At 48.4% G+C, this 56,829-nt stretch carries 54 protein-coding genes, 5 tRNA genes, 3 rRNA genes and 2 pseudogenes (2 of these 64 only partly in view); 41 read left to right on the top strand and 23 right to left on the bottom strand.

What is annotated here, in order from left to right; all coding sequences use genetic code 11:
* Positions 1–606, bottom strand: partial view of a TIGR00282 family metallophosphoesterase gene (locus tag THERU_RS03300; protein ID WP_025305855.1) — the 5' portion only. Its footprint begins 192 nt before the window's first position; the window shows 606 of its 798 coding nt (coding positions 1–606); it begins with the start codon at positions 604–606; its stop codon lies beyond the left edge, outside the window.
* A 14-nt stretch (positions 607–620) separates the two neighbouring features.
* A tRNA-Leu gene (locus tag THERU_RS03295) sits at positions 621–704 on the bottom strand.
* A 38-nt stretch (positions 705–742) separates the two neighbouring features.
* Here THERU_RS03295 and hfq point away from each other — a divergent pair.
* Genes hfq through THERU_RS03275 form a run of 5 tightly spaced genes read left to right on the top strand, consistent with a single transcriptional unit; the run spans position 743 to position 4,461 of the window.
* On the top strand, positions 743–955 hold the full coding sequence (hfq, locus tag THERU_RS03290; protein ID WP_038532390.1) for an RNA chaperone Hfq: 213 nt from the start codon (positions 743–745) through the stop codon (positions 953–955).
* Positions 956–2,068, top strand: coding sequence for a GTPase HflX (gene hflX / locus THERU_RS03285; RefSeq protein ID WP_025305853.1), 1,113 nt, complete (start codon positions 956–958; stop codon positions 2,066–2,068).
* Positions 2,065–3,360 (top strand): adenylosuccinate synthase, encoded by a 1,296-nt coding sequence (locus THERU_RS03280; protein WP_025305852.1) that lies wholly within the window; start codon positions 2,065–2,067, stop codon positions 3,358–3,360. The genes hflX and THERU_RS03280 overlap by 4 nt, the downstream gene beginning before the upstream one ends.
* Entirely contained in the window at positions 3,338–3,499 is a 162-nt protein-coding gene (locus THERU_RS08590; RefSeq protein ID WP_169727085.1) for a hypothetical protein, read from the top strand. Before THERU_RS03280 ends, THERU_RS08590 begins: the two co-directional genes overlap by 23 nt.
* A gap of 11 nt (positions 3,500–3,510) precedes the next feature.
* Positions 3,511–4,461, top strand: a complete 951-nt coding sequence (locus THERU_RS03275) for an RluA family pseudouridine synthase (RefSeq protein ID WP_342666008.1) — start codon at positions 3,511–3,513, stop codon at positions 4,459–4,461.
* Here the strand turns inward: THERU_RS03275 and lpxB are convergent.
* From lpxB to THERU_RS03250, 5 genes are read right to left on the bottom strand one after another with little or no spacing between them, the layout of a single operon-like run.
* Complete coding sequence (gene lpxB / locus THERU_RS03270; RefSeq protein ID WP_025305850.1) at positions 4,439–5,524, bottom strand: lipid-A-disaccharide synthase; 1,086 nt, start codon at positions 5,522–5,524, stop codon at positions 4,439–4,441. The two genes, THERU_RS03275 and lpxB, sit on opposite strands and share 23 nt — an antisense overlap.
* Positions 5,521–5,937, bottom strand: coding sequence for a hypothetical protein (locus tag THERU_RS03265; RefSeq protein WP_025305849.1), 417 nt, complete (start codon positions 5,935–5,937; stop codon positions 5,521–5,523). The genes lpxB and THERU_RS03265 overlap by 4 nt, the downstream gene beginning before the upstream one ends.
* A gap of 7 nt (positions 5,938–5,944) precedes the next feature.
* Positions 5,945–6,658 carry a 2-oxoacid:ferredoxin oxidoreductase subunit gamma family protein gene (locus tag THERU_RS03260; protein ID WP_025305848.1) on the bottom strand — a complete coding sequence of 238 codons (714 nt, stop codon included), beginning with the start codon at positions 6,656–6,658 and terminating at the stop codon, positions 5,945–5,947.
* The gene (locus THERU_RS03255) at positions 6,655–7,515 is read right to left on the bottom strand and encodes a thiamine pyrophosphate-dependent enzyme (protein ID WP_025305847.1); all 861 of its coding nucleotides are present in this window, start codon (positions 7,513–7,515) and stop codon (positions 6,655–6,657) included. The genes THERU_RS03260 and THERU_RS03255 overlap by 4 nt, the downstream gene beginning before the upstream one ends.
* Positions 7,505–8,713, bottom strand: coding sequence for a transketolase C-terminal domain-containing protein (locus THERU_RS03250; protein ID WP_025305846.1), 1,209 nt, complete (start codon positions 8,711–8,713; stop codon positions 7,505–7,507). Before THERU_RS03250 ends, THERU_RS03255 begins: the two co-directional genes overlap by 11 nt.
* A gap of 100 nt (positions 8,714–8,813) precedes the next feature.
* Here THERU_RS03250 and THERU_RS03245 point away from each other — a divergent pair, with 100 nt between their 5' ends.
* The 8 genes from THERU_RS03245 to THERU_RS03210 are packed head-to-tail and all read left to right on the top strand — an operon-like array spanning position 8,814 to position 15,215.
* On the top strand, positions 8,814–9,161 hold the full coding sequence (locus THERU_RS03245; protein ID WP_025305845.1) for a 6-pyruvoyl trahydropterin synthase family protein: 348 nt from the start codon (positions 8,814–8,816) through the stop codon (positions 9,159–9,161).
* 10 nt (positions 9,162–9,171) lie between these two features.
* Complete coding sequence (locus THERU_RS03240; protein WP_025305844.1) at positions 9,172–10,026, top strand: COX15/CtaA family protein; 855 nt, start codon at positions 9,172–9,174, stop codon at positions 10,024–10,026.
* 17 nt (positions 10,027–10,043) lie between these two features.
* Entirely contained in the window at positions 10,044–10,898 is an 855-nt protein-coding gene (gene cyoE / locus THERU_RS03235) for a heme o synthase (RefSeq protein ID WP_245565849.1), read from the top strand.
* Between the two features lie 2 nt (positions 10,899–10,900).
* The gene (locus THERU_RS03230) at positions 10,901–12,178 is read left to right on the top strand and encodes a cbb3-type cytochrome c oxidase subunit I (protein WP_025305842.1); all 1,278 of its coding nucleotides are present in this window, start codon (positions 10,901–10,903) and stop codon (positions 12,176–12,178) included.
* Positions 12,156–12,926 carry a 5'/3'-nucleotidase SurE gene (surE, locus tag THERU_RS03225; RefSeq protein WP_025305841.1) on the top strand — a complete coding sequence of 257 codons (771 nt, stop codon included), beginning with the start codon at positions 12,156–12,158 and terminating at the stop codon, positions 12,924–12,926. The genes THERU_RS03230 and surE overlap by 23 nt, the downstream gene beginning before the upstream one ends.
* On the top strand, positions 12,923–13,486 hold the full coding sequence (ilvN, locus tag THERU_RS03220) for an acetolactate synthase small subunit (protein ID WP_051402150.1): 564 nt from the start codon (positions 12,923–12,925) through the stop codon (positions 13,484–13,486). Before surE ends, ilvN begins: the two co-directional genes overlap by 4 nt.
* A complete protein-coding gene (lpxE, locus tag THERU_RS03215; protein WP_025305839.1) occupies positions 13,479–13,985 on the top strand; it encodes a lipid A 1-phosphatase LpxE in 507 nt (168 codons plus the stop codon). The genes ilvN and lpxE overlap by 8 nt, the downstream gene beginning before the upstream one ends.
* Positions 13,986–13,991: 6 nt before the next feature.
* Positions 13,992–15,215 carry an ArnT family glycosyltransferase gene (locus THERU_RS03210; RefSeq protein ID WP_025305838.1) on the top strand — a complete coding sequence of 408 codons (1,224 nt, stop codon included), beginning with the start codon at positions 13,992–13,994 and terminating at the stop codon, positions 15,213–15,215.
* Here the strand turns inward: THERU_RS03210 and frr are convergent.
* A complete protein-coding gene (gene frr, locus THERU_RS03205) occupies positions 15,212–15,754 on the bottom strand; it encodes a ribosome recycling factor (protein WP_025305837.1) in 543 nt (180 codons plus the stop codon). The two genes, THERU_RS03210 and frr, sit on opposite strands and share 4 nt — an antisense overlap.
* 71 nt (positions 15,755–15,825) lie before the next feature.
* Here frr and THERU_RS03200 point away from each other — a divergent pair, with 71 nt between their 5' ends.
* Positions 15,826–16,113: a 2Fe-2S iron-sulfur cluster-binding protein gene (locus THERU_RS03200; RefSeq protein WP_025305836.1), complete on the top strand. Its 288-nt coding sequence runs from the start codon at positions 15,826–15,828 to the stop codon at positions 16,111–16,113.
* 1 nt (position 16,114) lies between these two features.
* Here THERU_RS03200 and THERU_RS03195 read toward each other — a convergent pair.
* Positions 16,115–16,204: transfer RNA gene (locus THERU_RS03195), tRNA-Ser, on the bottom strand.
* 45 nt (positions 16,205–16,249) lie between these two features.
* On the opposite strand from THERU_RS03195, the gene THERU_RS03190 reads away from it, so the two are divergent.
* Positions 16,250–17,488: an aspartate kinase gene (locus THERU_RS03190; RefSeq protein WP_025305835.1), complete on the top strand. Its 1,239-nt coding sequence runs from the start codon at positions 16,250–16,252 to the stop codon at positions 17,486–17,488.
* Positions 17,485–18,237 carry an SAM hydrolase/SAM-dependent halogenase family protein gene (locus tag THERU_RS03185; RefSeq protein WP_025305834.1) on the top strand — a complete coding sequence of 251 codons (753 nt, stop codon included), beginning with the start codon at positions 17,485–17,487 and terminating at the stop codon, positions 18,235–18,237. The genes THERU_RS03190 and THERU_RS03185 overlap by 4 nt, the downstream gene beginning before the upstream one ends.
* Here the strand turns inward: THERU_RS03185 and mog are convergent.
* A complete protein-coding gene (gene mog / locus THERU_RS03180) occupies positions 18,228–18,758 on the bottom strand; it encodes a molybdopterin adenylyltransferase (protein ID WP_025305833.1) in 531 nt (176 codons plus the stop codon). The genes THERU_RS03185 and mog overlap by 10 nt on opposite strands.
* A gap of 50 nt (positions 18,759–18,808) precedes the next feature.
* Between mog and gltB the strand changes: the two genes are divergently transcribed.
* From gltB to pstB, 16 genes are all read left to right on the top strand, one after another.
* The gene (gltB, locus tag THERU_RS03175) at positions 18,809–23,299 is read left to right on the top strand and encodes a glutamate synthase large subunit (protein ID WP_025305832.1); all 4,491 of its coding nucleotides are present in this window, start codon (positions 18,809–18,811) and stop codon (positions 23,297–23,299) included.
* Positions 23,296–24,513 carry an argininosuccinate synthase gene (locus THERU_RS03170; RefSeq protein ID WP_025305831.1) on the top strand — a complete coding sequence of 406 codons (1,218 nt, stop codon included), beginning with the start codon at positions 23,296–23,298 and terminating at the stop codon, positions 24,511–24,513. The genes gltB and THERU_RS03170 overlap by 4 nt, the downstream gene beginning before the upstream one ends.
* On the top strand, positions 24,485–25,144 hold the full coding sequence (gene aroD / locus THERU_RS03165; RefSeq protein ID WP_025305830.1) for a type I 3-dehydroquinate dehydratase: 660 nt from the start codon (positions 24,485–24,487) through the stop codon (positions 25,142–25,144). Before THERU_RS03170 ends, aroD begins: the two co-directional genes overlap by 29 nt.
* Positions 25,141–25,314, top strand: coding sequence for a uroporphyrinogen-III synthase (locus THERU_RS08675; protein ID WP_245565848.1), 174 nt, complete (start codon positions 25,141–25,143; stop codon positions 25,312–25,314). The genes aroD and THERU_RS08675 overlap by 4 nt, the downstream gene beginning before the upstream one ends.
* A gap of 50 nt (positions 25,315–25,364) precedes the next feature.
* Entirely contained in the window at positions 25,365–25,838 is a 474-nt protein-coding gene (locus THERU_RS03160) for a uroporphyrinogen-III synthase (RefSeq protein WP_245565847.1), read from the top strand.
* Between the two features lie 23 nt (positions 25,839–25,861).
* A complete protein-coding gene (gene lpxC, locus THERU_RS03155; protein WP_038532057.1) occupies positions 25,862–26,659 on the top strand; it encodes a UDP-3-O-acyl-N-acetylglucosamine deacetylase in 798 nt (265 codons plus the stop codon).
* Positions 26,660–26,674: 15 nt separating this feature from the next.
* Positions 26,675–27,376, top strand: a complete 702-nt coding sequence (locus tag THERU_RS03150; RefSeq protein WP_051402149.1) for an energy transducer TonB family protein — start codon at positions 26,675–26,677, stop codon at positions 27,374–27,376.
* A 2-nt stretch (positions 27,377–27,378) separates the two neighbouring features.
* Positions 27,379–28,176, top strand: coding sequence for a 2-amino-3,7-dideoxy-D-threo-hept-6-ulosonate synthase (locus tag THERU_RS03145; protein ID WP_025305829.1), 798 nt, complete (start codon positions 27,379–27,381; stop codon positions 28,174–28,176).
* Positions 28,177–28,995 carry an enoyl-ACP reductase FabI gene (locus THERU_RS03140; RefSeq protein WP_025305828.1) on the top strand — a complete coding sequence of 273 codons (819 nt, stop codon included), beginning with the start codon at positions 28,177–28,179 and terminating at the stop codon, positions 28,993–28,995.
* Positions 28,992–30,098, top strand: a complete 1,107-nt coding sequence (locus THERU_RS03135; protein WP_025305827.1) for an efflux RND transporter periplasmic adaptor subunit — start codon at positions 28,992–28,994, stop codon at positions 30,096–30,098. The genes THERU_RS03140 and THERU_RS03135 overlap by 4 nt, the downstream gene beginning before the upstream one ends.
* Positions 30,095–31,324: an ABC transporter permease gene (locus THERU_RS03130; protein WP_025305826.1), complete on the top strand. Its 1,230-nt coding sequence runs from the start codon at positions 30,095–30,097 to the stop codon at positions 31,322–31,324. The genes THERU_RS03135 and THERU_RS03130 overlap by 4 nt, the downstream gene beginning before the upstream one ends.
* A gap of 61 nt (positions 31,325–31,385) precedes the next feature.
* A complete protein-coding gene (locus THERU_RS03125) occupies positions 31,386–31,628 on the top strand; it encodes a hypothetical protein (RefSeq protein WP_025305825.1) in 243 nt (80 codons plus the stop codon).
* 12 nt (positions 31,629–31,640) lie between these two features.
* The gene (gene pstS / locus THERU_RS03120) at positions 31,641–32,636 is read left to right on the top strand and encodes a phosphate ABC transporter substrate-binding protein PstS (RefSeq protein ID WP_025305824.1); all 996 of its coding nucleotides are present in this window, start codon (positions 31,641–31,643) and stop codon (positions 32,634–32,636) included.
* A gap of 13 nt (positions 32,637–32,649) precedes the next feature.
* Entirely contained in the window at positions 32,650–33,627 is a 978-nt protein-coding gene (gene pstC / locus THERU_RS03115) for a phosphate ABC transporter permease subunit PstC (RefSeq protein ID WP_038532054.1), read from the top strand.
* The gene (gene pstA / locus THERU_RS03110) at positions 33,624–34,511 is read left to right on the top strand and encodes a phosphate ABC transporter permease PstA (protein ID WP_025305822.1); all 888 of its coding nucleotides are present in this window, start codon (positions 33,624–33,626) and stop codon (positions 34,509–34,511) included. Before pstC ends, pstA begins: the two co-directional genes overlap by 4 nt.
* 3 nt (positions 34,512–34,514) lie before the next feature.
* Positions 34,515–35,282: a phosphate ABC transporter ATP-binding protein PstB gene (gene pstB / locus THERU_RS03105; protein WP_025305821.1), complete on the top strand. Its 768-nt coding sequence runs from the start codon at positions 34,515–34,517 to the stop codon at positions 35,280–35,282.
* On the opposite strand, the gene THERU_RS03100 is transcribed toward pstB, so the two are convergent.
* Complete coding sequence (locus THERU_RS03100; RefSeq protein ID WP_025305820.1) at positions 35,248–36,039, bottom strand: ATP-binding protein; 792 nt, start codon at positions 36,037–36,039, stop codon at positions 35,248–35,250. The genes pstB and THERU_RS03100 overlap by 35 nt on opposite strands.
* Here THERU_RS03100 and THERU_RS03095 point away from each other — a divergent pair.
* Entirely contained in the window at positions 36,038–36,805 is a 768-nt protein-coding gene (locus THERU_RS03095; RefSeq protein ID WP_025305819.1) for a tetratricopeptide repeat protein, read from the top strand. The genes THERU_RS03100 and THERU_RS03095 overlap by 2 nt on opposite strands.
* 4 nt (positions 36,806–36,809) lie before the next feature.
* Here THERU_RS03095 and THERU_RS03090 read toward each other — a convergent pair whose 3' ends face one another.
* Complete coding sequence (locus tag THERU_RS03090; protein WP_025305818.1) at positions 36,810–38,087, bottom strand: FliI/YscN family ATPase; 1,278 nt, start codon at positions 38,085–38,087, stop codon at positions 36,810–36,812.
* Between the two features lie 18 nt (positions 38,088–38,105).
* A complete protein-coding gene (locus THERU_RS03085) occupies positions 38,106–40,367 on the bottom strand; it encodes an endonuclease MutS2 (RefSeq protein WP_025305817.1) in 2,262 nt (753 codons plus the stop codon).
* A 133-nt stretch (positions 40,368–40,500) separates the two neighbouring features.
* Between THERU_RS03085 and THERU_RS03080 the strand changes: the two genes are divergently transcribed.
* Positions 40,501–42,480, top strand: coding sequence for a TonB-dependent receptor (locus THERU_RS03080; protein WP_025305816.1), 1,980 nt, complete (start codon positions 40,501–40,503; stop codon positions 42,478–42,480).
* Positions 42,481–42,524: 44 nt separating this feature from the next.
* On the opposite strand, the gene pth is transcribed toward THERU_RS03080, so the two are convergent.
* The 9 genes and pseudogenes from pth to def all read right to left on the bottom strand — a co-directional run bounded on the left by pth (position 42,525) and on the right by def (position 48,375).
* Complete coding sequence (gene pth, locus THERU_RS03075) at positions 42,525–43,097, bottom strand: aminoacyl-tRNA hydrolase (protein WP_025305815.1); 573 nt, start codon at positions 43,095–43,097, stop codon at positions 42,525–42,527.
* A complete protein-coding gene (locus THERU_RS03070; RefSeq protein WP_025305814.1) occupies positions 43,097–43,678 on the bottom strand; it encodes a 50S ribosomal protein L25/general stress protein Ctc in 582 nt (193 codons plus the stop codon). Before THERU_RS03070 ends, pth begins: the two co-directional genes overlap by 1 nt.
* Before the next feature lie 11 nt (positions 43,679–43,689).
* A complete protein-coding gene (locus tag THERU_RS03065) occupies positions 43,690–44,625 on the bottom strand; it encodes a ribose-phosphate diphosphokinase (RefSeq protein ID WP_025305813.1) in 936 nt (311 codons plus the stop codon).
* 34 nt (positions 44,626–44,659) lie between these two features.
* Positions 44,660–44,732: transfer RNA gene (locus THERU_RS03060), tRNA-Gln, on the bottom strand.
* Positions 44,733–44,787: 55 nt separating this feature from the next.
* Positions 44,788–45,534: pseudogene (gene ispE / locus THERU_RS08775) on the bottom strand (4-(cytidine 5'-diphospho)-2-C-methyl-D-erythritol kinase); the annotation flags it as partial.
* Between the two features lie 3 nt (positions 45,535–45,537).
* Positions 45,538–45,999 carry a YqhA family protein gene (locus THERU_RS03055; protein ID WP_038532377.1) on the bottom strand — a complete coding sequence of 154 codons (462 nt, stop codon included), beginning with the start codon at positions 45,997–45,999 and terminating at the stop codon, positions 45,538–45,540.
* Positions 45,971–47,608 carry a cytochrome c biogenesis protein ResB gene (resB, locus tag THERU_RS03050; protein WP_025305812.1) on the bottom strand — a complete coding sequence of 546 codons (1,638 nt, stop codon included), beginning with the start codon at positions 47,606–47,608 and terminating at the stop codon, positions 45,971–45,973. The genes THERU_RS03055 and resB overlap by 29 nt, the downstream gene beginning before the upstream one ends.
* Positions 47,601–47,900 carry a septation protein SpoVG family protein gene (locus tag THERU_RS03045; RefSeq protein ID WP_025305811.1) on the bottom strand — a complete coding sequence of 100 codons (300 nt, stop codon included), beginning with the start codon at positions 47,898–47,900 and terminating at the stop codon, positions 47,601–47,603. The genes resB and THERU_RS03045 overlap by 8 nt, the downstream gene beginning before the upstream one ends.
* Positions 47,857–48,375, bottom strand: a complete 519-nt coding sequence (gene def / locus THERU_RS03040) for a peptide deformylase (protein WP_025305810.1) — start codon at positions 48,373–48,375, stop codon at positions 47,857–47,859. Before def ends, THERU_RS03045 begins: the two co-directional genes overlap by 44 nt.
* 43 nt (positions 48,376–48,418) lie before the next feature.
* On the opposite strand from def, the pseudogene glmS reads away from it, so the two are divergent.
* A pseudogene (gene glmS / locus THERU_RS03035) lies at positions 48,419–50,198 on the top strand (glutamine--fructose-6-phosphate transaminase (isomerizing)).
* Here glmS and argF read toward each other — a convergent pair.
* Positions 50,185–51,102 carry an ornithine carbamoyltransferase gene (gene argF, locus THERU_RS03030; protein ID WP_038532050.1) on the bottom strand — a complete coding sequence of 306 codons (918 nt, stop codon included), beginning with the start codon at positions 51,100–51,102 and terminating at the stop codon, positions 50,185–50,187. The pseudogene glmS and the gene argF sit on opposite strands and share 14 nt — an antisense overlap.
* Before the next feature lie 350 nt (positions 51,103–51,452).
* Here argF and THERU_RS03025 point away from each other — a divergent pair.
* The 6 genes from THERU_RS03025 to uvrA all read left to right on the top strand — a co-directional run.
* Positions 51,453–53,013: ribosomal RNA gene (locus THERU_RS03025) — 16S ribosomal RNA — on the top strand.
* An 80-nt stretch (positions 53,014–53,093) separates the two neighbouring features.
* A tRNA-Ile gene (locus THERU_RS03020) sits at positions 53,094–53,167 on the top strand.
* Positions 53,168–53,184: 17 nt separating this feature from the next.
* Positions 53,185–53,256 (top strand) — tRNA-Ala (locus THERU_RS03015).
* Positions 53,257–53,335: 79 nt separating this feature from the next.
* Positions 53,336–56,271, top strand: a 23S ribosomal RNA gene (locus tag THERU_RS03010).
* A gap of 36 nt (positions 56,272–56,307) precedes the next feature.
* Positions 56,308–56,427: ribosomal RNA gene (gene rrf, locus THERU_RS03005) — 5S ribosomal RNA — on the top strand.
* The 16S, 23S and 5S rRNA genes sit together here with 2 tRNA genes alongside, the layout of an rRNA operon.
* 22 nt (positions 56,428–56,449) lie before the next feature.
* Positions 56,450–56,829, top strand: the start of a protein-coding gene (gene uvrA / locus THERU_RS03000) for an excinuclease ABC subunit UvrA (protein WP_025305807.1). 2,428 nt of this gene lie beyond the right edge of the window; only the first 380 of its 2,808 coding nucleotides appear in the window; it begins with the start codon at positions 56,450–56,452; the stop codon falls past the right edge of the window.

Here is a 56,829-nt window from a genome sequence, read left to right as displayed (position 1 = left end):
AGAATACCAGCATCCAGACATGCCCACGTCGCTAACATAGCCTGTGCCCCTCTTTAGTATGACCTGGTCTGCGGTGGGCACATGGGTGTGAGTTCCATAAACTAAACTTGCCCTTCCGTCTACGTATATGCCAAAGGCGGTCTTCTCGGAGGTTGCCTCCGCGTGAAAATCCACCAGAATTATAGGCGTTTCTTCTCTTATTTCCTCGTATATCCTGTCAAAGGTTGAAAAGGGATTTTCTAAGTTTGGGTCCATAAAGACCCTTCCCATAAGGTTTATCACCGCAAACTTTACACCCTTCTTCTCGTAAATGCCATAGCCCCTTCCCGGTACTCCCTCTGGGTAGTTGGCAGGTCTCAAAAGGTCAGGTGTGTTTACAAACTCCAAAACTTCCTTTTTGTCCCATATGTGGTTGCCGGAAGTCATCACATCCACACCGATGGCTTTTAGCTCCTCATAAACCTTTCTGTTTATGCCAAAGCCTCCTGCGGAGTTCTCCACATTAACCACCAGCACATCAAAGGTACCTGGGCTGGATATGGTGTAGTACTTGAGGGCTTTTCTTCCGGGTTTTCCTATTATGTCTCCTACGATCAGGAATTTCATGAAGGCTATTATAATGCGGGTGGAGGGAGTTGAACCCTCACGGGCGTAAGCCCACGGGATCCTGAGTCCCGCGCGTCTGCCAATTCCGCCACACCCGCTCTACCTTGTATTATATTATATTAAGCAGGAGGCAAAGATGATTCCGATCGAAAAAAACGGCAACGTGCAGGACGAGTTTATTGAAGAACTGAAGAGAAAGAACGCCACCGTGACGGTTTTTTTAACAAGGGGAAACAGAATAACCGGTAAGATCATTGACCACGACAAATACACGGTGCTTTTGGAAGTGGAAGGAGAGCCAAACTTGATTTACAAACACGCCATAAGCACCATAGTAGTCGGTGGGTGAATGAAAGCAATACTGGTATTTCTTCTTTCCTCAGAAACAAAAGAAGAGTTTAGGGAATATTTAGAGGAACTAAAGGAGTTGGTAAGGGCTGTAGGTGGTAAAGTTCTGGGCTACATCTATCAAAGAAGGCATTCTCCGGACCCAAGGTATTACATAGGCGCGGGAAAGGCTCAGGAGCTAAAGGAAATTATCAGTGGAACCGGTGCGGACTGCGTGGTCTTTGACAGCTTCCTGTCTCCCTCCCAGGTGGCGAACTTAGAGGAACTTCTAAAGGTAAAGGTCTTTGACAGGGCGGACTTGGTGCTTGAGATCTTCTCAAGAAGGGTAAGGAGCAAGACCGCCAAGCTTCAGGTGGAACTGGCAAGGCTCACCCATGAACTTCCAAGACTTTATGGAAGGGGAAAAGAGCTCTCCCGTCTGGGTGGTAAAGTGGGTACAAGGGGTCCCGGTGAGCAAGAGGTGGAGATCAAAAGAAGGGCAATAAAGAGAAAGATAGAGCAGATAAAAAAGGAGCTTGAAGAAGTAAAAAGACAGAGAAGGGAGCAGAGGAAACGCAGAGAAAGACCACTCGGAGATACAAAGGTGGTTAAGGTTGCCCTGGTAGGCTACACCAACGTGGGAAAATCCAGTCTAATGCAGGCTTTGACGGGAAGGGAAACCTACATACAAGACATGCCCTTTGCCACCTTAGACACAAAAACCTCCGCCAAATTCCTTTTCCCAGACATCAAAATCCTCATTACAGACACGGTAGGGTTCATAAGAAAGCTACCCCCAGAGCTTATAGAGTCCTTTAAGGCAACCTTGGAGGAGGTCCAAGAGGCGGACATACTTTTGCATGTGATAGACATCTCGGACCCAAAGTGGTTGGAAAAGGTAAAAGTGGTGCAGGGCATTCTTAAGGAGCTTTCCGCAGATGACAAACCCACCATATACGTCTTTAACAAGGCGGACAAGGTGGTAAGCAAGGAGGAGGACATAAAGCTTTTGACGGAGCCTGCCTTTTTGGAGGGTAGGTGTGTGGTAGTATCCAGCAAGCTTGGGTGGGGGCTTGGAGAACTTTTAAAGGCAATAAGGGAAAAGGTAGAAGAACTGGCGGGAGCGAGCCTATGAACTTGGTAATTTTAGGTGCCCAGTGGGGCGATGAAGGAAAGGGAAAGGTGGTTGCTTTGCTTTCGGAAAATTACGAGGTGGTGGTGCGCTACCAAGGGGGTAGCAACGCAGGGCACACGGTAGTAATAAATGGAGAAAAGTTTATCCTGCACCTGCTACCCACGGGCATACTGCATCCTCACACGGTGGGCGTCATAGCCCAAGGTATGGTGGTTGATTTGGAGCTCTTGGTAAAGGAGATCAAAGATATAGAGAGTAAGGGGCTAAGGGTAAGGGACAGGCTATTCATAAGCGACAGGGCACACCTGGTGTTTCCTTATCACAAGATTTTGGATTCTCTTCTGGAGAGAAAAGGGAAAATCGGCACCACTTTGAGGGGCATAGGTCCTGCTTACATGCTAAAGTATGCAAGGAAGGGCATAAGGGTCTGCGACCTTTGGGATAAGGACCGATTTTACTCTTTGGTAAAGGACAACTTGGAGTTTGTGGAAGAGCTCTGTAAGAAGGTCTACTGCGAGGACTTTGAACTGAAGATAGAAGAGGTGGTGGATCGTAGCCTTGAAAACTTTGAGGAGGTCAAAGACTGTGTAATAGACACATCCCAGTATCTCCTTGAAAAGCGAGAAGGCATCCTCTTTGAAGGTGCCCAGGGAACCCTTTTGGATGTGGATATTGGAACGTACCCTTACGTGACCTCCTCCAACTCCTCCGCTTTGGGGCTCTCTGCGGGAACGGGACTACCACCAAAGTTTTTCTCCAACGCCAAATTCTACGGAGTTTCCAAGGCTTATGCCACAAGGGTAGGAGAGGGTCCCTTTCCCACCGAGCTGAAGGACTCCACAGGGGAGTTGTTGAGGGAAAGGGGTGGTGAGTACGGTTCCACCACCGGAAGACCAAGAAGGTGTGGTTGGTTGGACTTGGTGGCCCTAAAGCATGCGGTCAGGCTAAACGGCTTGGATGGTATAATCCTTACAAAGCTGGATGTTTTGGATGCCTTTGATGAGATAAAGGTCTGCGTTGCGTACCAGCTGGAGGATAGAATAATAGAGAACTTCCCTGCCAGCCTTACACTCTTGGAAAAGGTCAAGCCCGTGTACAAAAGCTTTGAAGGCTGGAAAGAAAGCACTTACGGCGTGGTGGATAGAAGAGAGATCCCAAAAAAAGCTTGGGATTACATAAACTTTATCCAAGAGTACGTGGGTGTGCCTGTGGTCATGCTATCCACGAGTCCAGAAAAGGATAAATACATCTGGCTTAAGGAAGAGAGCTATGAAGGTGCAAATATTGGTTAATGGAAAGGAGGTAAAGCTTAAGGACTTCCCAAAGAGGGCTCTTTACAACGTGGTCCTTGGCTTTTTGAAGAGCCTCAAGCTGGAGGAGGAGCCAAAGGAGGTGGTTTTGAAGCTTGAGGTGGAAGAAGAAAAAACGTAGTGATAGCTGATTTGAAGAAAAGAAGTATCCAAGAAATCCTTGAATTTCTTGTGGAAGAAGAAGATCGTTTGGACAGATTTTTGGCAAGGGCTTATCCGGACTTTTCAAGAAGCTATCTGCAAAGGCTAATAGAGGAGGGGTACGTTTTGGTGGAAAACCAAGTTATCACGAAACCTTCAAAAAGGCTAAAGCGGGGGGAAAAAGTTTTACTCTTGGTGCCAGAGCCCGAGCCCTTGGAGATCCCTCCCGAAAACATTCCCATAAGGATAGTCTATGAGGATGCCCATCTTTTGGTGGTTGTCAAGCCCTGTGGTATGGTTGTGCATCCTTCGCCCGGTTATACTACTGGAACCCTTGTGAATGCCCTTCTTTATCATGTAAAAGACCTTTCTTCCATCGGTGGTGTAGAAAGACCGGGGATAGTCCACAGGTTGGACAAGGATACCATGGGGCTTATGGTGGTGGCAAAGAGCGACCAAGTGCACAGAAGTTTGGCGGAGCAGTTCAAAGAGAGAAAAGTCTTTAAGCTTTACAGGGCAATAGTTCAAGGGATAGTAAGCTGGGAACACAAAGTGGTGGAAAGTAGCATAGGAAGGCATCCCATAGACAGGAAAAAATTTGCGATAGTGGAAGGCGGAAAGTATGCCAAGAGTGAGTTTTTCGTAAAGGAAAGGTTTCCCAAACACAATGCCACCCTTCTTGAGGTGAGACTCCACACGGGAAGAACTCATCAAATCAGGGTGCATGTTTCTGCCCTTGGGCATCCCATACTGGGAGACAGAACTTACGGTTTTAAACCGGCGAGCGTCTCAAAGGAAATCCTTGAGTTGATGGGAAACTGCCACATGCTTTTGAGCTACAAACTTGGCTTTTTCCATCCGGTAGATAATAAATGGCTTGAGTTTGAAGTGAAGGATGTGGAACCCTTCAGTAAAGTGCTCAACTACTTAAGAGCTTCTTAAAGAGTGCCCTGAGGCGGTTTATACTACCCTCTCCACCCAGTTCAGTCTTTAACCTTGCAAAGGCTTCCCTTTGCCTTTGAGCGTCTATGTTGAGGGCCACAGATACAAGCTCTTGCCACGGTCTTTGAACTACCTCCGGGATCACACCCTCCTTTAGTATTAAGTTGGTTAGGGCTATGTGGGAAACCTTTGCCAACCTTTTACCCACCCAATAGGTAATAGGATTAACCCGATAAAAGACCACATGGGGAACTTCCAAAAGGCTAAGCTCCAGCTCTGCAGTCCCGCTTGCCACAAGCCCAAACTTGGCATAAAAGGAAAGGTTGTAGTTTGGCTTTTCTAAGTCCAAGGGTGTAAAAACCTTCACGGGCAGACCTTTAAAAAGCTGTTCTAGCTTTCTTCTGAAGGGTTCAAAGGTGGGAATAACCGCGGGCAGTTTGGTTTTTTCATACAGGACCCTGTAAGCCCTTTTGATATACTCGCCGTGATTTTTTATCTCACTCCAACGACTACCGGGCAGGATCACCAAGTAATCTTCCCACTCTACCAAACCCTTTACCTTTTCCTCTGGCAGTGTGGGTTTGGCTAAATCGGTGAGGGGATGTCCCACAAACAGGGCCTCCTTTCCGTACTTTTTGTAAAACTCCACCTCAAAGGGTAGGATAACCACAAGGTAGTCTGTGAGCTTTGAGATCACCTCCGCCCTACTTTCCCTCCAAGCCCAAACTTGAGGGGATATAAAGTATATGACCTTCTTTACTTTGTCCCTTATTCTTTTTAAAAGGGGAATGTTAAAGGCTGGTGCATCGCATAGGATAAAGGCATCCATATCCTTTGCAAGGCTCTCTATCTTGGAGTAAAGCCTTAAAACCTTTGGAATTTTTGGAATGGCTTCCCATATGCCTACTACGGAGATGTCTTCGTACCTTGCAATGCTTTTAAAACCAAGGGCTTCTAAGTTTTCATCGGTTAAGCCGAAAAATTCCACCGAGACAAAGTCTTTGAATATAGCCTGCAGGTAGTTGCTGGCAGATCTTTCCGCCACAGAAACAAAAACTTTCATTTAGCCTTTAAAAAGACCTTAAAATTACCATCTGGCTCCCTTTCCACTCTGCCCACCACGCGGTCCCTCTCCACAAAAAAGGCGTAGCTTATCTCCACTCTCCCGGAACTTCTAACGCTAACATAACGCTCTGCGGTGTAATTTTGCGTTGAATTTCTAAAGGTTGCCTTCAGATAGGTGCCATCGTGGTGCTCCATAACTTCCACAAAGGAAACTTCCATGTAGTTGTTGTCTTCTACGCACTCTTTCCAAAGGGAAGAGAGCAGGCCACCGGAGAGGCTTGCACTTACGCCAAAGTCAAGGTCTTCCTCTTCCACTTCCTTTAAAAGATTCTGCAGTTCCTCCTCAAGGACCTTTCCTAACCTTTGGACCTTCTCAAGGGCCTGCTCTTTGTAGCTCTCCTCTATGGGCATAAACCTATTATACTAAAGCCTTCTTTGGCGGTGGTGGCAGGAATGGTTCAAGTCCCTGCTCCTGAGCCCATCTTTGAGCCATTTCATAGGCTGCCTTTGCGGTGTCCAAATTCTTTTGTATGAGCTCTAATTTCTTTTTGAACTTCCTTTCCAAGGCAGAGTCCAAGGATGCAGTTCCACCAGATGCCACAAACTTTTTGAGGAACCTGGATTTTATACCTTCCTCTATGGCTTCCACGCTCACCACACCTATGGCACCAAAGAGGGCTCCAATCATAGCCATGTTGGTGGCAAGCTCAGTACCCGCTATGTCTATGGCGAACTTGGTGGCGTTGAAGTTCAAAACCTTTACCTCCAAGCTCTCCAGGTACTCCTTGTCCTCCTCGGTGAGAAGGTCTTCTTCTGAGTTTATGATGATCAGACCGTTCCTTTTTATACCAGAGTAAAAGGGCATGGTGTAGGATTTACCCATGGTGATCACCTGCGGGTGGAAGACCAGTATAATGTCTGGATAGACTACCTCTCCTCTATCAAAGATGGGCTCTATGGCAATACGGGCGTAGCTCTCGGCGGGTGCCATCCTCTTTTCTGCACCAAAGAAGGGGTTTGAGACCGCATAGTATCCTTCATAGTCCGCTGCGGTGGCTATTATATGGGCGGCGGTAACCGCACCCTGACCGCCCAAAGCAGGCATCCGTATGTTTAATCTTTTTCTCATCATAACAATCCCTCCTCTTTCTTGCGGTTTATAACCTCTTGGGCTTCTGGGGTTGCATACTCAAAGAAGGCGAACCTTTCTTTGTCCCTTGCCCTTGCTTCCTCCAAGCCATCGTCGGAGTTCAAACCTATCTCAAGTATGCAAGGGGTATAAAGGTGTATGTAAGTGGGTCCCACTTCCCTTGCTACATATATAGCCTTTTTGACTACCTGCTCTACCCTCTTAGGAGAAGATACGGTTAGCCTTGCCACGTAGTGGCAACCAGAGTCTATTGCCAACTGCCACATTGGAACCTTTTCAAACTGCTTGCCCTTGGGGGCCATCTTAAAGACATGCCCTTTGACGGTAGAACCGCTCTCCTGACCTCCTGTGTTTGCATAAACCTCATTGTCAAAGCATATGGTGGTGATCTTTTCCTGTCTGAAGAAGGACTGCAGTGTACAGTCAAGACCTATGTCTACAATAGCACCGTCGCCAGCCAAAACGATCACATCCTTTACCTTTTCTGGAAATCTCCACTCAAGGACCCTCTTTATACCGCTTGCCACTGCGTTTTGGTTTCCAAAGAGAGAATGAACAGTATGAAGGGCTATGTGTGGGAACACCAAAGAGGTGCAACCGGTGGAATTGACGATTATAGTGTCCTCGGGTGCGGGAAGGGATGCAAGGATATACCTAAAAGCCATTGACTCGGGACAACCTGCACACAGGGAGTGCTCCTCTATAAGTTCCTTGGCGTAAGGCAGGTCCATAACACCCCTTTTGGGATTGCCCCAGGTTGCCTTCTCCTCAAGGTCTATTATTTCTTTTGGAACAAATTCTCTAAGTGCTTCGTTTACTTGATAGATCTTATATGACATGCTTTACCTCCTTTCCAAGTATTTTTAAGACTTCTTTAACTATTACTTCAGGAGGCATTGTCATACCGCCTGCCACCCTTGGGGTTCCAATTATATCCGCGTCGGAACGTTTGTAAAGATACCTTCTGACCTCCCTCTCCAGCCATCCAACCACGTTGAACTCGGGCACAAAGATTGTCTTGGCGTTCTTTGTGGCGTTTATTAGCTCCTCAACGGGGAAAGGTCTTATGGTTTTTAGCTTTACCACCTTTGCCTTTATTCCTTCATCCTCAAGAAGCCTTACCGCCTCCTTGGACTGGGCTGCGGCGGTTCCACAGGCAACAAACACAATTTCCGCCTCTGGATCTCCAAACTCCTCTATGAGACCTCTGAGGTAGTGCTTTGCGTAAGGTCTGGACCTTTCTATGGCAGCCCTTACTTCAAACTGCCAGCTGGCATGCGTGGCGTAAGAGATATAGTTGGATTTCATAACAAAGGGGTCCCTGAGGAACCTTCCGGGAGGAACTTCTGCGTCTATGACCGGCATTGGAGCCTTGTATGGATCGTAGGGAGGCAAAGCTATATCATCTGGAGGCAACATCACAGCCTCTCTGGTGTGGGAAACAAAAAAGCCGTCTACTACGGTGATGACTGGAACATGGACTTCGGGCTTTTCTGCCACCACAAAGCCCGCTATGATCATATCAAAGAGGTCTTGGGCGTTTTCTGCATACCAGATCATGCATCCTGTATCCAGAAGGAAAGAAACCTCCAAGTTGTCAGGCTGTATAGAAAGTGGAGAGTTTATACCTCTTGCCATTAAAACCAACTGAACGGGAATCCTGGTACCAGCCCACATGGGGAAGTTTTCCATTGCCCTGAGGGTCCCTGGTCCGGAGGTAGTGGTTATACACCTTGCCCCAGCCATAGCACATCCTGCTATTTCAGACATAACGCCAAACTCGGACTCACCCCTGAAATAGACGCCCACATAGCCCTCTACCCACAGTTCACCAATCAGGTGCGCCGCCTCAGACTGGGGAGTTATGGGATAAGAAACGGATGCATCCACAGAGGACCTTTTGACTGCCTCTTTGACCGCTTCGGAACCGGTCATAAAATGCTTGGTCCTCGGGGCTTCAAAAAGTAAATAGTCGGGTGAAACCACCCTTTGGCCTGCCCTGTTGTATATAACCTTCTCTGTAGAAACTTGTGCCATATTGCACCTCCTTTCCTAAAAAATTTAAGTTAAATGTATTTTAAGAGCGGATTTTCATTATGATTTTACTCAGCTTTGTTTAGGATATAAAATAAAAGGCATGCCTTGGCTGTTGAGAGTTAAAAAGAAGTTTAACGCAGCACACTTTTTGACCAACTACCACGGAAAGCCAGAACCTCTGCACGGTCACACCTGGGCGGTGGAGGTCTTTTTAAAGGTGCACACCTTGGACGAGGGCGGTATGGGTGAGGACTTTGTGGAGATCTCTAAGTTTCTTGATGAAATCCTTCCAGATTACAAACTGTTGAACGAGGTGTTTGACTTTTCTCCCAGTGCGGAGAATGTGGCAAAATGGCTCTACGAAAGGGTTAAAGAAAGATACCCGACCGTCCAAAAGGTGGTGGTTTGGGAAACAGAGGACTGTGGCGCAGAATACTTTGAGGTATAATTTTAAAGCTATGCGAATAATCTTAGGCTTTGCCATACTTTTCACCTATATAGTAATGATTTGGGGAGGGGTGGTAAGGAGCACGGACTCGGGTTTGGCGTGTCCCAGTTGGCCCCTTTGCTACGGAGATTTTAGCCTACCAAAAGAGACCTCAGCCAAGTTGGAAATGGGACACAGAACGGTCAGTAGCATTGCGGGGCTCTTTGTGCTCTTGACCTTTATCTATGTTTGGAAGCACTTCAAAGGATTGCCCAGGCTTACCTCCGCTTTGGCTTTGCTTTTTACTGTAAGCGCTGCCCTTACAGGCATGAAGATGATAAAATCGGAAGCTCCCAACCTTAAATACGTTAGCCATATGCTCTTGGAATCCTTTCACATATACGAGTCTATGCTCATCCTAGGCTCCCTTGTGCTAACTTACAGGTTCATTCAAAAAGACAAGCCTACTGGTGATGGTATTCCCCTTTGGGCTTATACCTTTGCCCTTGCAACAATGATCACGGGTGTGTTGGTCAGATACACGGGCTCTGGCGAGGCTTGCGGTCACGAGTGGCCCACATGTGCAGGTGCCCTGATCCCAGACCTTTCCAACTGGCAAATTGCCCTGCAATTTATCCATAGGAACCTTGCTTACTTAACCTGGTTAGCTTTCCTGCTTTACTTGGTAGTTTCAAGGAGTCGGCTTGCCCTCTACACCTTTGCTTTGATAAACCTTCAGTTTGTCTTTGCCATCTCCATGGTTTTGAGCGGTTTCTTCCTTCCTTTGGTTTTTCTTGACACCGCCTCCGGCTTTTTCCTCTTTGCTTGGCTAACTTATCACCTAAAGTTAGGAGAACCACAACCTAACCTGAGGACCGCATGGTAGTAAAGACTTTAGTTAAAATGGCTTCTCTGAAGGATTACATACTCCTTACGAAGCCGGGTATTGTTCTTTTGGTGCTAATAACTACCCTAACGGGTATGTATTTTGCCCAGAGGGGTATGCCTCCGGTGGAGCTTGTTTTTTGGACTTTGCTTGGCACCGGTTTGGCTTCTGCGGGCTCTGCAGTTCTGAACCAATACTTTGATAGGGACATTGACGCCCTGATGGAACGCACTAAATCAAGACCTCTTCCCCTTGGCAGTGTGGCACCATCCCACGCCTTTTGGTTTGGAGTATCTCTACTTTCCCTCTCCTTCCTGATCATGTTCTTCTTTACAAACCCTATAGCCACCTTCTTTACCGCCTTGGCGTCTTTTTTTTATATTTCCGTATATACCCTTAGCCTTAAAAGAAAGAGCCCCTTGGCTACGGAAATAGGGGGTGTTGCCGGTGCAATGCCCCCGGTTATAGGCTATACTGCGGTTACTGGAAGCCTGAGCCTTGAACCTCTCATCCTCTTTCTGATCATGTTCATATGGCAACCTCCTCACTTTTGGGTTTTGGCTATAAAGTACGCCCAAGATTACAAAGTGGCTGGCATTCCCACCATGCCTGTTGTAAGAGGTATAGAGCATACAAAGGTTAGAACCCTTCTGTACACCGCTGGGCTTTTGCCCGTAAGCCTTCTGCCCTACTTTTACGGTATGGCTGGTGAAATATACTTTTTGTCCGCATCACTGCTGAGCTTGATCTATTTAGCCCTAACCTTGAAGTTTGTTTCTTCAAAGGAGCCAAAGGGTGGCTTTTTGTTTTTCTACTCAATCTTATACTTGGCCCTTCTATTTACCATTATGGTCTTTGATATGAGGAGATAGTGATGGAAAGACCGCTCTTTTTACTTTCTATTGTCTCTTTGGGTCTCGGTGGTCTTCTGGCTTTTTTGGTGGCGCTGGCACGCACGCCAATTCTTTATAAACTCTTCCCTCCCGGATACTTTTACCATGCCTTGGTGGGACATGTAGACTTGGCTATTGTGGTCTTTTTGCTCACCTTTACTATGCTTCTTTGGAACAGGATCATACCAAAGAGGGATCCCATTAGCTTCTATCTTGTCCTTTTAGGTTTCTTGGGCATAGCCCTTATTTCCCTCTCCGGCAAGGGTACCGCGGTCTCCAACAATTACCTTCCTACCATAGACCATCCCCTCTTTTTTGCAGGTGCTATACTCTTCTTTTCGGGCTTCTGGCTTGCGAGCATTGTTAGGCTTGATTTAGCCATAAAGAACTTATTCTCCAAGGACCCGACGATAAACAGCTTGAGCGCAAGCGTAGTCTTAGCCCTTATGATGCTTTTGGCAACCCTGACTTCCATACCTAAAACGGGTAGTCATTCGGAGCTTTACCTCTTCTACGAAAGGCTCTATTGGGCACCTGGACACATCCATCAGTTTCTGAACGGTGCAGTTTTACTATTTTCGTGGTACTTCTTAGCAAAACTCTTGGGAGTTGAGCACGAGCTAAAACTCTTGAGATATGCGAACCTTTCCTTTCTTTTCTTTTCAGTACTTTTGGTACTTGTGCCTGTGATCTTTGAAGACCCCGTCTCAAGGTCTGCAAAGGTTTTCACTGAGATATCCTACGCCATAGGACTTGGCATTCCTATCTTTTTACACGCCTTTAACATCCTGAGAAGACTTGTCTTTAACTACTCTGTTTATTCCATTACTCTTTGGCTTTCTATGCTCCTTTACTTTCTTGGAATCCTTATCGCCTACGCAGGGTTGAAGTCAGACCTTAGGGTTCCCGCCCACTACCATGGCGCGGTAACTAGCCTGACCTTAGCCCTAATGGGTATCTCCTACCACTTGGTAAAGGAGTATGGTTGGGTAAAGGATTTTCCAAAGGTGGCAAGGTTTCAGCTTTTCATGTATGGCTTTGGTATGGTGCTCTTTGTTCTGGGACTTTACTTTGCGGGCTTTAAGGGTGCCCCAAGGAAGACCTACGGCACAGGCTTTACCGACGACCCCTTTGTGCTTTTGTCCCTGGGTTTGATGATGGTGGGTACTGTGTTTGCAGTCATCGGTGGCGTTATCTTTGTTATCTCCATGCTAAGGATCAGCCTCAAGGGTAGACATGCCAGTATTTCTGCTAACTAACGACGATGGATACTTTTCTGAGGGTATAAGGGCCCTGAGGGAAGAGCTAAAGAGTCTTGGAAGGGTTATAACGATTGCCCCTGATAGAAATCTCAGCGGTGTGGGACACTCTTTGACCTTCAGCATGCCCTTGAGGATCAGGAGGGTAGATGAGGACTTTTGGACGGTTATAGGTGGAACTCCCGCAGATTGCGTACATTTGGGCTACTACGTTTTGCTTGATGGTAAAAAGCCAGACATGGTATGCTCGGGTATAAACGAGGGTCCCAACTTGGGCGAGGACATAACTTACTCGGGCACTGTCTCCGGTGCCATGGAAGGCCGAATTCTCGGAATACCCTCCATAGCCTTCTCCGCCTTTGGAGGAGAGAGTAAGAATTTTTCAGAGATTGCAAAGGTGGCAAAAAAGGTAGTTATAGAGGTTTTAGAAAAGGGTATGCCCGAAGACACATACTTGAACGTGAATATTCCCGATTTGCCCCAAGACCAAATAAAGGGCTTTTTGATCACCAAACAGGGCAGGAGGGCATACAAAGAAAAGGTTTTAAAACTCCTTGATCCGGGCAAAAAGCCCCTTTACTGGATCACCGCCACTGAGTTTGGATGGCACTTGGAGGAGGGTACTGACTATTGGGCTGTTTATCATGGCTACGTGTCCATAACACCCTTGCAACTGGACTTAACCAACTACAGGGCTATGGAGATACTTAAAAAGCGTTTAAAATTTACTACAGAGGTGGAAAAATGAGTGATACGGTGGGTGGAAAGAACGAGCTGTCTGCCATAAAGGCACCGCTGCTGAGGGAAGTAAGGAAGGGAGAGACAAGGAGGCACATAATATCTGTGCTCGTGCGCAACGAGCTTGGAGTTCTCGCCCGGATCGCAACCCTCATAGCGGGCAAGGGATACAACATAGAGGGATTGTCGGTGGGAGAGACTCACGAGAAAGGCTTTTCTTTGATGACCATAGAGGTAATAGGGGACGATGTGGTAATAGAGCAGGTGGTAAAACAGTTAAGAAAGCTCATAGATACCATAAAGGTTAGAGACCTAACAGATAGCCCCCATGTGGAGAGGGAGCTTGCCCTGATAAAGGTATATACCGCCACTCCAAGGGCAAGGGATGAGGTTCTCAGACTTACAGAGATCTTTAGGGGCAAGATCGTGGACGTCTCTCCAGATACCTACACGGTGGAGATCACGGGAGATGAAGACAAGATAAACGCCTTTGTGGAATTGGTCAGACCCTTTGGCATAAAGGAGATGGCAAGGACTGGAAAGGTTGCCCTGGAGAGGGAAGGTGTTTAGGGTTGTCTTTGAGAACTTTTATCTTAACAGAGAGCTTTTTTATCTCATAAACCACAACAGGCATCCCCTTTTGGATGCGTTCTTTTCCAAATTCTACCTTTTGGGCAAAGGTTGGGTTTTAATCCCGATTTTTATCGGTTTGTTTATTTTTCAAAAGGCAAGCCTTAAGGTGTTTTTATACACCATGGGCATATCCACCGTTTTGGTGGAGGTTTTAAAGAAACTCACCAAACAACCAAGACCCGCAACCCTTTTAGAGGATGTTTATCTTTTGGAGCCTTTGCATCTGAGCTCCTTCCCCTCGGGGGATAGTGCAATGGCCTTTGCCTTGGCTAGTTTTTTCCTCTGGCTCAATCCAAAGTTGGGTTTTGTCTTTTTGGTCTATGCTTTACTGATAGCCTACGGTAGAGTATATGTGGGAGCACACTTTCCCCTTGATGTTTTTGCGGGAGCCCTCATAGGCATCTTCTCCTTCTTGATTGCCCTACGCCTTGCATAAGGGGTTATGTGGTTTTTGTTTGGTCTCTTCTTTTTCATCTTTGGCAATTGGTTTTTGGGGCTGACCTCTTTGGATGAGGGTAGGAACGCCTCAGCGGTTTTAAACATGCTAAGCTCCAAAGACTTTTTAGTGCCCTACTACAACTGTCAGGTGCGTTTTGAAAAACCACCCATGCTTTACTATTTTGGATTGGTCTTTGCCAAGCTCTTTGGATTGAACGAGTTCTCCCTTAGGTTGGTCTCCGGGCTTTCTGCCTTTGGTGTGGGAATTTTCACATATCTTATGGCAAAGCTTTTCTTTGACAGGGAAACTGCCCTTAAATCCTTTTTGGTGCTTGCTACCTTGCCCCACGTGTGGGTGGAGTCAAGGGCTTTTGTCCCCGAGATGCTTCTTAACTTTTTTATGCTGGGAGGTCTTTACTTTTTCTTAACTAACAGAACCACCTTGGGATGGCTCTTTTTAGCCTTTGCCTTTTTAACCAAAGGACCGGTGGGCGTGTTTTTACCTCTGGGTGCTTACTTGATCCTCAGAAGGGATCTTGCATTTCTTCAATTAAAGGGCGTCCTCCTTTTCTTGTTGGTGGGAGGAAGCTGGTATTATCTCATGCTCTACAACTTTGGCTGGGCATACTTTCAAAAGTTTTTCATTTATGAAAACATAATGAGATACACAGGGCAAACTATCATCCATTCTTACCCCTTTTATTACTATCTTATCGTTCTTGCCGTTGCCTTCATTTTCTACCTTCCGGCCATTCCAAAGTTCTTTAAAAAGGAGCCAAAAATCCTTCCCTTCTTGCTTTGGGCTGTGTTTGTGGTTGTTTTTTTCAGCCTTGCCAAAAACAAACTGCACCACTACATAATCTTTTCTTATCCTGCCCTCTCCATAGCCTTCGCTTACCAGCTTTCTATGGATTACATAAAGAGGGTTTTGGTGATAGCCACTGTTTTCCTATTAGGTTTAAGTATGGGTGTGTATTTTTATGAAGAAAACCGGTTTCAAAGGAAGGCACTGCCCTTTCTAAAGGATTTTGACGGACCCGTATATTTCTACAGAGGAGCCGAGATATCCTCCATTCCCTTTTATTTGAAAAGATGTGTGCCGAAGATAGACCATGTTCCCAACCACAGGGCAATGCTCATAAGCAAAGAGGACATAAGGGAATGCAGGGAAATTTTGAAGGCAAGGGAGTTTGACGGCAACTACAGACTTTACATGTGTGAGCCTTAGCCAAGGATCTCCTTTTCTTTGGCTTCCGTTAACTGGTTTATTTCCTCTATGTATTTGTCCGTTAGCTTTTGGAGTCTTTCCAAAGCCCTCTTTATTTCGTCCTCAGAGACGCCCTCCTGATCCTCTATTAGCTCCTTTGCGTCCCTCCTTATGTTTCTGACCGCCACCCTCGCCTCTTCCGCCATCTTATGGAGCATGCGCACCAACTCTCTTCTTCTCTCCTCAGTTAGAGGTGGTAGAGTTAGCCTTAGGACGTTTCCTTGCTTTTGGGGTGTTATGTTTAAGTTTTCTATTATTGCCTTTTCCACCAGGTCCACCGCTCCCTTGTCCCAAACCTGCAGGACTATTTGGTTTGCCTCCGGGACACTGATAGAAGCCAACTGTTTTATGGGAACCTTTGAGCCGTAATAATCTACCTTAATCTCCTCCACTAAAGCGGTGCTCGCCCTTCCTGTTCTTAAGCCCGCTATTTCATTCTTGAAGTACTGAACCGCCTTTTTCATATCCTCTTCTGTGCTTTTGAAAATCTCCTCCATCATGTTTAATGATTATAGCATTTTTCTTGATGGTAATCATCTATGCCTTGCTAAAATGGGTATAAAATTTCCCTATGGCTAAGGTAAAGATTAACAATAAGACTTTTGAGATTCCAGCGGGTGTTAGGTTTGGAGAACTGCACCACGAGATAGAAAAGGCAGGCGTAGAGTTTGGATGCACCGACGGACAGTGTGGTGTGTGCGTATGCACTGTGAAGAAGGGCTTGGAGTGTCTTGCGGAGCCGTCGGAGACGGAGGAGGAAACCCTCTGGAGGATCGGCGAATACGAAGAGAACAGGAGGCTAACCTGTCAGCTGGTCATAGAAAAGGAAGGTTGCGAGATAGAGCTTGAAACGGATTAAACGGAGAGGGCGGGATTCGAACCCGCGGTAGGGCTGTAAACCCTACAACTCCTTAGCAAGGAGCCGCCTTCGGCCTCTCGGCCACCTCTCCTAACGAAGAATATTATAACCCTTCTTCATTTAAAATAAAAGTCCTATGAGCAAAACTTTGGTGATGAAATTTGGCGGAACATCGGTGGGAAGTTTGGAAAGAATAGAGAACGCTGCAAGGCGGGTGATAAAGAGACTACAGGAGGGCTATAGGGTAGTGGTGGTTTCTTCTGCTATGGCGGGTGAAACGGACAGGCTTATAAACTTAGCCAAGCAAATAGACCGTTTTCCCTCAGAGAGAGAGGTGGATATGCTCATAAGCACCGGGGAACAGCAAGCTATAGCTCTCTTTGCCCTCACCTTAAACAAGCTAGGGGTGCCTGCGGTTAGCCTCTGCGGATGGCAAGTTCCCATAATCACCGATAAGGTGCACACCAAGGCAAGAATAAAGAAGATCGGCATTCAGAGGATTAAGAATCTTCTTGATGAGGGATACACGGTGGTGGTGGCGGGTTTTCAGGGGGTCTCGGAGGATTGGGAGATCACCACCCTCGGTAGAGGTGGTTCTGACCTTTCTGCGGTAGCATTGGCGTACGCCCTAAACTGCGACTGTGAGATATACACCGATGTGCCCGGTGTCTTTACCGCAGACCCAAGGATTGTTGCCAAACCTAGAAAGATTCCCTACATATCCTACGAAGAGATGTTGGAAATGGCTTCCCTTGGGGCAAAGGTAATGCAGGCAAGGAGTATTGAGTTTGCCATGAGGTACGGTGTTAGAATACATGTTAGAAGCTCCTTTTCTGAAGAGGAAGGAACATGGATAGTACCGGAGGAGGAAGTCATGGAGAAGGTGGAGGTTAGGGCTATAACCTTGGACACAAAGGAGTCCCGTTTTACGGTGGTTAGGGTGCCCGACAGACCGGGCATAGCCTACAGCATTTTTAAAGCCCTTGGGGATGCTCACATAGTGGTGGATATGATCGTTCAGAACGTGTCCCATCAAGGCTACACGGATCTGTCCTTTACGGTAAATAAGGCTGATGCGGACAAGGCGGAGGAAATCGTCAGAAGGGTGGCAAAGGAGATAGGCGCAGAAGGTGTGGAGAGGGACGACCACGTGGCAAAGGTCTCTGTGGTGGGCATAGGCATGAAGAGCTCCTATGGCACCGCTGCAAAGATGTTTGAGGTGCTTTACAGAAACAACATAAACATAATGGCTATATCCACATCCGAGATAAAGATCTCGTGCCTCATAGAGGAAAAATACGGAGAGCTGGCGGTTAGAGAGCTACACTCTGCCTTTATAGAAGAAGGGGAAAAGGTGCAGGTTATAAACAGTTGAGCTTGGTAGTCCTGCTAACAGATTTTGGCGAAAAGGATGGCTTTGTAGGTGTTTTAAAGGGGGTAATGCTCTCCATAAATCCCTCTCTGAAGTTTGTAGACCTCACCCACCACATAGAACCTTTTAATATAACAGAAGGTGCCCTTGTGTTGAAGGCACACTACAGGTATTTTCCGAAGGGTAGTATATTTCTTGGCGTGGTGGACCCGGGGGTTGGCTCCCAAAGGAAGGCGGTAGCTGTCCGTTGTGACGATTACTTTTTTGTAGGTCCTATGAACGGTCTCTTTGACCTTGCCTTGGAGGACATAAAAAAACCTATAGAGTGTAGGCTGATTGAAAACTTTACCCTGCCAAGGGTCAACGAAACCTTTCATGGGAGGGATGTGTTTGCACCAGTCTGCGGCTACCTCTCAAAGGGTGTGCCTTTGGAGTTGGTGGGCAGGAAAATAGAATACGAGTTTTTGCTCAAGTGGGAGAAGGCGGTGGAGTTTGAGGACAGAGTGGAGGGAAAGCTTACCTACTTTGACAGATACGGAAACGCTATAACCAACGTGCCATGCGCACGCTGCTCCAAGGCTGTCTTCAGAGGAGAGGAAATAAAGGTAGTTAGCCACTTTTTGGCGGGGGAGAGGGGGAAACTAAACAGTCTGTGCGGTAGCTTTGGCTACATGGAACTTTTTGTTCCACTGGCAAGTGCCAGAGAGCTTTTTAACTTAGAGTTGGGGGAAAGGGTTGTCTTTTACTTCTGAGGTCTGAAGGCTTTCAGGCGATGTTCATAGGTGGTTATGTACGGACCGCCAATGAGTTCTATGCAGTAGGGAACTGCAGGGAATACCGCATCAAGGCACAGTTTTATAGACTGGGGCCTTCCGGGAAGGTTTATGATCAGGGTAGAGTTTCGGATGCCCGCAGTCTGCCTTGAGAGGATGGCGGTGGGGACCTGCTGTAGGGATACCTGTCTCATCAGCTCACCAAAGCCCGGAAGCATTTTTTGACAGACTGCTTCAGTAGCCTCCGGCGTCACATCCCTTGGTGCGGGTCCAGTGCCACCGGTGGTAAGTATCAAACAGCACCCTTCCACATCCGCCATGTGTATAAGGGCACCCTCTATAAGCTCCCTCTCGTCTGGGACTATGCGATAAACGACCTCAAAGGGCGAAGAGACCACCTCGTGGAGATACTCTATTATGTACTTTCCGCTTATGTCTTCGTACTCTCCTCTGCTTGCCCTGTCTGACACTGTTAGTACGCCAAACTTCGCCTTTTCCATCTTAAAGTGTAAGTTTAAAATATTATACTCTTTTTTTAAAGGAGTGTGCGATGACGGTGTGGGAATATGATGCATGCGGAGTTGGATTTGTATGCCACACAAAGGGTGAAAGAAGCCATCAGATAGTTAGGTGGGGCATAGAGGCGGTCAAAAACCTCACCCACCGGGGTGCAGTGGGTGGAGACGGTAAAACTGGAGACGGTGCGGGTATTATGCTGGAAATTCCAAGGAAATTCTTTGCAGATTACATAGAGGAAAAGGGACTCTCCATAAGCTCCTTGGACAATCTGGCTGTGGGTGCGGTCTTTCTTTATGAAGACGTGCGCTCCGCGGTGGAGGAGCACATCAAAAAGTCTCCCTTCAAGCTTGTGGGCTGGAGGGAGGTGCCTGTGGATAAGTCTGCGGTGGGAGAGTCCGCCCTAAAGGTTATGCCAAAGATCTTTCACCTCCTTTTGGATTGCGAGAAGGTGGAACCCTCCCTCAGGGAACTGGAGCTTTACCTTTTGAGAAGGTCCATAGAAACAGACAGGAAGCTTGGCAACAAGCTTTACTTTGCCTCTTTGTCTTCCAGGAAGCTGGTATATAAAGGGATGCTTGTGGCTCCTCAGTTGGATGTGTTTTATCCGGAGCTTCTGGACGAAAGGCTAACCTCTTGGTTTTGCCTCTTTCACCAAAGATATTCCACCAACACCTTTCCCAACTGGAACTTGGCACAGCCCTTTAGATACCTTGCCCATAACGGCGAGATAAACACCCTTTTGGGAAACAGAAACTGGATGCTTGCAATTCAACACGAGCTTGAACACGAACTATTTGGAGAACGTATAAAGCTTGTAAAACCTTTGGTCTCTTACGATGAAAGCGACTCTGCCTCTCTGGACAGGGTCTTTGAGCTTTTGGTTTTGGCGGGTTATTCACCCGAGCATGCTATCAATATGCTCATCCCACCCGCCTGGGAGTCTGTGCCTTGGCTACCAAAGGAGGTTATTCAGTTCTTTGAGTATCAGTCCCTTTTGATGAAGCCCTGGGATGGACCCGCCGCCATTGCCTTCACCGATGGGGAGGTGATCGGTGCCCACTTGGACAGAAACGGTCTTAGACCCTCCCGCTACATCCTTACCGAGGACAACGTACTGGTGCTTGGCTCCGAGGTGGGAATGATAGACCTCTCTGGGAGAAAGATCAAGGAAAAAGGAAGGCTCGGTCCCGGAGACACCCTTTTGGTTAACCCTAAAGAGGGAAAGATAGAAAAGACAGAGGAAATACTTAAAAGGCTTGCAGACCAAAAGCCCTACGGCGAGTGGCTCGAAAAACACCTCAAAAGGCTAAAGGACTTTGTTAAAGATCAAGCCATTGACATAGAAGAGGACAAAGATCTTATAAGAAAGCAAGTAGCCTTTGGCTACACACAGGAGGAGATAAAGAATGTTCTTTCCTACATGGCGGAGGAGGGAAAGGAGCTGACGTTCTCTATGGGAGACGACACGCCCATACCACCACTTTCTGAGAAGCCCGTGCTTTTGTTTAGATACTTCAAGCAGAGGTTTGCCCAGGTTACCAACCCACCCATAGACCCAATAAGGGAAAGGGCTGTAATGTCCTTGCGTATGAACCTGGGCTACAAGAGGAACTTTCTCAAGGAAACTCCAGAACACGCAAAAAGGCTTCAAATAGAGAGTCCCATTTTACTACCAGAGGAGTTTAAGGCTATCCTTGAGCAGAAGGACTTTAAGGTTGCCTGGATACCCATGACCTATCCCAAGGAAAGAAGCTACTGCGTTGTGGAGCTTCAGGATCTGGCAGGTGAGCGTCGGATCACGGACATTTTGTACGACGCCATGTATGAGGGTGTTAGCATATGCGACCTGAGGCTGGGTGTGGAGATTGTGTGCAGAAGGGTGGAGTCCGCAGTGCGCGAGGGTGCGGAGATCGTGGTGCTTTCAGACAGGAACATAAATAAATACCGTTTGGCGGTACCAAGCCTTTTGGCGGTCTCTGCAGTCTTTAAATGGTTAGCGGAAAGACAGCTTTCCAACAAGGTCTCCATAATAGTAGAAACGGGAGAGGCAAGGGACACTCATCATATAGCCTGTTTGATAGGCTACGGTGCGTCCGCAGTGTATCCATACTTGGCATACCAAACCATAAAGGACCTTTGCCAAAAGGGAGAGATCAAACAGCCCTTTGAAAAGGCAATCCTTAACTACAAGAAGGCTTTGGAGGATGGGCTTTTGAAGATCATGTCCAAGATGGGCATATCCACCCTCAACTCCTATCAGGGTGCAAAGATCTTTGACACGGTTTGCCTAAATAAAGATTTTGTGGAAGAATACTTCCCGGGCACGCCCGTTACCCTGGAGGCAGATGGCATCTTTGAAGTGCAAGAGAGCTTGCTGATAAGACACGATGCGGGATACGAGGTGGATCAGCCTCAGCTTGACTATGGGGGGCATATGAAGTTCCGCAAGGGTGGAGAGTGGCACGCTTGGTCTCCCTTTGTGGTAAGAGCACTTCATAAGTTCTTGGAAACAAAAGACTATCAGGATTACAAAGAATTTTCAAGGATCGCCAACGAAGAAAGACCAACCTTTATAAGACACCTTCTAACTTACAAAAAGGCAGACCAACCCATTCCCTTGGAGGAGGTGGAGCCCGAAGAGAGCATTCTAAAGAGGTTCGTCACTGGTGGCATGTCCTTGGGAGCCCTCTCTCCAGAAGCCCACGAGGTTTTGGCGGAGGCTTGCAACAGGCTCGGTATGAAGAGCAACTCGGGAGAGGGTGGAGAGGACCCAGCAAGATACTGGACCATAAAGAACTCTGCCATAAAGCAGGTGGCGTCCGGTAGGTTTGGAGTAACGCCCACCTACTTGGCATCCGCCAAGGATTTGGAGATCAAGATCGCCCAAGGGGCAAAGCCCGGAGAAGGTGGGCAACTGCCCGGGCACAAGGTCAGCGAATACATCGCAAAGCTCAGGCATGCCCAACCGGGTATAACCCTAATATCTCCCCCACCCCACCACGACATTTACTCCATAGAGGACTTGGCACAGCTCATAAACGACCTAAAGGAGGCAAACCCCCAAGCCAAGGTGTGCGTAAAGCTTGTGGCAGAAACGGGAGTGGGCACAGTTGCAGCGGGAGTAGCCAAGGCATACGCAGATATAGTCCAAGTTAGCGGTGCGGAGGGTGGCACTGGTGCAAGCCCCTACAGCTCCATCAAGAACGCGGGCAACTACTGGGAAATCGGACTTGCGGAGACCCAAAGGGTTTTGATGGAAAACAACCTGAGGGACAAGATAAGGGTGAGGGTGGATGGGGGCATGAGGACGGGCAAAGATGTGATCATTGCTGCCCTTTTGGGTGCGGAAGAGTTTGGCTTTGGCACCGCTGCCATGATAGCGGAAGGATGCGTAATGGCAAGGTTGTGCCACACAAATCAGTGTCCTACGGGCGTTGCCACCCAAGACCCCAAATACAGGGAAAAATTCAAGGGCAAGGTGGAAAATGTGATGGCTTACTTTAAGGCGGTGGCAAGGGAGGTAAGGGAGATCCTTGCGGAGATGGGCTTTAGAAGCCTGGATGAGATCATAGGAAGGCGGGACCTTTTGGAGGTTGTTAGCTTTGACCACATACCCGGCTCCAAGCGTGTAAAGCTTGAGGAGTTTTTGAAGGAAGACTATCCAAAGGACAAGCCCCTCAGGTGTTTGGTGGAAAGAAACGACAACCCACGCAGGAGCACCTTAGCCAAGCAGTTGGAGGAGGAAATTGTTCCCTACATAGAAAAAGGGCAGAAGGTCCATAGAGAATACACCATAAGAAACATAGACAGGAGCGTGCCCACACGCCTTGCCTACTACATAGCCCTAAAATACAGGGATGAAGGGCTTCCGGAGGATACCATAAACTTGGTCTTTGTGGGCACTGCAGGACAGAGCTTTGGTGCCTTTAACCACAGGGGTATGTCTTTGACCCTTCTGGGCGATGCCAACGACTATGTAGGCAAGGGTATGTATGGGGGAAGAATCGTCCTAAAACCTTTGGATGTGGAGGACACTCAAAACCACGTGATCATGGGCAACACATGCCTTTATGGTGCAACGGGCGGAGAACTCTTTGCGGCGGGAAGGGCAGGAGAACGCTTTGGAGTAAGAAACAGCGGAGCCATCGCAGTTGTGGAAGGAGCTGGTATGCACTGCTGTGAGTACATGACGGGGGGCATAGTGGTAGTTCTTGGTTCTGTGGGCTACAACCTTGGTGCGGGCATGACCGGAGGCTATGCCTATGTGTTGGACCCAGAATTGCCAAAGAAGATCAACACCTCCTATGTGTTGGCAAGAAGGCTCATCTCCGAGGCGGAAAAGGAGGAGTTAAAGAAACTGATAGACAAGCACTACAAATACACCCAAAGCCAGTGGGCAAAGTATATCCTAGAAAACTTTGAGGAGTTTGCGGAGAAGTTCTACAAGGTGGTTCCCTTAGAGGCTTGCAAGAGGGATGCCTTTGGGGCTACCGATGTTTGCGAGGTGGAGGTAAAGTCATGAAGAGGGTTATCTTAGCTTACTCGGGAGGGCTGGACACCTCCGTAATAGTGCGTTGGCTATCGGAAAGGGGCTACGAAGTGATCACCTACACCGCCGACGTGGGACAGGGAGAGGAACTCACAGAGATCCCACAGAAGGCTAAAGCTTCCGGGGCAGTGGATGCCATAGTGGAGGACCTAAAGGAGGAATTTGCAAGGGAGTACTGTTTGCCCACCCTAAGGGCCTTAGCCCTCTACGAGGGAAGGTATCCTTTGACTGCATCCCTCTCAAGACCGCTCATTGCCAAAAAGCTGGTGGAGTATGCAGAAAAGTTTGGGGCAGACTTTGTAGCCCACGGCTCCACAGGAAAGGGAAACGACCAGGTGAGGTTTGAGCTGTCCGTTTGGGCTCTGAACCCAAACTTAGAGGTTTTGGCACCGGTGAGGGAGTGGGAGTTCAAATCTCGGGAGGAAGAGGTGGAGTATGCCCTACGTCATCAGATACCCGTTAAGGCTACCAAGGATAAGCCCTACTCCATAGACAAGAACCTTTGGGGTATCTCCATAGAGTGCGGACCCTTGGAGGATCCATGGACAGAGCCTCCCGAGGACGCCTTTGAATGGACCGTATCCCCAGAGAAAGCCCCCAACGAGCCTGAGTATGTGGAGATCACCTTTGAAAAGGGAGTTCCCACCCAGTTAAACGGAAAAACCTACGAAAAGCTCAGCGAACTGATCCTTGATTTGAACCGGATTGCAGGAAGGCACGGTGTGGGACGTATAGACATGGTAGAAAACCGCCTTGTAGGTATAAAGAGCAGGGAGGTTTATGAGGCGCCCGGGGCAACGGTTCTATACAAAGCATACCAAGACCTTCTTTCTTTGACCACAGACAGATGGACCTTTCACTACTTTTTGACCCACATACCCCACGAATATGCCAAGCTCGTCTATGAGGGCCTCTGGTTTTCTCCCCTGAGGACTGCCTTGGATGCTTTCACAGAAAGCATAGCCCAGTTTGTTAATGGCACCGTAAGGCTCAAGCTGTACAAAGGTCATGCACAGGTAGTGGGAAGGAAATCGCCCAACTCCTTGTATGTGGAAGATTTGGCAACCTATTCAGAAAAGGATGCCTTTGACCACAAAGCGGGAGCCCAATTTACAAAGGTCTTTGGACTTCCCCTAAAGGTCCTTGGGAGGGTAAAGAATGCTCATAGCGGTTCCTCTGACAGATAAAAACTTTGAAGAGGACGCAAAGGCTATAAAGGATTTAGGTGCGGATGCGGTAGAGGTTAGGGTAGACCTCTTTGAGGACAAAAGCCTGGATAAGGTCCTTTGGTGTTTGCAAAAGGCAAAGTCCTTAGGTCTTTTGACCATTCTGACCATAAGGAGCCCGCAGGAGGGTGGCAAAGAGGTCCCAAACAGGAGAGAGCTCTTTGAAAGGGCTTGCCCCCATTCAGACTACACAGACATTGAACTTTCCTCCCAAGACCTCCTCCCCTTTGTGAGGGATTTAGTGAAGGGCTCAGGGAAAAAACTCATCATCTCCTACCACAATTTTGAGCTAACACCCGCCAATTGGATCTTGAGGGAGGTCTTCAGGCAAGCCAGAAGATGGTCTGCAGACATAGTAAAGGTGGCGGTAAAAGCCAACTCCTACCAGGACACCGCAAGGCTCTTGTGCCTTTGCGAAAAGGAGGAGGGAGAAAAGATCATAATAGCTATGGGTAAATACGGAAAAATCTCCCGCTTGGCAGGATACATTTTTGGTAGTGTAATAAGCTACGCCTTCTACCGGTCTGCCACCGCAGAAGGTCAGCTCTCCTTGGAGGAGATGGTAAGACTAAAAAGAGAGTTTTACCCTTGAAGAGGGTTCTCCTTACCCGTTCGAAGGACGATATAGAGAGGGACAGAAAGCCCTTTGAAAAGGAGGGCTTTGAGGTTATAGCTTTGCCCCTCATACAGGATGTGCCCTTGGACTTTGATATGCCAGAAGGTCCCTTTGATTTTGTGCTCTTTCAGAGCCAAAAGGCGTAAAGTACTTTTTCGCTAAGTGTTCTTTAACAGGGAAAGAAAAAATTTTGGCGGTGGGAGAAAAGACAAAGGCAGAGGTGGAAAAGTATGGCTACAATGTTTGGGCAGTTCCCACCGAGTTTTACGCAGAGGAGGTTGCAAAGCTTTTACAGGGCTACTGTGGAAGGGTTCTGATTCCAAGGTCATCTGTAGGAAGGGAAGAGGCAATTGAAAGCTTAAAGAAGCTTGGCTTTGAGGTAGTCCCACTTAATGTTTATGAAACCAAGCTTTTAGACTATCCACCGGAGGAATTTGAAGCCAAGGTAAAGCTCTCGGACTTTTTAGTCTTTGCCAGCCCATCTGCGGTTAAGGGCTTTTTTGCAAATTTGCAAAAACTACGAGACAAAAGCCTTTTAAAGGATAAAAAAATTATCTGCATTGGCAAAACTACCAAAGGAGAGTGGGAAAGGACCTTTGGTACCCCCTGTGAAACCCCAGAAAAACCAACAATGGAAGATATCCTAAGGCTCCTAAAGAAATTGGCATAATTTTTGCATATAAAAATAAGGAGATGAAGAAGGCTACCATAAAGCAAGAGGTTAGCTTTGAGGGTGTGGGACTTCATTCGGGTGAGTTTTCAAGGATCGTTTTACACCCAGATGACGGTGGCTCTGTTAGGTTTCTGATAAAGAGTGAGATAATTCCTGCCCATTACCAGTATGTGGTGAACACAAACCACTCCACCGACCTGGGAAAAAACGGCGTGGTAGTAAAAACGGTGGAGCATCTTCTGGCGGTCCTTTACATCCTTGGTATAGACAGCGTGGTGATAGAGTTCTTAGAAGGTTTTGAAGTGCCCGCTATGGATGGCAGTGGTTATTACTTTTACAAGTCTCTGAAGGACCTGGTCTATGAGATTGACCAAGATAAGGAGTTTTTAAAGATAGAAAAGCCCATAAGTGTTAAAAACTGCACCGCAAGGATTGATGCCCTACCGAGCAAAGACTTTTCGGTGGAGTACGTTGGGAGCGTGGAGGGTTCCCTCAAGGACCATCGGGTTAAGTTCAAGGGAAACGCCAAAGACGTAGTCTTTGCCAGAACCTTCTGCTACGATTATCAAGTGGAAGCCCTCAGGAACATGGGCTTGGCAAAGGGAGGCAGTCTGAAAAACGCAGTGGTGCTGACCAAAGAGGGCAAGCCCTACAACCGAGAGGGTCTAAGATGCAAGGATGAACCCATAAGGCATAAGCTTTTGGACCTAATAGGAGACCTTTCCCTTTTGGGCAAAAGGCTAAAGGGCAAGGTTGTATCCCATTACGGAGGGCACAGTCTTAACTATCAACTGGTGAAAGCCCTGTCTGAGTTATAATATTCCCTTCCATCCATGACAAAGGAAGAGAGCCTATTAGAAAAGGGTCTTTACTTTTTAACTGCGCTCGTTATAAACCTTATCCTTTTTACACTGCTTTCCACCTACCTTTTGATTACGAGGCTTAGCCACGAGGTGAATAAACCCATTACTTTGCTTTTGGAAGAAATGCCCAGGGAGGAGAAGGTAATCTTTGAGAAGAGAACGCTAAGAGCGGGAGGAATTAAAGAGAAGCTTGAAAAGGCTAAGGGAGGTATGCCCGCTCCTTCCCTTCCTCCAGTGGAAACCGAGAGTGGGGATGTGCCAGTAGCCTCAAAAGAAACCGCCGAGGAGTCCATTCTGTCGGAGATAGAAAGGAAGGTCAAAAGCCAAAAAGCGGAAGCTACTCAGGGCAGACCTACTGTTAGCGAGAGCTTTGGTGAGCTCAGCGGAGTGGTCTCAGGAAGTGGGGTGGATCTGGCAAAAGGTGCTACGAGAAAGATCTTGTACATCCCTCCCTTTCCACAGCTTAGGGCTACTGAACTACCCTCCACCTTTCAGGCTAAGCTCTGGGTGGAGCCTTCGGGTAGAGTTGCTAAGGTTGAGGTCCTAAAAAGGAGTGGCGTGCCGGAGATAGACAGTGCTTTAGTGCAATTTTTAAGGAGTATAAGGTTTGAACCAATAGAAGGTAATATAATACAAACAGGCATTATAACCTTTAGGTTTAAAGGAGGCTGAGGATGATCGGTAAGTTGGTGAGGCTTGAGAGGATCATAAACAGGGAGACAGGTAGAACAATAATAGTGCCCATGGACCATGGGGTGAGCTCTGGTCCCATAGAGGGTATAGTGGATATTAAAAAGGCTGTGGAGGATGTAGCGGAAGGTGGTGCAGATGCGGTGGTCCTCCACAAGGGCATGGTAAAGGCAGGACACAGGGGGCGAGGCAGAGACATAGGACTCATAGTGCATCTTTCCGCCTCCACCGACTGGGCTCCCACAAGAAATGACAAGACCTTGGTGTGCACTGTGGAGGAAGCCATAAAACTTGGAGCGGACGGAGTTTCCATCCACATAAACATTGGGGCGGACTTAGAGAGGGAGATGCTCAGGGACTTTGGCATAGTCTCCAAAGCTTGTGAAGAGTGGGGTATGCCCCTCTTGGCAATGGTTTACGGCAGGGGAAAGGATATGAACCAGTATGACCCAAAGGTAGTTGCCCACTGTGCAAGGCTGGGGGCGGAGCTTGGGGCAGACATAGTAAAAGTTCCCTATACGGGTTCTCCAGAAACCTTTGCCCCTGCGGTGGAGGGTTGCCCAGTACCGGTGGTTATTGCGGGTGGTCCCAAGATGAAGACGGAAAGGGAGGTCCTTGAAATGGTCTACGGTGCCCTGCAGGCGGGTGCCAAGGGGCTATCGGTGGGTAGGAACGTCTTTCAAGCCAAGAACAGGGTCCAAATGGTAAAAGCTTTGTATAAGCTAGTTCATGAGAACGCCTCCGTGGAGGAGGCTCTTAGCCTGTTGGAAGGAGGTAAATGAATGGGTCTTTTGGAGGGCAAAAGGGCACTTATTATGGGCGTTGCCAACGAAAGGAGCATAGCCTACGGCATAGCTAAAGCCTTTCACAGGGAAGGTGCGGAGCTTGCCTTTACCTATGCCAACGAAAAGCTCAAAAAGAGGGTGGAGGAGGTTGCCAGTGAGTTTGGTTCAAACTTGACCTTTGAGTGCGATGTGTCCAAAGACGAGCATATCAAGGCGTTAAGGGAGTGGCTTGAAAAAAACTGGGGAAGCCTTGACATAATAGTCCACTCCATAGCGTACGCACCAAAGGAGGAGTTCAAGGGTGGAGTAATAGACACCTCCAGGGAGGGCTTTAAAATTGCAATGGACATATCTGTTTACTCATTAATAGCCATTACACGGGAACTTTTGCCCTTGATGGAAGGAAGAAACGGAAGTATCATAACTCTGTCCTATTATGGGGCGGAGAAGGTGGTGCCACACTACAATGTTATGGGTATAGCAAAGGCGGCTTTAGAGTGCACAGTACGATACTTGGCTTACGATATTGCCAAATATGGACACAGAATAAACGCCATATCCGCAGGACCAGTAAAGACCCTCGCTGCTTACAGTATTACCGGCTTTCACCTTTTGATGGAACACACCACAAAGGTTAATCCCTTTGGCAGGGCAATAACCATAGAGGATGTGGGAGATACTGCAGTTTTTCTGTGCAGTGATTGGGCAAGGGCTATAACGGGAGAAGTTATTCATGTGGATAATGGCTATCACATTATGGGTGTCTTTGGTAGAGAGGAAGAGATCAAAAAGGAAGTTTTTGGCAAAAGTGAATGAAAAAATGGTTTCTTATCCCACTGTTGGCTTTACCTTTAGTCTTTCTGACATGGTCCTATCTACATCGTGAGCCAAAAACTGCGGTTGCCCAAATAAAAGAAGTTAAAAAGTTCGTGTATGCGTCCGGATATGTGGAGCCCGAGGACTTTGTGCTGGTAAAGTCAGAGGTCTCTGGAATAGTAGAGGCGGTTTATGTAAAAGAGGGGGACAAGGTTAAGAAGGGTCAGGTGCTCGCAAAGATCTCCGCCCAAGAGTTGGAAAGCTCCATAAAGGACCTTCAGGCAAGGCTCAGCTTGGTGGAAGAACGGCTGAGAGAAGACTCTCCTTACCTTAGGTTCTTGAAGGAGAAGGTGGAAGCGTCCGAGCTACAACTCAGGCAGGCGGAGAGGGAGTATGAAAGAAGAAGGGATTTGGCTGAGAGGGGGCTAATTCCAAAGGAACAGCTTGAAAAGTTCAAAACCACCTACGAAATCCACCGCAGGGAGTACGAAGCAAACCTAAGCCAATACAGGGATGCTATAAGGAGTTTACAGGCGGAGAGCAAAAGCTTACGGGCACAGATAGAAAGGCTGAACGCCCAGAGGGAAAAGTATTTCATAAAAAGTCCAATTAACGGGGTGGTCCTGTCTAAGTTTGTAAAGGAGGGAAGCTACATAAACCACCTTTCCCAAGAGAATGTTCTCTTTGGTGTGGGAGACCCAAACAGGTTGGAAGTGGTCTTGGAAATAGACGAGGAGTATGTGGGGCTGATAAAGGAGGGACAAAGGGTCTTTCTCTCCATTGATGCCTTCCCAGGGCAGACCTTTGAGGGCACCATTTACTCCAAAGAGGGACAGTTGGACAGGACAAGGAAAACCTTAAAGGTGAAAGTCCGGGCAAACCTTCCACCCAACACGCCCGCCTTTGCCACAGTGGAGGGTAAGGTCTTGGTGGAAGAGAGGTCCGCCCTACTGGTACCAAAGGAAGCGGTCAAAGACGGAAAGGTGCTGAGATATGAAAGGGTTCGTTCGGTGGAGGTGCCCGTTAAGTTGGGTGGAGAGTACGAGGGGTATGTGGAGGTCTTGGAGGGGCTCAAGGAGGGTGATAGAGTAATTTTGCGATGAACCATGTACTCTTTTTGGCACTAAAGCTCCTTTTGGAGAGAAAGCGTCAGACAGTCATATCCTTTTTGGGTGTTAGCATAGGAGTTTCTGCCTTTGTGGTGATGAGTTCTCTGATGCTGGGTTTTCAGTCTTACTTTATCCAACAGGTCATAGACTTGGAGCCTCACATAAGGATAAAACCCAAGGAGAGTGCGGAGGACCGTCTAAGGCAGGATTTTTCTGTGGTCCTTGGGGCAAAGCCAAAGGAGGAGGAAAAAATTCTGGGCTGGAGGGACCTGATGCAGAGCTTAGACAGGCATCCTGAAGTGGTAGGTTCTGCACCGAGGCTGGTGAGCAGGGGCATAGTTCAGTACGGCACCAAAGAAAAGCCCGTCAATTTGCTCGGCATAGACCCAACAAGGGAGCCCAAGGCATCCATAATAGAGAGGTTCTTGGTGTATAAAAACCTTAAAAGCTTGGAAAACAGGAGGGATGGAGTTATCCTCGGAGTGTTAGTTGCCAAAAGCTTGGGTATAAAAGAGCTGGGCGGAAAGGTGGTGATCACCACACCCAACGGCACCTCCTCCACCTTTCGGGTCATAGACATATTTGACTCCGGCATCACCAACTTGGACGACACGAGGGTGTATATGCACATAAACACCCTGCAATCCATCTTGGGCAAAGAGGGGCAGGTAAACGAGATCGTCATAAAGCTAAAGGACCCAGAAAGGGCAGAAAGGTTAGCCAAAGTTTTTGGTGCAGGGCTCAACTACGAGGTTGAAAGTTGGCAGAGGGCATACAGGAACTTTTTGAGCATCTTTAAAATTCAAAACATAATAACTTACCTCATTGTCTTTGCAATACTGCTAGTTTCTGCCTTTGGGATCTTCAACATAATAATGATGACCGTGCTGGAAAAGAAAAGGGATATTGCCATTTTGATGGCTATGGGCTATTCAAGGAGAGACATACTTTTGATCTTTTTGGTGCAGGGGGTTTTTGTGGGCTTAGTGGGTGCGGTGCTTGGCTCCATAATCGGTTATGGCTTGCAAGAGTATTTGGAATCCGTAAAGTTAGACGTGGAGGGGCTCATAAGGACTCCGGGCTTTGTGCTTTATAGAAGCTTTAGCCTTTACATCTACGGCGGAATCTTTTCTGTCCTCTTTGCGGTGCTTGCCAGCCTTTATCCTTCCTACAGGGCAAGCAGGCTAAACCCGGTGGATATATTCAGGAGTGCTTCTTAACAAAATCTTAACAATTCTTCTCTAAAATCTTAACTAACAAAACAGTTAGGAGGTGTTTGATATGAGAAAGCTTGCGTTGGGAGTTTTAGCCCTTTCCACCTTTGCCTTTGCGGGCACAAACCATCCTGCCCTTGACACGATCCTCTACATACTCATGGACAAGGGCTTGATAACACCCGAGGAAGCCCAAGAGTATGCCAAGGAGCTCAAAAGGAACATGGCCGAAAGAAACAGAGAAATTGAGTCCATGATAAACAAGGCTATTGAACAGATGAGAAAAGCTATGGAACAAAAATCCCAGTAAGGAGGTGAAGCCATGAAGAAAGTACTTTTAGCCACTGCAATTTTCAGCGGAACGGTTTTAGCCCTTGAAATCACCGGTGCCGGGTCCACGTTTGTCTTTCCGATCATGGGCAAGTGGGCCTTTGAGTACAACAAGGAGACGGGACACAAGGTAAACTACCAGTCCATAGGCTCCGGTGGTGGTATCAGGCAGGCCATCAACAGGACGGTGGATTTTGGAGCCTCTGACGCACCCCTAACACCCGAGGAGTTGGAAAGGCATAAGCTCCTCCAATTCCCCGTAGTTATAGGCGCAGTTGTGGTTACCTACAACGTGCCAGAGTTGGGGAGAACTGTGCTAAACATGGACCAAAAGGCGGTCTGCGACATCTACATGGGCAAGATCACAAGGTGGAACGACCCATACCTGCAACAGCTCAACCCCAACGTAAAGCTCCCCGACAGACCCATAGTGGTAGTGCACAGGTCCGACGGCTCTGGAACCACCTGGATCTTCACCAACTGGCTCTCTAAAGTATGCCCCGAGTGGAAGGAAAAGGTGGGATTTGGAACTTCCGTCAAGTGGCCTACGGGCGTTGGTGCAAAAGGAAATGAAGGCGTAACAAACTACGTGAGGAGATCCCAGGGCGGTATAGGATATGTGGAATACATCTACGCCAAGCAGAATAACCTACCCGCTGCAAGGATCAAAAACAGGGAAGGAAATTTTGTGGAGCCAACCGTAAGAACCATGCAAGAGGCTGCAAGGAACGCCAGGTGGGATAAGTCCAAGCACTTCTACGAAGTCCTCACAGACCAACCCGGTAGAGATGCCTACCCAATAACGGGCGCAGTCTTCGTACTGATTCCCAAAGACCAACCCGAGAGGGCTAAGAGGGCTACCACCTTCTTCAAGTGGGTTTTTGAAAAGGGAGACAGGTATGCCCAAGAACTTGATTACATACCCATGCCCGAAAACGTCAAAAGGCTCGTCATGGAATACTGGAAGGATCATGGCGTAGCACCATAAGGGTGGTATAATCATGGAGAACGTGGCAGAAGTACAGAAGAGCCTAAGGGAAATCAAAACCCGCGGAGAGTTCTTAGAGAGGTTTTTAAAGCTTAGCCTCGGTTTTTGGGCCCTCTTCGCGGGGCTCCTCTTTCCAATACTTGCGGGACTTATCCTCCTCTACGAAGCAAGGCTCGCCATAAAAGAGTTTGGCTTTATACACTTTTTGACCCACACCAACTGGGATCCTGTGCAAGAGGACTTTGGCGCTGCCACCATGATCTTTGGTACGGTGGTTAGCACTCTTCTCTCCATGCTCATCGCCGCACCCGTTGCCATAGGCATAGCCATCTTTATCACCGAGCTGGCACCCAATTGGTTTAAACCCATAGTCTCCACTGCGGTGGAACTCTTGGCAGCCATTCCAAGCATCATATACGGACTTTGGGGCTTTTTTATCCTTACCCCCATAATGGCAACCAAAGTGGAGCCTTGGCTCCAAGACAAGCTGGGAGATGTGCCCCTCATAGGAAAGCTCTTTCAGGGTGCGCCTACCGGTGTTGACGTATTGACCACCAGCCTTGTGCTCTCCATAATGATCATACCCTTTATGGCTGCGGTTGTGAGGGATGCCTTTAACATGGTCCCTCCCATAATGAAGGAGTCTGCCTACGGGCTTGGGGCTACCAAGTGGGAGGTTATAAGGCAGGTGGTAATCCCCTACACCGCATCGGGCATAGCTGGAGGTTTGATTCTTTCCGCAGGAAGGGCTCTGGGAGAGACCATGGCGGTAACCTTTTTGGCAGGAAATCGCCCACAGATCCCCAAGTCCCTGTTGGAGCCCTTCACCACCATAACCGTTGCCCTGGCAAACCAATTCACCGAAGCAGACACGGATGTGTATCTTTCCGCCCTCTACTATGCGGGGCTCTTGCTCTACTTGGTCTCCTTTGCCATGCTCGGTATTGCCAAGTTCATGGTGCTAAGACTTGAAAAGAGGTGGAAGGCATGAGCAGGAAAACCCGCAGAAAGCTCTTTAGCAATTTTATGCTTTTTGTATCCTTCCTTACCGCCGCCTATGGAATTTTTTGGCTCTTTTGGATCCTTGGCAGTCTCGCTGTAAATGGCTTTAGGTATCTTAGCCCCGAGCTTATCTATTTGGACCCTACACCACCCGGAGAGGAGGGAGGAGGTCTAAGACCCGCCTTTGTGGGACACTTGATCATCACCTCCCTTGCAACTGTAATAGGAGTCCCCATAGGTATAATGGCTGGTATATACTTTGCGGAATACGGAAGGAACAGCAAGTTCTTCATGACCCTCAGACAGATCACGGACATAATGGTTAGCACTCCCTCAATCTTGATGGGTGCGGTGGTTTATGCGGTGCTGGTCAGACCTGTGGGACACTTTAACGGCTTTTCTGGTGCGGTTGCCTTGGCCCTTTTGATGCTACCCGTTATTGCCATCACCACCGACGAGATGCTAAAGTTGGTCCCCAGAGAGATGAGGGAAGCAGCGTACGCTCTGGGAGCTTACAAATGGCAAGTTATAAAGGGTGTGGTCATGAGGGCGGCAAAGGTGGGAATACTGACGGGAGTGCTCCTTGGCGTTGCCCGTATTGCAGGAGAAACTGCACCCTTGCTCTTTACTTCCTTCAACAACAACGTTTTGACCTTTGACCTTAGGGACCCGATGGCATCTCTGACTGTAACCATGTTCAACTATGTGATGGGACCTTACCACTACTGGCACCAGCAAGCTTGGGCTGCGGCGTTTATACTTACTATGGGTGTCCTGCTTCTTTCCATAATAGCAAGGGTTTTACTCCACAGAAACATACTTGAACCTCTCTTTTATATAGTGCGTTCCATAACAGGTAAGAAAGGAGGATAAGCTATGGTAGAGACTCAGACCGCTTTAAAGACCCGCATGGAGGTTAAAAACCTCAACTTCTACTACGGCTCCAATCAAGCCCTCAAAAACATAAACATGCCCATATACGACAGAAAGGTAACCGCCCTAATCGGACCCTCGGGCTGTGGAAAGACCACCCTTCTGAGATGTCTTAACCGTATGCACGACCTGTATCCTAACAACAGATACGAGGGAGACATCCTCCTTGATGGTGAAAGCATATTCAAGATGGATGTTATAGACCTCAGGAGCAAGGTGGGTATGGTTTTCCAAAAGCCCACGCCATTCCCCATGTCTATCTTTGACAATGTAGCCTTTGGTCTAAGGCTAAAGGGTATAAAGGGTACCGAGCTAAAGGACAGAGTGGAAAAGGCTTTAAAGGACGCTGTCCTCTGGGACGAAGTCAAAGACAGGCTCAAAGACAGCGCTTTCTCCCTCTCGGGAGGACAACAGCAAAGGCTATGTATAGCCAGGGCTATTGCAGTGGAGCCGGAAGTATTGCTCTTTGATGAGCCCACCTCCGCCCTGGACCCCATATCCACCGCCAAAATAGAGGAGCTTATAGTGGAACTCAAAAAGAAGATCACCATAGTTATCGTCACCCACAACATGCAACAGGCTGCGAGGATATCTGACTTTACGGGCTTTATGTATTTGGGTGAGCTCATAGAGTTCAACCCCACAGAAAAGATATTCACCAAGCCCGACAAAAAGCTCACGGAGGAATATGTGACGGGAAGGTTTGGCTAAGCCTTAGCCTTCCCTCCAGATCTTTTATAAACTGATAAGCGGTCCTTCCGGAAAAACTGCCTCTTTCGGTCGCCCAAAGGAGCGCCCTCTCTTCCAACTCCTGCTGAGGAATAGATATTCCCCTCTCCTTTGCATAAGCTTTCACGATTTCTAGATACTGTGCTTTGTCAAAGGAGAAAAAGCCAAGCCTAAGCCCAAACCTTTCCACCAACGATATCATCTCTCTGTAGTCTTCTTCTGGGAACTTTCCATCCCTTTCCCTGTTTGCTACAATGTTCCTGCGGTTGGATGTAGCGTACACCAGTATGTTTTCTGGCCTTTCTTCTAAGTCCCCATCCAGCATGGACTTTAAAAGCCTGTATTGGTCTTCCTCAGGTTCAAAGGAAAGGTCGTCAATGAAGAGAATAAAGCGTTTTTTGCTGTCTCTGAGCAGTTCGTAGAGCTGTGATAGGTCTTCCACCTGAGCTTTATAGACTTGGATGAGCCTTAATCCTTCTTTGCCAAAGAGTGTGAGCATGGACTTCACAAGGGAGGACTTCCCTGTTCCCCTGTCTCCCCAGAGGAGGGCGTCGTTGGCAGGATAGCCTTTCACAAACTGTAGGGTATTTCTTTTAAGCTCCTCCTTCTGTCTGTCTATGAAGAGAAGGCTTTCAAAGCTTGGCAGGTGCGGATGTGCTATAGGCTGGAGCTTACCATCTTTGAACCTGAAGGCTAAAAACTCTTCAAACATAGCAAATAGTTTAAAATAAAGTTCCATGAGAAAGAATATTCTTTTCCTTTGCTTTTTACTCTCTTCCTGCGGTGCAGTTACCCAAGAGGAGCTAAACGCCAGATTAGCCCAGATCAACAGGCGTATAGAAAAACTGGAGGAGGAGCAGAGAACCATTAGAGCCCAGCAGATAAAGACCGAAGAGAGAGTGGATGCCCTCTCACAAAATCTGGCAAGCTTAAGGCTTGAGGTGGAAAGATTGAGGGTGGAAGGGAGAACCAGTCTCCCACAGCCTATTCCATCAAAGCCAGAAAATGTATCCCAATCCCAACCTGCAAAGGTAGAAGGACAGCCTAGAACGCAACCTATTCAACCTGAACCATTTGTCCAAAGACCCCAAGAAGGACAAAGAGGCGTAGAGACTCTGTCCCCCGACTACGAAAAGGAATACAAGTCCGCCCTTGACCTGTATAACTTAAGACAGCTAAATCAGGCAAAGGAGAAGTTTATTGAGTTCATAAGAAAATATCCAAAGACTCCTCTTACGGATAACGCATACCTTTGGCTAGGTGTTGTTTATAGAGATTTGGGAGATAATGTTAGGGCGGAGGCGGTGTGGCGCACCTTGGAGGAAAGGTGTAAAAGGGGAGAAATGGTGGATTGCAATAAACTGCCCTCTGCTTACTTACAGTTGGCGAGGCTCTACGAAGCACAGGGAAACAACGAGAAGGCAAGGGAGTATTACGAGGCAATCCTGAAAGAATTTCCCCTTTCGGAGGAAGCGGAGGTAGCAAAGAAAAAGCTTGGTAGATAAAGCCCTATTCCTGAGTTAGCCTTCTGTATAACTCCATCAGGCTTGATACACTGCTTTCAAAGTCGGCGGGAGTTGTGTAATCTTGCCTTAAAAAGTCCTTTATGAGCTCTTCGTGCTTGATAACCCTATCCACCACAGGGTTTGTTCCTTTGGTGTATAAGCCAAGATTCACTAAATCTTCTAACGATTCATATGCACTCAAAAGCTCTTTTAAGTAGAGGGCAGCCCTCATATGCTCTTTTGAAACTATCTGAGGCATAAGCCTGCTTAGACTTCTCACAGGATCTATAGCTGGAAACAGACCACTGTTTGCCAACTTTCTTGAGAGGATTATATGGCCGTCCAGCATACCCATGAGGGCATCAGCCACAGGGTCAAGGCTTATGTCGTCTCCCTCCACCAAAACGCTAAATATACCCGTTATGCTTCCCCTGTTAAAGTTTCCACAGCTTTCCACTATCTTTGACATCAGATAGAAAACAGAGGGTGTGTAGCCCTTTAATGTGGGAGGCTCTCCTGCAGAAAGTCCCACTTCCCTCTGTGCCATTGCAAACCTCGTCAGAGAGTCCAAAACCAGCAGAACATTTAGTCCCTTCTCCGCAAAGTACCTCGCATGCACCAACGCACTGATGGCACCTTTAACCTTCAGTATGGGGGTTTGGTCTGCGGTGGTGGTTATCACCACGCTTCTTTTTATTGAATTCCCAAGAATATCCTCTACAAACTCTCTGACCTCTCTTCCCCTTTCCCCGATGAGCCCAAGGACCACAACATCCGCCTTGCTAAATCGGGTGATCATCCCAAGAAGGGTAGTTTTCCCCACACCCGCCCCCGCAAATATGCCAACCTTTTGCCCCCTGCCCAAGGTGAATAGGGCGTTTATGGTCCTAACGCCCGTGTCAAAGACTTCCTTTATTCTCTCCCGTTGTAAGGGATTTATATCCTTTAGCTCAATGGGTCTTCTCTCGCCATGTATTAACCTTCCGTCGGAAATTCTCCTACCGAAAGGGTCCAGTATTTGTCCCAAAGCTTTTTCACCCACAATGGTGGATACAGGTTCCCTCTTTATCCAAACCCTGTCTCCTGTTTTAACTCCTAACAAACTACTGAAGGGCATAATAAGGCATCTGTTCTCATGAAAACCTATAACCTCGCCTTCTACATCCCCCGTTTCTGTTTTTATGATGCACTGGTTGCCCACCGCACCTTCCGGTACCGTTGCCTCAAGATACACACCGCTTACCTTAACCACCTTTCCGTAAACCCTAAAAACTTTATCCATCCTATCTCAGCTTCGGCTTTATGGCTTTTCCAAAAAAACCACCGAAACGCCCGCTCCCCCTTCCCTTGGGTATCCCTCCCTACGAAAAACTACCAAATCTGAACCTTCCAAAAAGTCCTCCACCACCCTTTTTAAAACCCCCGTGCCATGGATTACCTTTACGCTCTTTATCCCAAGCGCCTTAGCCTCCTTCAGGAAAGACTCAAGCTTATAAAGGGCTTCCTCCGTGTTAAGTCCTATTAGATTTATCTCCGTAGGAAATCTCTTATTGACCTCAAGGGAGTATTCCTCCTGCTCTACTACGGGTGGAGGTGCTTTCTTTAGCTTCTGTTTTTCTATCCAAGCCTTTACACCACCAAAGGACACCTGCACTTTTTCCTCCTTCACCTCCAGAACCCTTCCCTTTGAGCCCATAAACTCCACCCAATCGCCTACCTTTATCGGTTCCTCATTCAGTTCTTTCATAACCTCTTGCTTCTTTTCCTTAACAAACTGCTTTATCTTCTGCCTTTCCCTTGCGCTTTTTAAGAGCTCCTCCGCCTCCCTTTCTATCTCCTGTAAATACTGCAAAGCCCGAGACATTCCCTCCCTGTAAGCCCTTTCCTTGATCTCTTCCGAGAGGGCAAGCAAGGACGAATATTCTGCCTTCATCCTTTCCAACTCTTCCTTTGCCTGCTCCACTTCCTTTAGCTTTCCCTGATACTCTTTTATCAGCTCTTCTAAGTCTTCCTTAGCCTTTGAGAATCTTTCAAACTCTGCGGGCATCTTTTTGCGGGCGTATTCCAAAACCTCCTCTGGCATACCAAACCTTCTGGCGATCTCAAAGGCCATACTGCTACCCACCGCATCGTAAAGAATATGGTATGTGGGCTCTAAGGTTTCTTTGTCAAAGGATACGCTGGCGGGTGTGTAGTAGTCAGACTCCAAAGCATAAAGCTTGACGGGTGTATGGTGTGTTGTGGCAAAGACATAAGCCTTTTTGTTCTTTAAATACTCAAGGACACCTATGCTCAAGGCAGAGCCCTCCATGGGGTCTGTTCCTGCGCCCAGCTCGTCCAAAAGCACCAAGCTTTTTTCATTAACCAGTGGCAAAAACTCTGCCAAGTTTGAGACATGGGCAGAAAAGGTGGAAAGGTTCTGCTCTATGCTCTGTTCATCTCCTATATCTGTGTATATGCCTTCAAAAACCGGCAATTCTCCCTCCTCTATAGGGATGGGCAGTGCAAACTGGAACATGAGGGCACACAGCCCAAGGGACTTTAGGGCTACCGTCTTTCCACCCGTGTTGGGACCGGTAAGGACAAGCCCTTTCTTACCCTCAATCTTTATATCTATAGGCACCACATGGTCCTTGGTGAATACCAAAAGGGGATGCCTGACGGACTTTAAAAAAATCTTAGCATCCGAAAGCTTTGGAAACTTGCCCCCTATTTCCTTGCTAAAGCGGGCTACCGCCTTTAGGTAATCCAGCTTTAGCAGGGTGTAGTAGGCAGACATAAGCTTTGTGCTGAACTCTCCGATGTAGGAGGTGATCCGCTTTAGAACCTTTTTGACCTCCTCTTCCTCCTCTTCCTTTAATACCACAAGGCGGTTATTTAATTCCACCACACTGTGAGGTTCCAAGTAGGTGGTGTATCCAGAAGACGAAGTGCCATGCACTATGCCTACGATCTTGTTGATCTCCGTAGTCTTTACGGGCAAAACATAGCGGTTATTCCTTATGGTTATGATCCTGTCTGAGAGAAGCCTGTCTGCATCGGGACGGTTGAGGATGTTTTCCAACCTCTTGGAGACCTCCTTTTCTAAATCCCTTATCTTCTTTCTGATGGTTGCTAACTCTTGGCTGGCACTGTCTTTAACAAAGCCCCTCTGGTCTATGGTGCTCTCTATGATGCCTTCTATCTGCGGAAAGTGATAGAGGGTTTTTAGAAGGTTCCCCAAACTCTTCCTAAGGGGCACATGGGCACCAAGGGCTTTTCTTGCGTCCCTTATGAGCTTTATAACTTTGTATATCTCTAATATTTCCTCCAAGCTGAGGGTTGCATCCTGCAGGACAGATTTTTTTATATAGGGCTCTATGTCTCCAAAGGGATAAAGAGTCAAAGATTCCTCAACCGCAAGAAAGTCCTCCACCAGCTGAATTTCTTGCCTTAGCCCCTCCACATCTATATAAGGTTTTAGAGTTTGCAAGAATTTCTCCGTTGCCTTTGAATTGAAGTATCCCTTGAGCCTCTCAAAGACCTTCCACAGCTCTAAGTTGGAAAAGTCCTTCTCCCTCACAGAGAAAAATTTTATATACAACTCACCACTTCCCTTCCGTAAAAATCCGCCAAGACTTTTTTATGTTAATTAAACTTGACTTTAAACTAAAATTAACGTAAAATAATGACAATATTAACAAAGGAGGTAAGGCATGAAGAAGGCATTTTTGCTGACCGCCATAGTATCTTTTGGCTACGCCCAGGAGATTTTGCTAAAAGAGGTGGAGCTAAAGGCTAAGAAGGAGACGTTCAAAGACAGCTTGGAAGTAAGAGAGGTAAGAGAAAGCTCCGCAAAAGATGTGGGAGAAGCCCTTACCAAACTGGAAGGTATCTGGAAAATAAGGAAGGGCGGAATAGCAAACGATGTGGTCCTCAGAGGATTTTACAGGGACAACATAAACGTGCTAATAGACGGTAGTAGAGTGTATGCTGCCTGTCCCAACCGAATGGACCCGCCCGCATTTCACGTGGATTTTTCAGAAGTAGAGAGGATAGAGATCATTAAAGGACCTTTTGACGTAAGACATCAAGGGTCTATGGCAGGGCTTGTGAACATAATCACCAAGAAGCCTGAAAAAGGCTTTCACTTAAAACTCAACGCATCTGCCGGTTCCTTTAACTTTATCAACCTTTCTCCAGTGGTTTCTTATGCAGATGACAAGTTTGGCATACTTGTGGGCTACTCTTACAGATATTCTAAACCTTACAAAGATGGCGATGGAAGAAGGATTACTGAGGCCCAGAATGCCAACTACAGACCAGAGTTTAGAAACAAAAAAGCCTTTGAAATTAACACATACTGGACTAAACTTGGTTTTAAGCCCATTGAAAATCACAGCGTAGAATTTTCTTACACAAAACAGGACGCAAGACACGTTCTTTACCCTTACCTTCGTATGGACGCCATTTACGATAAGACGGATAGGTTTAACATGAACTACCAAATAGACGGAATATCAGACACGCTAAAGAGCCTGAAGTTTCAGCTCTACTACACAAAAGTGGATCACCCGATGGATACTAGTTTCAGAACTGGTACGTATATGCGAACGGATGCCAAATCAAAAACCTACGGAGGCAGGCTTGAAGCTAACCTTGGTAATCTCACATTAGGCTTTGAGGCTTACAGGAGAAATTGGGATGCTGTCAACCGTATGGGGATGATGACTCAGTACGTAATACCCAATGTGGATACTGAAAGCTTTGGTTTTTATGGCGAGTACAAGAGGAACCTTTCGGACAGGCTAAGGTTAGTAACAGGGCTAAGGCTTGACACCACAAAGACCGAAGCGGACAGATCAAAAGCAAACACAGGCTTGTATAATACTTATAAAAACACCACAAGCACATCAAAAAGAGACACCTATCCCTCTGGAAATATACAGCTCTTTTATGAACTTCAAGAGGGCACTGAACTGTTTGTAGGTTTAGGACATTCGGTGAGAGTGCCAGACGCTCAGGAAAGATACTTTGCCTTCAGCATGGGGAGTAATATCCGGGTAGGAAATCCGGAACTCAAGCCTTCCAGGAATACGGAGCTTGACCTGGGTATAAAGCACTTTACTGACAGAATACTCATAAAAGCAACAGCCTTTTACAGCTATGTGCAGGACTACATAACAGTTCATAAGCCAGCCGGTCCTGGTAATCCACTCTCTTATGAAAACGTAAACGCCCAATTTTTCGGTGGTGAGGCGGATTTAAGGCTCTCTCTAACTCAAGAGCTCTTTCTCTTTGGTGGAATGTCTTATGTGCAGGCAAGGAAAGAAACAAAACCCGAGAAAAACATAAGAAGCTCCAAAGTTGCAGAAATCCCACCTCTTAAAACAAGGCTCGCCCTTAGGTACGACAAAGGCATATATTTTGGAGAAGTGGAAACGGTCCTTTCCGCAACTCAGAGTAGGGTAGACACAGACCTAAATGAGCAAAGAACTTCTGGTTATGGTGTGGTAAATGTTAAAGTGGGCGGGAATTTCAAAGGATTTACTATTAACGCGGGCATTGACAACGTATTTGACAAAAAGTACTTTGAACATCTATCCTATCTGAGAAATCCTTTCGCAATGCCCCCTAGTGTTAAAGTGCCAGAGCCCGGGAGAACTTTCTACATAAATGCGTCTTACACCTTCTGAATAAATTTGTGGGGGAGGGGAGGGCGGGCTTTATTAAAAATGATTTATTCCAACGGTGCGTTGCAAAAGGACATGGCGTCCTGAGGAGAGGTTTCAAGGCACCTAAGAATACACTCACAAGCCCTACCTAACACCGCATACAGCAAAGGCTCCTCCTCGGGGGAAAAGGGAGAGAGCACATACTCCACCACCTTGTTTTTATCTTTGGGTCTTCCTATGCCTATTCTAAGCCTTACAAAGTTTTCAGACTTTATTTCCTTTATTATAGACTCAACGCCATGATGACCTCCACTACTGCCCTCAAGACGCAGGCGTATCCTACCCAAGGGTAGATCCAAGTCATCGTAAATTACCATCATCTCCTCTGGATGGATTTCGTATTCTTCGAGGATGTTTAAAACCGCAAGCCCCGAGTTGTTCATGTAGGTTTGTGGCTTTGCCACCAAAACCTCCCTATCAAAAACCTTAACCCTGAACAGATGAGAAAGACACTCTTCTTTGTAGTCTTTCACCCTCAGTTTTTTTAAAAATTCATCCACCACCATAAAGCCCACATTGTGCCGGGTTCTTTCGTACTTTTTCCCCGGGTTTCCAAGACCTACCAAAAGCCTTATCATTAAGTGGTGGTAGTTTCTTCAGTGGTTGTCTCTTCCGCTTCGGGTTCTAAGACTACCGCTACCACCTCCTCGGGGTTGTCTAGTATGATACAGTTAGGCGGAGGTTGTATATCCCTAACGTGCAAAGAGTCTCCAAGTCCCAACTTGCTAACATCAACTACGATCTTGTCGGGTATGTTTTCCACGCTTGCCCTTACGGTAAGGGTAGAGAGAACCACCTCAAAGGTTCCACCCAAGGCTACACCCTCCGGTACGCCCACGAACTCTATAGGCACTTCTATGTCTATCTCCCTGACCTTAGAAATATTGTAAAGGTCTATGTGTATAGGATTATCTCCGAGCCAACCGTATTGAACCTCCTTCAAAAAGCACACCCTTTTGTCGCCGTTCAAATCCGCCACAATCAGAAAGGTCTCACCGTGAGGCAAAGATAAAAAGTCCTTCAGGCTCATGTATGCGTGGGCGTTTTCTACTCCCTTGCCATAGATCTCTACAGGGATATAACCCTCTCTTCTCATTCGCTTTCTCTCACTTTTGCGTCCGAGTGTTCTGGGAATTAGCTTAACTTCTATCCTTTTCATGCTTTCCTCCTTTATGTAAATAGCATGCTAACAGATTCTCCTTCGTGGATCCTTCTTATGGCTTCCCCTATGAGGGGGGCTATGGATACGATCTTAAGCTTTTCAAGGTTCTTATGTTCTGCTGGTATGGTGTTGGTTATAACCACCTCCTCTATGGGCGATTTCCTCAGTCTTTCCACCGCAGGACCGGACAACAGTCCATGGGTGGCAACCACATCCACTCTACTGGCACCCTTTGAGAGCAACAGCTCACTGGCAGCACACACGGTACCCGCGGTGTCTATTATGTCATCAACGATTATAGCCCTTTTACCCTTTACATCCCCTATTATGTCAAGAACCTCCGCTACATTGGGCTCGGGTCTTCTTTTGTAAATTATGGCTATGGGGCAACCTATTTTGTTGGCAAGTAGCCTTGCCCTTTCCACACCCCCCGCGTCGGGAGAAACCACCACCGTATCACCATCCACTTTATCCTTGAGGTAATCGTAAAGAACACCCAACGCGTGTAAATTATCAACGGGTATGTTAAAAAAACCCTGAATTTGAGGAGAATGCAAATCTACCACCACCACCCTTTGGGCACCAGCAACCGTTATAAGGTCTGCCAACAGTCTTGCGCTTATGGGAACCCTCGGCTTGTCCTTTCTGTCCTGTCTTGCGTAGGCATAATAAGGTATCACTGCGGTGATCCTGCCGGCAGAAGCCCTCTTTATGGCATCCAAGATGAGAAGAAGCTCCATTATGCTCTCGTTTATGGGATGGCAGAGGGACTGGATCACAAAAACATCCTCGCCTCTCATAGACTCGTTTATCTGAACCCTTACCTCTCCGTCGCTAAAACGGGAAACGATCGCATCAGAGAGGGGGATGTTTAAATACTCAGAAACTTCCTTTGCTAACTTTTGATTGCTTGTGCCGGTCAAAAGTTTAATAGAACCTGTCATAATCCAACCTCTTAGTTTTTATGGGAGGGGAAAGCTGGGGTGCCTGGACTCGAACCAGGAGCCCCCGGATCCAAAGTCCGGTGCTCTGCCAGTTGAGCTACACCCCAAGCTTTCCACCTCATAGACTTGCCAACCTCTCAGCTGACAAGCCCTTCTTAGATCCTCTTCCAGCTCTCCCACAAAGAACACGCAGGAACCGCTTCCACTTACCAGAGGCCTCTTACCCACACTCCTCAAGAACCTAACCACTTCGCCCACTTGGGGCACCTCTTCCGCACACAGCTCGCCCAACCTGTTCTCCAGAACCTCGAGCTCACCCCTTACTAAGCAATCTATTATTTTATCACGGTCCAAGTTGGGTGTCAATTGTTTTTCACCCACCAGGGAGTAGATTTTCTTAGTGGAAACCGCGACCCCCGGATAGATCACCACAAACTTAAACTTGGGAAGGTCAATAGGCTGGATCTTTTCCCCTCTACCAGTGCCCACAGCGGAACCGCCGTACAAAAAGAACACCGCATCAGAGGAGACCGCAGAAGCTATAGCTTTTAGCTCCTCAAAGCTTAGTGGCTCACCCAAGAGTTTGTTGACACCCATTAAAACGGTCGCCACATTAGAGGAACCACCACCCAAACCTCCGCCTATCGGGATGACCTTCTCTATGTAAACCTGTACCTCCAAGTCAGTACCCAGGGCTCTTTCCATGAGCCTTAAAGCCTTATAAACCAAATTTTCCTCTTGGGGTATGCCTTTGGAGGTTTCAACCCGCAGGGGACCTTTTTCTAAAATCTCTATTCTGTCAAAGAGGTTTATAGCCTGAAAGATAGTAAAAATCTCGTGGTAGTTATCTTGACGCTTTCCTAAAAGCCAAAGTCCCAAGTTCAGCTTGGCAGGGGACAAAAGCTCCATGGCTCAATGTTCCGATTTGATTTTGTAGTAAAAGATAAGCACCGCGATAACCGCAGATACTGCCAAACCAAAGAGGAGAGTATCCAAGGGGTTTTTCCATTCTACAAATTTCTTTGTAAAGGTGATGGCAAGGATCAGCACAATCACGCTTGCAAGCTTGGACTTTAGCTGGTCTATGTTTTCTATCTTTAGCCACTCGGGCACTTGAAGCTTCCCCACGAAAAGTTCATAGAGCCCTACCGCAAAGATGTACAGAACCACAGAAAGGAGGTGAATGTCCATCACCGATATGAACTTGGTGGCAAGGATGGTGCTGTCTCTGGTAGCCTCGTCAGTAAATGCCTTGTATAGTGTCTCAAGCAAGATATAAATGCCGTAAAAACTCAAAAAGACCGCACCCAAAAACAAACTAAGGGACGGTAAGAGGGCTATTGCCTTACCGCTCTCTAAAATTCTTCTCCACATAACCGAGTTCCTCCAGGTCCTTTATAAAGCTCCTTCTGAACTCTTCCCGTAGCTTGTGGGACCAAAAGGATATTTTAAGGCTGTTTCCTTCTATCCTTGCCCAAACTTTACGGTGGATGGTGTAGAAGGCTAAGACCAGTCCCAAAACCAAAAGTATAGAACCTCCCCAGATCAAAGTGGTACCCGGGCTGTAGGAAACCTGCAGACCACTAAAAAATTGAGGTCTAAAGTCCTCTAAGAAGAATATGTAAGGAAAGTCAGAAAGTTCCCTAAGTTGAAAGAAGGCAAAGATGGTAAGCTCAGGAGAGTAAATAACCGGTACATCGTAGGATTTTCCATCCTTTAGCACCTTTATCATCAGGGCAGGCTTTAGATGTTCTGTGTCCTCTGGGTTTTCTAAGTTCAACACAGACCTGTCAATGGAAAGGAGCATGTCTTTAAACTCTGCCACCTGCCCAGCCCTGAGCTCCACCGTTCCCAAAAGCGCCCTTTGGGGGTCCTCCGGAAGGACTCTTCTGTCAAAGACAGAAAGCTTAACATAGCCCGCACTGCCCGTTAGCCCGTAGCTAGCCTGGAATATTCTGTAGGTTCCGTACTCAAAGGGCTTGTTTACAGCCACTGTTCCTTTGGCGACCACCCTGCCGTTCTCTATGATCTCTATTTCACTTTCAAAGCTTGCAATGGCATCCTTTACCTTTGGGTCCCCTTTAAACTCCTTTCCCTTTCTCTTTGCCTCCTCTTCGTAGGAAACTATGTGAAAGGCATTTACCTTAATTTGAAAGGGAAGCCTATAGACCTTATCCTGGCTAAGGCTTGTCATTATGTTTTCTCTTGCACCCTCCGGCACAATGACCATGCCCCTCTTTCCAAAGAGTCCGTCTATTAGTCCCCCTGCCATTATCACAAGTAGGGCTATATGTACCACATAAACCCCAAGCCGGGAGTATTTACCCTTTTCTCCGTAAAGGTAAATCCTGTTTCCTTCTTCCTCCGCATAAACCTTAAAGCCCTTTGACTGGAGAAATCTTATGACCTTTTCCTTGTCCGGGTTTATCTTGACCTCTATGGGTTTTAGGTGTTTTTCCAAGTGCTCGTCCAGTTTTTGAAACCTCTCCTTCGAAAAGGTATGCTTCCACACGCTGGGCAGTCTCTTGTAAGAGCAGAGGATCAGGTTTAGGGCAAGCAAAGCAACAAACAGGATGTAATACCATGAGTGAAAAACATCGTTTAGCCACAGCTTCCAAAACCACTCTGCCTTCGCCGGACCGTACTTATTCACATAAAATTCAAAGGGTCTGTTTTGTTCTATGTAGGTGGAACCTAGCATAGAGAGAATGCCTATGGCGATCATCAAAAATATGGCAAGCTTTATACTGGCAAAAAACTCAAAGAGAAAGACAGGAAGGCTGTTAAACTTTTTGTAGTCTCGGTAGAGTGCCCTTAGGCTATCCCAGAGGAACTTCAAAAAGGACACTGCAAACAGAAAACCCGAGACAAACAAAAGGGCAAAATAATGAATTCCAACCTGCTTGAGATGAAAGAGCCCTGCAATAACTACCCCAAGAAAAAATACTGAGGAGAGGATCAAAAAGGCATAGCCTTTAAGCATTCTCAAGAGCCTTATAGTAATCTACTACCTTCCTCCTTATTCTGTCAAGGAGAACTTTAGATTTTATCTCCACCACCGGGTAGTCCTTTCCACCTTGATTTATGGCTGGCAGTTGGATAAAGAGTCCGCCGTTTTTTGCCTCAAAGAGCTTTATGCCCCTTATTATTATCTCGTCTATCTTAACATCTGCATAGCCCAAAAGGCGAGGTCTTTTGGCGCTTACTTCAAAGGGGTAAAACTTCAGAAGCTCAACCTCCGGTACCCTGTCGTTGGAGTTTGGCGTATCTTTCAAGGGCTAACCTCCTCTTAAGACCATTCACCCTGTCTATAAAGGTGATGCCATCCAGATGGTCCAGTTCGTGCTGGAATACTATGGCGGGAAATCCCTCCAACTCATACTCCTTTATCTCTCCCTTTAGGTCCATAGCCCTGAACCTTACCTTTTGGTATCTCTCCACCTCCACCGTAAGACCGGGGAAGGATAGGCAACCTTCCCTGTATTTTATGCTACCCTGTCCCTCCAAGAGCTCGGGGTTTATGAGCACCAGCTTTACAGGAGGAGACTCCTTTTTTGGGGATGTATCTATGACCATTATGCGGAGGGGTTCTCCTATCTGATTTGCTGCCAAGCCCACACCCTCTGCATGATACATGGTTTCAAACATGTCCTCCACGAGCTTTACTATATCTCTGTCTATAACATCCACCTTTAGGGTGGGGGTTTTCAAAATAGGGTCTGGAAATCGGACAATCTTCCTTACAGCCATAGTGTGAATAATTTAAACCATGCAGTGTTAAAATACATCCCAAATGTGCGGTATAGTTGGATACACAGGCAAAAGGAGGGCGATCTTTATACTTTTGGAAGCCCTGGAACGCCTTGAATACAGAGGCTACGACTCCTCTGGCGTTGCCCTTCTGGAAGAGGGACGGATCTTTGTGGATAAGAAGGTAGGTAAGATAAGGGAACTGATAAGGAGCCTGTGGGGAAAGGAACTCAACGCTACCACTGGCATAGGGCACACCCGATGGGCTACCCATGGGGGTGTATGTGAGCTAAACGCCCACCCTCACACCGACGGTGAAGGACGTTTTGCCTTGGTACATAACGGCATTATAGAAAACTACCGAGAGCTAAAGGAGTATCTAATCTCAAGGGGTGTAAAGTACGTTTCCGAGACGGACACAGAAGCTATAGTGCATCTGATTTCCCTTAACTACGAGGGAGACCTCCTAAGGGCTGTGCTGAAGGTCCTACCTATGCTAAAGGGGGCGTATGCCTTTGCGGTAATCAGTTCTATGGAACCTAACCGCATAGTGGGCGTAAGGTACGGAAGTCCTCTGGTGGTAGGACTTGGAGAGGGTGAAAACTTTCTGGCTTCGGATATTCCAGCTTTGCTTCCCTTTACCAAAAAGGTTATACCTTTGGAGGATGGAGAGATAGCAGACATTACTCCGGATGGTGTTAGCATCTACGACTTTGAGGGCAATCTAAAGGTAAAGGAATCTATAACTGTTCAGTGGGACCTGCTATCCGCCGAGAAGGGAGGTTTCAAACACTTTATGCTAAAAGAGATCTTTGAACAACCTCGGGCAGTGGCAGATACAATAAAGGGCTACATTTCCCGAGATTACGAACTACCCTTCTCCCTAAAGGACTTTAGAAGGATCGTTATAACCGCCTGCGGAACGTCCTATCACGCAGGACTTATAGGAAAATACTGGCTTTGAAAGGTTTGTGGGTGTTCCTGTGGAGGTATCGTACGCTTCGGAGCTCAGGTATTCGGACACTCCCATAGGAGAGGGAGACTTGGTGATTGCCATATCCCAATCGGGCGAAACTGCAGATACACGCTTTTCTGCCCTATCTGCCAAGGAAAAGGGTGCAGTTTTGTTGTCTATCGTGAACGTGATGGGCAGTGCCCTGAGCAGGGAGTCTGATTACACCCTATACACCCACGCAGGACCCGAGATAGGTGTTGCAGCAACCAAAACCTTTACCTGCCAACTGGCAGTTCTCTTTTCCTTAGCTATAAGCGAACATCCAGAGAGGGAAAATCTTATAAACCAGCTTTTGAAGGTTCCCAACCTTATGGAGGAAGTTCTGTCAAAGGCTGAGGGCATAAAGGAGGTAGCGCTTAACTATTCCCAAAAGAAGAACCTTCTCTACTTGGGAAGGTATCTAAGCTACCCAGTTGCCTTAGAGGGCGCCCTAAAGCTGAAGGAAATTTCTTACATACACGCGGAGGGTTATCCTGCGGGCGAGATGAAACACGGTCCCATAGCCCTTATAGACCAGCACATGCCCGTTGTGGTGGTAGCCCCAAGGGATAGGGTTTATGAAAAGATCCTCTCCAACATAGAGGAAGTTCTCGCAAGAAAAGGTATCGTTATATCCGTCGGCTTTGAGGGCGATGAAAACCTCAGAAAGCTTTCAAAGGACTTTATTGAAATTCCCCAGGTGGCAGAGGAACTGAGCCCCTTCTTGACAGTGCTTCCCTTACAGCTCTTTGCCTACTATATTGCAGACTACTTGGGCTTGGATGTGGATCAGCCGAGAAACTTGGCAAAGACCGTCACTGTTGAGTGAATAAAAGCTTTAAGAGTCCCATCTGGGCATATACCCTGTTCTCCGCCTGTGTGAAGATAAAGTCTACAAACCTTTCAAACACATCCTCCGTGATCTCTTCTCCCTTTTTGGCAGGCAGGCAGTGCATCACCAGTACGGTGTCCTTTGCGTGCTTCAAGAGCTCACTGTTTACTTGATAGTTTTTTAGGGCTTGCAACTTCTCCTCATCCCTATCCTGGTTCATACTCACCCAAACATCCGTATATACCACATCCGCGTCCTTTACCGCCTCCACTGGGTTGGGAGTAAGATAGATGCTACCGCCCGTGATTTTGCAAAGGTCTTCTCCCGCCTGATAGTAGTAAGAGGAAGGCTCATAACCCTCAGGAGTAGAAACAAAAAGCTTTAGGCCAAATAGCCCAGCAGCCACAAGCCAGGTGTTGCAAAGGTTATTACCATCTCCCACGTAAGCGATCTTGAGATCCTTTATGCCCTCCCCAAAGCGTTCGTAAAGAGTAAAAACATCACTGAGGACCTGACAAGGATGGGACATATCCGTCAGGGCGTTTATGACCGGAATGGATGAATAACCGGCAAACTCTTTGAGCTTTTCGTGGGAATCAGTGCGTATCACTACACCGTCCAAATACCTTGAAAGGGTCCGTGCGGTGTCTTTTAGGTCCTCTCCCCTCACCAACTGGAGGTTGTTTTCCTGAAGGAACATAACCTCACCACCTAACTTTCTTATGCTAATCTCAAAGGATACCCTTGTGCGGGTGGACGGTTTTGTAAATATAAGGGCAAAGTATTTACCTTCCAAAATTTTCTCTTGGGGTGCCCCTTCCTTTATCCTAAGGGAATCATCTAATACTAGCCATCCTTCCTCTACTGTAATGTCCCACAGATCAATAAAATGCCTTATCATAAGCTAGTATTATAAACCAAGCGGAAAAAGGGTTTTTTGTGGAGAGTTTTTACCCCTTGACATCCTATGAAGAATGGTGTATAATTAATAATATCTTGAGCAAGGTTGAGGGGCGAAAGTTCAAAGTCCCTTGTTAAAAAGCACTTGACAAAGTTCGGTAGTTGAGCTATAATTAAAAAACACTTAAGAAAAACTGAGGGGCGTAAAAAGCCCCTTGTTGAAAAGTGCTTGACAAGTTTGAGCTGTTAAGTTATAATTAAGATCAAAATCCCCGTAAGGGGAACTGAGGGGCGAAAGTTTAAAGCCCCTTGTCAACTTGGCAACTGAATAGGGAGGAAGAACCCGAGGTTTTCCTGAAGAGTTTGATCCTGGCTCAGCGCGAACGCTGGCGGCGTGCCTAACACATGCAAGTCGTGCGGAGGGGTGATGAGCCCCTCAGCGGCAAACGGGTGAGTAACACGTGAGTAACCTGCCCCTGGGAAGGGGATAACCCTCCGAAAGGGGGGCTAATACCCTATATAGCCGGGGACCACTAAGGTCTCCCGGTGAAAGGTGGCCTCTGCCCTTCACGGGCATGCTACCGCCCAGGGAGGGGCTCGCGGCCCATCAGGTAGTTGGTGGGGTAACGGCCTACCAAGCCTATGACGGGTAGCCGGCCTGAGAGGGTGGCCGGCCACAGTGGGACTGAGACACGGCCCACACCCCTACGGGGGGCAGCAGTGGGGAATCGTGGGCAATGGGCGAAAGCCTGACCCCGCGACGCCGCGTGGGGGATGAAGCCCTTCGGGGTGTAAACCCCTGTCGGGGGGGACGATGTGTCCTGGGGTGAATAATCCCAGGGCATGACGGTACCCCCAGAGGAAGGGACGGCTAACTACGTGCCAGCAGCCGCGGTAATACGTAGGTCCCGAGCGTTGCGCGAATTCACTGGGCGTAAAGCGTCCGCAGCCGGACGGGTAAGCGGTGCGTCAAAGCCCACCGCTCAACGGTGGAACGGCGTACCGAACTGCCTGTCTTGAGGCACGCTCAGGCAGGCGGAATTCCCGGTGTAGCGGTGAAATGCGTAGATATCGGGAGGAACACCGAAGGCGAAGGCAGCCTGCTGGAGCTGTCCTGACGGTCAGGGACGAAAGCTGGGGGAGCAAACCGGATTAGATACCCGGGTAGTCCCAGCCGTAAACCATGGGCGCTTGGCGTCGTCCTCGTGGCGGTGCCGCAGCTAACGCGGTAAGCGCCCCGCCTGGGGAGTACGGGCGCAAGCCTGAAACTCAAAGGAATTGGCGGGGGCCCGCACAACCGGTGGAGCGTCTGGTTCAATTCGATGCTAACCGAAAAACCTTACCCGGGCTTGACATGGTGGGAAACCCTTGCGAAAGCGAGGGGTGCCGTCCTCTGGACGGAATCCCACCACAGGTGGTGCATGGCCGTCGTCAGCTCGTGTCGTGAGATGTTGGGTTAAGTCCCGCAACGAGCGCAACCCCTGCCCTTAGTTGCTACCCCGAATGGGGAGCACTCTAAGGGGACTGCCGGCGATAAGCCGGAGGAAGGTGGGGATGACGTCAGGTCAGTATGCCCTTTATGCCCGGGGCAACACAGGCGCTACAGTGGCCAGGACAATGGGATGCGACCCAGTAATGGGGAGCAAATCCCCCAAACCTGGTCATGGTGCAGATTGAGGGCTGAAACTCGCCCTCATGAAGCCGGAATCGGTAGTAATGGCGGATCAGCTAAGCCGCCGTGAATACGTTCTCGGGCCTTGCACACACCGCCCGTCACGCCACGGAAGTCAGTCTTCCCGGAAGGCCCCGAGCTAACCCGCAAGGGAGGCAGGGGACGATGGGAAGGCTGGCAACTGGGGCGAAGTCGTAACAAGGTAGCCGTAGGGGAACCTGCGGCTGGATCACCTCCTTTTTAACGGAGTCAAGTTTTCAGGCTTGTCCCGCCAATAAGATGAGATCGGGTTCTTCCTCCCTATTGAGTTGCTCTCCCAAGGGCCTCTAGCTCAGTCGGTTAGAGCGTGCCCCTGATAAGGGCAAGGTCGGTGGTTCAAGTCCACCGAGGCCCATTGTCTGGGGCACAGCAGGGGATGTAGCTCAGCGGGAGAGCGCCTGCTTTGCAAGCAGGAGGTCGAGGGTTCAAATCCCTCCATCTCCATGCTTACAAGGCAGGTAGCGGGTTCAGCAATGAACCCGTGTTAACTTGGCAACTGAATAGGTCTTTCTTCCTTGTGGGTGTGCAAGTTAGTAAGGGTCCGGGGTGGATGCCTCGGCTGCCCGAGGGGATGAAGGGCGTGTAAAGCTACGATAAGCCGGGTGGAGGCGCAAAATGCCTGTGAGGCCCGGATGCCCGAATGGGGAAACCCGGCAGGGCGTTGAGCCCTGTCATCCGCGTTAAGCGGAGCCGATACGGGGCGAAGTAAAACCTTCTAGTAGCCCCAGGAAAGGAAATCAAAACGAGACTCCCCGAGTAGCGGCGAGCGAAAGGGGACCAGCCCAAACCGCACGGGTGCCATGGTGGCGGCCGTAGCTCGTGCGGGGTTGCGGGACGTACCCGGAGAGGTCCGCCAGCCTCTCAGGGAGTTACAAAACTTCCACCTAGCCGAAGTGAGCTGGAATGCTCCGCCATAGAGGGTGAAAGCCCCGTAGGCTAAAGGTGAGAAGTCTCCCGGGGGTACGATCCCAAGTACCACGGCCCTCGTGGAAGGTCGTGGGAATCAGGGGGGACCTCCCTCCAAGGCTAAGTACTCCGGGCAGACCGATAGCGCATAGTACCGTGAGGGAAAGGTGAAAAGAACCCCGGAAGGGGAGTGAAATAGAACCTGAAACCCCGGATCCACAAGCCAGTGGAAGGGTCCTGTGGGCCCGACTGCGTGCCTTTTGCAAAATGAGCCAGGGAGTTGTCCTCAGCGGCGAGGTTAAGCCGTTAGGCGAAGCCGTAGCGAAAGCGAGTCCGAATAGGGCGTTAAGTCGCTGGGGGCAGACGCGAAGCGGAACGATCTACCCATGCCCAGGGTGAAGGACGGGTAATTCCGTCTGGAGGCCCGAACGGGTCGGTGCTGCAAAACCGTCCGATGAGGTGTGGGTAGCGGTGAAAAGCCAATCGCGTTCCGTGATAGCTCGTTCTCCCCGAAATAGGTCGACGCCTAGCGTCACCCGTTCCTTCCCGGAGGTAGAGCCACTGGTTGGGCTAGGGCCCCGAGAGGGGTACCGAACCCTGCCAAACTCCGAATGCCGGGATAGGTAGGGTGGCAGTCAGTCCCCGGGGGATAAGCTCCGGTGGACGAGAGGGAAACAGCCCAGACCGCCAGCTAAGGTCCCAAAATCCGGGCTAAGTGGGGAAGGATGTGCGGCTGCTAAGACAGCCGGGAGGTTGGCTTAGAGGCAGCCATCCTTTAAACAGTGCGTAACAGCTGACCGGCCGAGCGGCCGTGCGCCGAAAATTTAGCGGGGCTTAAGCCCGGTACCGAAGCTGCGGGCTCGCGTAAGCGAGCGGTAGGGGAGCGTTCCCTGTGGGCTGAAGTCCCACCGTAAGGTGGGATGGACTGCAGGGAAGTGAGAATCCTGGCATGAGTAGCAGCGAAGACAGGTGAGAAACCTGTCCGCCGGAAGCCCAAGGTTTTGGCGGCAATGTAAATCATCCGCCAGTTAGCCGGGACCCTAAGGTGAGGCCGAAAGGCGTAGCCGATGGGAAGCGGGTCAACATTCCCGCGCCAGCGGTGTGGAGCCAGAGTCGTGACGCAGGAGGCTAGGGAGAGCCGGCTATGGAATGCCGGTCCAAGGTAGTAGGAGGGGGTGGCAGGCAAATCCGTCACCCTATACTCCGAGAGCCGATGGGGTAACTCTCCTGACGCCACACTGCCGAGAAACAACGGCGCTGGCGTTGAAGCACCGCTGCCCGTACCGGAAACCGACACAGGTGGGCTGGGTTAGTAGCCTAAGGCGTCGGGGGAACTCTCCTCAAGGAACTCGGCAAGTTGCCCCCGTACCTTCGGAAGAAGGGGGCCCGTGGAGGTGAAGCCCTCGCGGCGTAAGCTTCTGCGGGTCGCAGAGACCGGGCGGTGCCGACTGTTTACCAAAAACACAGGACTACGCAAACCCGTAAGGGGCTGTATGTGGTCTGAAGCCTGGCCAGTGCCCGTAGGTGAAGGGGCGGGGTGCAAGCCCCAAACCGAAGCCCGGGTAAACGCCGGCCGTAACTCTGACGGTCCTAAGGTAGCGAAATTCCTTGTCGGGTAAGTTCCGACCTGCATGAATGGCCCAACGAGTGCCGCACTGTCTCGAGGAGAGTCCCGGCGAAATTGTGATGCCGGTCAAGACGCCGGCTACCCGCGGCAGGACGGAAAGACCCCGTGAAGCTTCACTGCAGCCTGGTACTGAGTCTTAGCCTATCCTGCGCAGGATAGGTGGGAGCCAGTGAAGTCCCTCCTCCGGGAGGGATGGAGGCGCCGGTGAGATACCACCCTGGATAGGCTGAGACCCTAACCCAGCCGAGTTAACCTCGGCGGGGACCGTGCCAGGTGGGCAGTTTAGCTGGGGCGGCTGCCTCCTAAAAGGTAACGGAGGCGTCCAAAGGTACCCTCAGGCGGGTCGGAAATCCGCCGTAGAGTACAAGGGCAGAAGGGTGCCTGACTGTGAGGCCGACAGGCCGAGCAGACGCGAAAGCGGGGCCTAGTGACCCACCGGTCCCACGGGGAAGGGCCGGTGATCAGCGGATAAAAGCTACTCCGGGGATAACAGGCTAATCTCCCCCGAGAGCCCACATCGACGGGGAGGTTTGGTACCTCGATGTCGGCTCCCCCCATCCTGGGGCTGAAGCAGGTCCCAAGGGTTGGGCTGTTCGCCCATTAAAGGGGGACGCGAGCTGGGTTCAGAACGTCGCGAGACAGTTCGGTCCCTATCCGCCGCGGGCGCAGGAGTCTTGAGGGGGTCCGTCCCTAGTACGAGAGGACCGGGACGGGGCAGGCTCTGGTGTACCGGTTATCTCTCCAGAGGTAGCGCCGGGTAGCCATCCTGCTACGGGATAAGCGCTGAAAGCATCTAAGCGCGAAGCCCACCCCAAGATAAGGACTCCCTGAAGGGCCGTGGGAGACTACCACGTTGATAGGCCGCAGGTGGAAGCTCCGCAAGGGGTGTAGCCGAGCGGTACTAATAGCCCGTTCGACTTGCACACCCACAGGAAGAAAGACCTATTGAGTTGCCAAGATTCCCTCGGGACCATAGCGGAGGGGAAACACCCGGTTTCCATTCCGAACCCGGCAGTTAAGCCCTCCAGCGCCGATGATACTGTGCCGGGCGAACGGCACGGGAAAGTAGGTCGTCCCGGGGGTTTATTTTATACTTATTCACCCATGTACGACCACATCATCATAAAAGGTGCAAGACAGCACAACCTAAAGAACATAGACCTAAAAATTCCCAAAAACAAACTTATAGTCATAACTGGTCCATCCGGCAGTGGGAAATCTTCTTTAGCCTTTGATACCATATATGCGGAGGGGCAAAGGAGGTACGTAGAATCCCTTTCCTCTTACGCCCGTCAATTCTTAGGTGTTATGGAAAAGCCGGAGGTGGACGTTATAGAAGGGCTATCTCCCGCCATAGCCATAGACCAAAAGACCACCTCTAAAAACCCTCGCTCAACGGTAGGAACAGTCACAGAAATTTACGATTACATGAGGGTCCTTTGGGCAAACGTGGGAAAGCCCCACTGCCCAGAGTGCGGAAGGCT

It is taken from the genome of Thermocrinis ruber, from assembly GCF_000512735.1.
Taxonomy (GTDB): Bacteria; Aquificota; Aquificia; order Aquificales; family Aquificaceae; genus Thermocrinis; species Thermocrinis ruber.
The sequence above is the reverse complement of the archived record's forward strand: the minus strand, read 5'-3'. Positions and strand labels throughout refer to the sequence as shown.

Coding starts and splice junctions, on each gene's coding strand:
- THERU_RS03080 (WP_025305816.1), top strand. CDS start 40,501: ATGAAGAAGGCATTTTTGCTGACCGCCATAGTATCTTTTGGCTACGCC.
- hflX (WP_025305853.1), top strand. CDS start 956: ATGAAAGCAATACTGGTATTTCTTCTTTCCTCAGAAACAAAAGAAGAG.
- argF (WP_038532050.1), bottom strand. CDS start 51,102: ATGATAAGGCATTTTATTGATCTGTGGGACATTACAGTAGAGGAAGGA.
- lpxC (WP_038532057.1), top strand. CDS start 25,862: ATGAAGAAGGCTACCATAAAGCAAGAGGTTAGCTTTGAGGGTGTGGGA.
- THERU_RS03245 (WP_025305845.1), top strand. CDS start 8,814: ATGCCTTGGCTGTTGAGAGTTAAAAAGAAGTTTAACGCAGCACACTTT.
- THERU_RS03190 (WP_025305835.1), top strand. CDS start 16,250: ATGAGCAAAACTTTGGTGATGAAATTTGGCGGAACATCGGTGGGAAGT.
- gltB (WP_025305832.1), top strand. CDS start 18,809: ATGACGGTGTGGGAATATGATGCATGCGGAGTTGGATTTGTATGCCAC.
- THERU_RS03250 (WP_025305846.1), bottom strand. CDS start 8,713: ATGGCACAAGTTTCTACAGAGAAGGTTATATACAACAGGGCAGGCCAA.
- lpxB (WP_025305850.1), bottom strand. CDS start 5,524: ATGAAAGTTTTTGTTTCTGTGGCGGAAAGATCTGCCAGCAACTACCTG.
- THERU_RS03130 (WP_025305826.1), top strand. CDS start 30,095: ATGAACCATGTACTCTTTTTGGCACTAAAGCTCCTTTTGGAGAGAAAG.
- THERU_RS03260 (WP_025305848.1), bottom strand. CDS start 6,658: ATGATGAGAAAAAGATTAAACATACGGATGCCTGCTTTGGGCGGTCAG.
- THERU_RS03265 (WP_025305849.1), bottom strand. CDS start 5,937: ATGCCCATAGAGGAGAGCTACAAAGAGCAGGCCCTTGAGAAGGTCCAA.
- THERU_RS03150 (WP_051402149.1), top strand. CDS start 26,675: ATGACAAAGGAAGAGAGCCTATTAGAAAAGGGTCTTTACTTTTTAACT.
- pstS (WP_025305824.1), top strand. CDS start 31,641: ATGAAGAAAGTACTTTTAGCCACTGCAATTTTCAGCGGAACGGTTTTA.
- ilvN (WP_051402150.1), top strand. CDS start 12,923: ATGAGTGATACGGTGGGTGGAAAGAACGAGCTGTCTGCCATAAAGGCA.
- THERU_RS03230 (WP_025305842.1), top strand. CDS start 10,901: ATGGAAAGACCGCTCTTTTTACTTTCTATTGTCTCTTTGGGTCTCGGT.
- THERU_RS03255 (WP_025305847.1), bottom strand. CDS start 7,515: ATGTCATATAAGATCTATCAAGTAAACGAAGCACTTAGAGAATTTGTT.
- THERU_RS03070 (WP_025305814.1), bottom strand. CDS start 43,678: ATGAAAAGGATAGAAGTTAAGCTAATTCCCAGAACACTCGGACGCAAA.
- THERU_RS03055 (WP_038532377.1), bottom strand. CDS start 45,999: ATGTGGAGAAGAATTTTAGAGAGCGGTAAGGCAATAGCCCTCTTACCG.
- THERU_RS03095 (WP_025305819.1), top strand. CDS start 36,038: ATGAGAAAGAATATTCTTTTCCTTTGCTTTTTACTCTCTTCCTGCGGT.
- THERU_RS08590 (WP_169727085.1), top strand. CDS start 3,338: ATGAAGGTGCAAATATTGGTTAATGGAAAGGAGGTAAAGCTTAAGGAC.
- THERU_RS03145 (WP_025305829.1), top strand. CDS start 27,379: ATGATCGGTAAGTTGGTGAGGCTTGAGAGGATCATAAACAGGGAGACA.
- surE (WP_025305841.1), top strand. CDS start 12,156: ATGCCAGTATTTCTGCTAACTAACGACGATGGATACTTTTCTGAGGGT.
- frr (WP_025305837.1), bottom strand. CDS start 15,754: ATGATGGAGGAGATTTTCAAAAGCACAGAAGAGGATATGAAAAAGGCG.
- THERU_RS03240 (WP_025305844.1), top strand. CDS start 9,172: ATGCGAATAATCTTAGGCTTTGCCATACTTTTCACCTATATAGTAATG.
- THERU_RS03065 (WP_025305813.1), bottom strand. CDS start 44,625: ATGACAGGTTCTATTAAACTTTTGACCGGCACAAGCAATCAAAAGTTA.
- THERU_RS03170 (WP_025305831.1), top strand. CDS start 23,296: ATGAAGAGGGTTATCTTAGCTTACTCGGGAGGGCTGGACACCTCCGTA.
- pth (WP_025305815.1), bottom strand. CDS start 43,097: ATGATAAGGCTTTTGGTAGGTCTTGGAAACCCGGGGAAAAAGTACGAA.
- aroD (WP_025305830.1), top strand. CDS start 24,485: ATGCTCATAGCGGTTCCTCTGACAGATAAAAACTTTGAAGAGGACGCA.
- hfq (WP_038532390.1), top strand. CDS start 743: ATGATTCCGATCGAAAAAAACGGCAACGTGCAGGACGAGTTTATTGAA.
- THERU_RS03210 (WP_025305838.1), top strand. CDS start 13,992: ATGTGGTTTTTGTTTGGTCTCTTCTTTTTCATCTTTGGCAATTGGTTT.
- THERU_RS03140 (WP_025305828.1), top strand. CDS start 28,177: ATGGGTCTTTTGGAGGGCAAAAGGGCACTTATTATGGGCGTTGCCAAC.
- THERU_RS03100 (WP_025305820.1), bottom strand. CDS start 36,039: ATGGAACTTTATTTTAAACTATTTGCTATGTTTGAAGAGTTTTTAGCC.
- def (WP_025305810.1), bottom strand. CDS start 48,375: ATGGCTGTAAGGAAGATTGTCCGATTTCCAGACCCTATTTTGAAAACC.
- resB (WP_025305812.1), bottom strand. CDS start 47,608: ATGCTTAAAGGCTATGCCTTTTTGATCCTCTCCTCAGTATTTTTTCTT.
- mog (WP_025305833.1), bottom strand. CDS start 18,758: ATGGAAAAGGCGAAGTTTGGCGTACTAACAGTGTCAGACAGGGCAAGC.
- cyoE (WP_245565849.1), top strand. CDS start 10,044: ATGGCTTCTCTGAAGGATTACATACTCCTTACGAAGCCGGGTATTGTT.
- pstC (WP_038532054.1), top strand. CDS start 32,650: ATGGAGAACGTGGCAGAAGTACAGAAGAGCCTAAGGGAAATCAAAACC.
- pstA (WP_025305822.1), top strand. CDS start 33,624: ATGAGCAGGAAAACCCGCAGAAAGCTCTTTAGCAATTTTATGCTTTTT.
- THERU_RS03125 (WP_025305825.1), top strand. CDS start 31,386: ATGAGAAAGCTTGCGTTGGGAGTTTTAGCCCTTTCCACCTTTGCCTTT.
- THERU_RS03090 (WP_025305818.1), bottom strand. CDS start 38,087: ATGGATAAAGTTTTTAGGGTTTACGGAAAGGTGGTTAAGGTAAGCGGT.
- pstB (WP_025305821.1), top strand. CDS start 34,515: ATGGTAGAGACTCAGACCGCTTTAAAGACCCGCATGGAGGTTAAAAAC.
- THERU_RS03135 (WP_025305827.1), top strand. CDS start 28,992: ATGAAAAAATGGTTTCTTATCCCACTGTTGGCTTTACCTTTAGTCTTT.
- THERU_RS03280 (WP_025305852.1), top strand. CDS start 2,065: ATGAACTTGGTAATTTTAGGTGCCCAGTGGGGCGATGAAGGAAAGGGA.
- THERU_RS03200 (WP_025305836.1), top strand. CDS start 15,826: ATGGCTAAGGTAAAGATTAACAATAAGACTTTTGAGATTCCAGCGGGT.